The organism is Sphingobium fuliginis, from assembly GCF_004152845.1.
GTDB classification, from domain to species: domain Bacteria; phylum Pseudomonadota; class Alphaproteobacteria; order Sphingomonadales; family Sphingomonadaceae; genus Sphingobium; species Sphingobium fuliginis.
On the sequence record NZ_SEON01000003.1, the window covers coordinates 1 to 57,671 of the forward strand.

Annotated in this window: 45 protein-coding genes (1 of these 45 running past the window's edge); 25 read left to right on the forward strand and 20 right to left on the reverse strand. The window is 65.3% G+C overall.

The genetic code is table 11. The features are described 5' to 3' along the window. Positions 1–258: 258 nt before the first annotated feature. On the reverse strand, positions 259–1,020 hold the full coding sequence (locus tag EWH10_RS08890; protein WP_044662038.1) for a MauE/DoxX family redox-associated membrane protein: 762 nt from the start codon (positions 1,018–1,020) through the stop codon (positions 259–261). A 70-nt stretch (positions 1,021–1,090) separates the two neighbouring features. On the opposite strand from EWH10_RS08890, the gene EWH10_RS08895 reads away from it, so the two are divergent. Continuing rightward, positions 1,091–1,492, forward strand: a complete 402-nt coding sequence (locus EWH10_RS08895; RefSeq protein WP_044662039.1) for a MerR family transcriptional regulator — start codon at positions 1,091–1,093, stop codon at positions 1,490–1,492. 7 nt (positions 1,493–1,499) lie between these two features. Here the strand turns inward: EWH10_RS08895 and ruvX are convergent, their stop codons facing one another. Then, on the reverse strand, positions 1,500–1,970 hold the full coding sequence (gene ruvX, locus EWH10_RS08900; RefSeq protein ID WP_044662040.1) for a Holliday junction resolvase RuvX: 471 nt from the start codon (positions 1,968–1,970) through the stop codon (positions 1,500–1,502). A 2-nt stretch (positions 1,971–1,972) separates the two neighbouring features. Further along, positions 1,973–3,091, reverse strand: a complete 1,119-nt coding sequence (locus tag EWH10_RS08905; protein WP_025548065.1) for a DUF3089 domain-containing protein — start codon at positions 3,089–3,091, stop codon at positions 1,973–1,975. Between the two features lie 114 nt (positions 3,092–3,205). Between EWH10_RS08905 and gatC the strand changes: the two genes are divergently transcribed. From gatC to EWH10_RS08935, 6 genes are all read left to right on the forward strand, one after another. Then, a complete protein-coding gene (gatC, locus tag EWH10_RS08910) occupies positions 3,206–3,493 on the forward strand; it encodes an Asp-tRNA(Asn)/Glu-tRNA(Gln) amidotransferase subunit GatC (protein WP_025548067.1) in 288 nt (95 codons plus the stop codon). Between the two features lie 103 nt (positions 3,494–3,596). Next, positions 3,597–5,081, forward strand: a complete 1,485-nt coding sequence (gene gatA, locus EWH10_RS08915; protein WP_044662041.1) for an Asp-tRNA(Asn)/Glu-tRNA(Gln) amidotransferase subunit GatA — start codon at positions 3,597–3,599, stop codon at positions 5,079–5,081. A gap of 120 nt (positions 5,082–5,201) precedes the next feature. Next, a complete protein-coding gene (gene gatB, locus EWH10_RS08920) occupies positions 5,202–6,698 on the forward strand; it encodes an Asp-tRNA(Asn)/Glu-tRNA(Gln) amidotransferase subunit GatB (protein WP_044662042.1) in 1,497 nt (498 codons plus the stop codon). Between the two features lie 131 nt (positions 6,699–6,829). Then, entirely contained in the window at positions 6,830–7,573 is a 744-nt protein-coding gene (locus EWH10_RS08925) for a hypothetical protein (protein ID WP_025548071.1), read from the forward strand. Between the two features lie 20 nt (positions 7,574–7,593). Then, positions 7,594–8,730 (forward strand): M48 family metallopeptidase, encoded by a 1,137-nt coding sequence (locus EWH10_RS08930; protein WP_229742542.1) that lies wholly within the window; start codon positions 7,594–7,596, stop codon positions 8,728–8,730. Between the two features lie 8 nt (positions 8,731–8,738). Next, positions 8,739–9,359 carry a hypothetical protein gene (locus EWH10_RS08935; RefSeq protein WP_044662044.1) on the forward strand — a complete coding sequence of 207 codons (621 nt, stop codon included), beginning with the start codon at positions 8,739–8,741 and terminating at the stop codon, positions 9,357–9,359. A gap of 148 nt (positions 9,360–9,507) precedes the next feature. Here EWH10_RS08935 and EWH10_RS08940 read toward each other — a convergent pair whose 3' ends face one another. From EWH10_RS08940 to EWH10_RS08955, 4 genes are all read right to left on the reverse strand, one after another. After that, positions 9,508–12,717, reverse strand: coding sequence for an autotransporter outer membrane beta-barrel domain-containing protein (locus EWH10_RS08940; RefSeq protein WP_044662045.1), 3,210 nt, complete (start codon positions 12,715–12,717; stop codon positions 9,508–9,510). Between the two features lie 102 nt (positions 12,718–12,819). Then, on the reverse strand, positions 12,820–15,267 hold the full coding sequence (locus tag EWH10_RS08945) for a TonB-dependent receptor (RefSeq protein ID WP_044662046.1): 2,448 nt from the start codon (positions 15,265–15,267) through the stop codon (positions 12,820–12,822). Then, positions 15,251–16,183, reverse strand: coding sequence for a FecR family protein (locus tag EWH10_RS08950; RefSeq protein ID WP_044663113.1), 933 nt, complete (start codon positions 16,181–16,183; stop codon positions 15,251–15,253). The genes EWH10_RS08945 and EWH10_RS08950 overlap by 17 nt, the downstream gene beginning before the upstream one ends. 55 nt (positions 16,184–16,238) lie before the next feature. Continuing rightward, positions 16,239–16,751 carry an RNA polymerase sigma factor gene (locus tag EWH10_RS08955; RefSeq protein ID WP_044662047.1) on the reverse strand — a complete coding sequence of 171 codons (513 nt, stop codon included), beginning with the start codon at positions 16,749–16,751 and terminating at the stop codon, positions 16,239–16,241. A 236-nt stretch (positions 16,752–16,987) separates the two neighbouring features. Between EWH10_RS08955 and EWH10_RS08960 the strand changes: the two genes are divergently transcribed. The 6 genes from EWH10_RS08960 (at position 16,988) to glgX (ending at position 27,570) form a co-directional block, all read left to right on the forward strand. Continuing rightward, positions 16,988–18,193: a serine hydrolase domain-containing protein gene (locus EWH10_RS08960; protein ID WP_044662048.1), complete on the forward strand. Its 1,206-nt coding sequence runs from the start codon at positions 16,988–16,990 to the stop codon at positions 18,191–18,193. A gap of 88 nt (positions 18,194–18,281) precedes the next feature. Next, positions 18,282–20,750 carry a glycogen/starch/alpha-glucan phosphorylase gene (locus tag EWH10_RS08965; protein ID WP_044662049.1) on the forward strand — a complete coding sequence of 823 codons (2,469 nt, stop codon included), beginning with the start codon at positions 18,282–18,284 and terminating at the stop codon, positions 20,748–20,750. Positions 20,751–20,768: 18 nt separating this feature from the next. After that, complete coding sequence (gene glgB / locus EWH10_RS08970; protein ID WP_044662050.1) at positions 20,769–22,931, forward strand: 1,4-alpha-glucan branching protein GlgB; 2,163 nt, start codon at positions 20,769–20,771, stop codon at positions 22,929–22,931. 50 nt (positions 22,932–22,981) lie between these two features. Continuing rightward, positions 22,982–24,241: a glucose-1-phosphate adenylyltransferase gene (glgC, locus tag EWH10_RS08975; RefSeq protein ID WP_025548086.1), complete on the forward strand. Its 1,260-nt coding sequence runs from the start codon at positions 22,982–22,984 to the stop codon at positions 24,239–24,241. A 15-nt stretch (positions 24,242–24,256) separates the two neighbouring features. Further along, entirely contained in the window at positions 24,257–25,705 is a 1,449-nt protein-coding gene (gene glgA, locus EWH10_RS08980; RefSeq protein ID WP_044662051.1) for a glycogen synthase GlgA, read from the forward strand. Beyond that, positions 25,702–27,570 (forward strand): glycogen debranching protein GlgX, encoded by a 1,869-nt coding sequence (gene glgX, locus EWH10_RS08985; RefSeq protein ID WP_044662052.1) that lies wholly within the window; start codon positions 25,702–25,704, stop codon positions 27,568–27,570. The genes glgA and glgX overlap by 4 nt, the downstream gene beginning before the upstream one ends. Here the strand turns inward: glgX and EWH10_RS08990 are convergent. From EWH10_RS08990 to EWH10_RS09000, 3 genes are read right to left on the reverse strand one after another with little or no spacing between them, the layout of a single operon-like run. Beyond that, the gene (locus tag EWH10_RS08990; protein ID WP_044662053.1) at positions 27,550–28,737 is read right to left on the reverse strand and encodes a thiolase family protein; all 1,188 of its coding nucleotides are present in this window, start codon (positions 28,735–28,737) and stop codon (positions 27,550–27,552) included. The two genes, glgX and EWH10_RS08990, sit on opposite strands and share 21 nt — an antisense overlap. Before the next feature lie 2 nt (positions 28,738–28,739). Beyond that, entirely contained in the window at positions 28,740–29,165 is a 426-nt protein-coding gene (locus EWH10_RS08995) for a Zn-ribbon domain-containing OB-fold protein (protein WP_048577113.1), read from the reverse strand. A 5-nt stretch (positions 29,166–29,170) separates the two neighbouring features. After that, on the reverse strand, positions 29,171–29,941 hold the full coding sequence (locus tag EWH10_RS09000; RefSeq protein ID WP_044662055.1) for an enoyl-CoA hydratase/isomerase family protein: 771 nt from the start codon (positions 29,939–29,941) through the stop codon (positions 29,171–29,173). Between the two features lie 169 nt (positions 29,942–30,110). On the opposite strand from EWH10_RS09000, the gene EWH10_RS09005 reads away from it, so the two are divergent. The 8 genes from EWH10_RS09005 to EWH10_RS09040 all read left to right on the forward strand — a co-directional run bounded on the left by EWH10_RS09005 (position 30,111) and on the right by EWH10_RS09040 (position 39,837). Continuing rightward, on the forward strand, positions 30,111–32,162 hold the full coding sequence (locus tag EWH10_RS09005) for a PQQ-dependent dehydrogenase, methanol/ethanol family (protein WP_371873084.1): 2,052 nt from the start codon (positions 30,111–30,113) through the stop codon (positions 32,160–32,162). A 164-nt stretch (positions 32,163–32,326) separates the two neighbouring features. After that, positions 32,327–33,058 (forward strand): TetR/AcrR family transcriptional regulator, encoded by a 732-nt coding sequence (locus tag EWH10_RS09010; RefSeq protein WP_025548094.1) that lies wholly within the window; start codon positions 32,327–32,329, stop codon positions 33,056–33,058. Between the two features lie 96 nt (positions 33,059–33,154). Continuing rightward, entirely contained in the window at positions 33,155–33,964 is an 810-nt protein-coding gene (locus tag EWH10_RS09015; protein ID WP_044662057.1) for an enoyl-CoA hydratase/isomerase family protein, read from the forward strand. A gap of 15 nt (positions 33,965–33,979) precedes the next feature. Further along, the gene (locus EWH10_RS09020; protein ID WP_025548097.1) at positions 33,980–34,630 is read left to right on the forward strand and encodes a flavin reductase family protein; all 651 of its coding nucleotides are present in this window, start codon (positions 33,980–33,982) and stop codon (positions 34,628–34,630) included. Positions 34,631–34,782: 152 nt separating this feature from the next. Further along, complete coding sequence (locus tag EWH10_RS09025) at positions 34,783–37,179, forward strand: CaiB/BaiF CoA-transferase family protein (protein ID WP_130029948.1); 2,397 nt, start codon at positions 34,783–34,785, stop codon at positions 37,177–37,179. A gap of 25 nt (positions 37,180–37,204) precedes the next feature. Further along, positions 37,205–38,212, forward strand: a complete 1,008-nt coding sequence (locus EWH10_RS09030; RefSeq protein WP_025548101.1) for an LLM class flavin-dependent oxidoreductase — start codon at positions 37,205–37,207, stop codon at positions 38,210–38,212. A 2-nt stretch (positions 38,213–38,214) separates the two neighbouring features. Beyond that, the gene (locus tag EWH10_RS09035; protein ID WP_048577119.1) at positions 38,215–38,853 is read left to right on the forward strand and encodes a nuclear transport factor 2 family protein; all 639 of its coding nucleotides are present in this window, start codon (positions 38,215–38,217) and stop codon (positions 38,851–38,853) included. Positions 38,854–38,856: 3 nt separating this feature from the next. Continuing rightward, positions 38,857–39,837, forward strand: coding sequence for an NADPH:quinone oxidoreductase family protein (locus tag EWH10_RS09040; protein WP_044662061.1), 981 nt, complete (start codon positions 38,857–38,859; stop codon positions 39,835–39,837). Positions 39,838–39,885: 48 nt separating this feature from the next. Here EWH10_RS09040 and EWH10_RS09045 read toward each other — a convergent pair whose 3' ends face one another. The 10 genes from EWH10_RS09045 to EWH10_RS09090 form a co-directional block, all read right to left on the reverse strand. After that, positions 39,886–40,899, reverse strand: a complete 1,014-nt coding sequence (locus EWH10_RS09045) for an SMP-30/gluconolactonase/LRE family protein (RefSeq protein WP_229742539.1) — start codon at positions 40,897–40,899, stop codon at positions 39,886–39,888. A 155-nt stretch (positions 40,900–41,054) separates the two neighbouring features. Further along, entirely contained in the window at positions 41,055–41,483 is a 429-nt protein-coding gene (locus EWH10_RS09050) for a Zn-ribbon domain-containing OB-fold protein (RefSeq protein ID WP_065846189.1), read from the reverse strand. A 3-nt stretch (positions 41,484–41,486) separates the two neighbouring features. After that, a complete protein-coding gene (locus tag EWH10_RS09055) occupies positions 41,487–42,638 on the reverse strand; it encodes a thiolase family protein (protein ID WP_229742537.1) in 1,152 nt (383 codons plus the stop codon). Next, complete coding sequence (locus tag EWH10_RS09060) at positions 42,635–44,710, reverse strand: 3-hydroxyacyl-CoA dehydrogenase NAD-binding domain-containing protein (RefSeq protein ID WP_044662063.1); 2,076 nt, start codon at positions 44,708–44,710, stop codon at positions 42,635–42,637. Before EWH10_RS09060 ends, EWH10_RS09055 begins: the two co-directional genes overlap by 4 nt. Continuing rightward, positions 44,697–46,775, reverse strand: coding sequence for a PQQ-dependent dehydrogenase, methanol/ethanol family (locus EWH10_RS09065; protein WP_044662064.1), 2,079 nt, complete (start codon positions 46,773–46,775; stop codon positions 44,697–44,699). Before EWH10_RS09065 ends, EWH10_RS09060 begins: the two co-directional genes overlap by 14 nt. 5 nt (positions 46,776–46,780) lie before the next feature. Further along, positions 46,781–48,316: an AMP-binding protein gene (locus EWH10_RS09070; RefSeq protein ID WP_044662065.1), complete on the reverse strand. Its 1,536-nt coding sequence runs from the start codon at positions 48,314–48,316 to the stop codon at positions 46,781–46,783. Further along, positions 48,316–49,647 (reverse strand): MFS transporter, encoded by a 1,332-nt coding sequence (locus EWH10_RS09075; RefSeq protein WP_130029949.1) that lies wholly within the window; start codon positions 49,645–49,647, stop codon positions 48,316–48,318. The genes EWH10_RS09070 and EWH10_RS09075 overlap by 1 nt, the downstream gene beginning before the upstream one ends. 32 nt (positions 49,648–49,679) lie before the next feature. Further along, positions 49,680–50,906: an acyl-CoA dehydrogenase family protein gene (locus tag EWH10_RS09080; protein ID WP_044662067.1), complete on the reverse strand. Its 1,227-nt coding sequence runs from the start codon at positions 50,904–50,906 to the stop codon at positions 49,680–49,682. Positions 50,907–50,929: 23 nt separating this feature from the next. Then, a complete protein-coding gene (locus EWH10_RS09085; RefSeq protein WP_044663116.1) occupies positions 50,930–51,670 on the reverse strand; it encodes an SDR family NAD(P)-dependent oxidoreductase in 741 nt (246 codons plus the stop codon). Between the two features lie 22 nt (positions 51,671–51,692). Beyond that, a complete protein-coding gene (locus EWH10_RS09090; protein WP_044662068.1) occupies positions 51,693–52,727 on the reverse strand; it encodes a phosphotransferase family protein in 1,035 nt (344 codons plus the stop codon). Between the two features lie 109 nt (positions 52,728–52,836). Here EWH10_RS09090 and EWH10_RS09095 point away from each other — a divergent pair, with 109 nt between their 5' ends. The 4 genes in view from EWH10_RS09095 to EWH10_RS09110 are tightly spaced (at most 30 nt apart) and all read left to right on the forward strand, a layout consistent with a single transcriptional unit that may run on beyond the window. Further along, the gene (locus tag EWH10_RS09095; protein WP_025548123.1) at positions 52,837–53,556 is read left to right on the forward strand and encodes a TetR/AcrR family transcriptional regulator; all 720 of its coding nucleotides are present in this window, start codon (positions 52,837–52,839) and stop codon (positions 53,554–53,556) included. Between the two features lie 30 nt (positions 53,557–53,586). Then, complete coding sequence (gene cofH, locus EWH10_RS09100) at positions 53,587–55,983, forward strand: 5-amino-6-(D-ribitylamino)uracil--L-tyrosine 4-hydroxyphenyl transferase CofH (protein WP_371873083.1); 2,397 nt, start codon at positions 53,587–53,589, stop codon at positions 55,981–55,983. Beyond that, on the forward strand, positions 55,973–56,638 hold the full coding sequence (npdG, locus tag EWH10_RS09105) for an NADPH-dependent F420 reductase (protein ID WP_044662070.1): 666 nt from the start codon (positions 55,973–55,975) through the stop codon (positions 56,636–56,638). The genes cofH and npdG overlap by 11 nt, the downstream gene beginning before the upstream one ends. Positions 56,639–56,652: 14 nt before the next feature. After that, positions 56,653–57,671, forward strand: the 5' portion of a protein-coding gene (locus EWH10_RS09110) for an acetyl-CoA C-acetyltransferase (protein ID WP_044662071.1). Its footprint extends 154 nt past the window's final position; 1,019 of the gene's 1,173 nt are visible here — the first part of the coding sequence; it begins with the start codon at positions 56,653–56,655; the stop codon falls past the right edge of the window.

The window sequence follows — 57,671 nt, forward strand, 5'->3', positions numbered from 1 at the left end:
AACTCCCGCAGCCGCTCCCACTGATCATCCCGCAGCACTTCGCCTTCCACGCCAGCCTCCAAAAGCCAGCCTTGAATCACAAATCCAAACCGTCGTGAATCCCTAAAATGTCACTACTGCCTAGAGCATCGTGCGGAAAAGCCTGTCCTGCATCTGTCGAAGGGTGGGAACCGGTTTCTGCCTGAAAGGATGCGGCATCAGAAATCTGGAGCGCGCGACCGGCGTCCGACCTGACGCGGCGCGCTCCAGCCGATTCGGTCAATGCGCGGCCAGCATCCACAGCGCCATGGCGACCATCATGACATTCTCCGTCAGGGAGACGAAACCGAGCGGCACGTTGCCGCTGCCGCCGACGCAGGCGCATTTGAGTTCGCGCTTTTCGAGATAGACGGCCTTGAAAACCGAAACCGCACCGATCCCGCCGATGAAGAGCGCCACGGGGATCGACAGCCATTCGAGCGCACCCGCCAGCATCAGCACGCCTGCACCGAGTTCAAGGAAGGGATAGACATATCCATAGGGGACAAGACGGCGGGCGAGCAGGTCGTAGTTCAGGAACATGGTCGCAAAGCGGTCCACATCCTGCAATTTCAGCATGGCGAGCAGCATCATGGAGATCGCGATGAAGCGCTCCGCCGTCATGATGCCGATGAGCGGCATCTCCGTCAGCCAGTTGGTCGCCAAGGCAAGCAGGGCCGCGACCGCGAAGACGGCAAGGACCGGCCTGTAGCTTTTCGCCTGCGGATCGGCGACCGTCAGGCCGAAAAGGCGGCGAAGATCGTCATGGCCGCCGATCCTTTGCCCGTCGATGAAGATCTGCGGCGTCGTTCCGACATTGTGCGCGGCCTTGAAGGCGTCGGTTTCGTCGCGGCTGGTAAGCCAGTGATCCTCGACCTCATAACCCTTGCGCTTCAGCAGCCATCTGGCCTTGAGTCCGAAGGGGCAGATGTGGCCAGGCATCACCATGCGGTAAAGGACGGCTTTGCCGGGAACTGGGGTGGAGGCGGCCACTGTGGTCATCGCATCGCTTTCTCTTGAGAGGTTCGCTTCGCACCCCATATGGGGTCCGTACCACGGTCCGGAGTCAAGCATGACGATGACGATTTCCGGTCTGGCGCGCGCGGGCGGCGTCGGCGTCGAGACCATACGCTTCTATCAGCGGCGCGGCCTGCTGGATACGCCCGACCGGCCGGAAGGCGCCGGTCTTGCGGGCGGCGTGCGGCGCTATGGCGAGGAGGATGCACGGCGTCTGAGGTTCATCCGTTCGGCGCAGGCGGCCGGATTCACGCTGGACCAGATCGGGGAGTTGCTGCGGCTGGATGCGGGACAGGACCGCGCGCGGGCGCGTGAACTGGCGGCGGAGCGGCTGGCGGCGCTGGACCTGAAGATCGCGGAGCTGGAGACTGCACGGGACAGCCTGCGGCGACTTGCCAGCGCATGCCATGCCTCGCAGGAAGGCCCTTGCCCGATCATCTCCGCCTTTGAGGAGTAGGGGGACCTCAGAAGCCGGCCATCAGCCCGTCGATCGCGCCCTGCAGGATGTAACTCGCGGCGAGCTTGTCCACCAGTTCACCTCGCCGCGCGCGGCTGGCATCCGCCTCCAGCAGCGTCCGCGTCACCGCCTGCGTCGACCAGCGCTCGTCCCACAGCAGGATCGGCAGGCCGAGGTCGGCGATGTTCCGGGCGAAGGCGCGGCTTGCCTGGCTGCGCGGGGATTCGCTGCCGTCCAGGTTGAGCGGCAGGCCGATCACCACGCCCTTCACCAATTGCTGTTCCATGAACGCCGCCAGCGCGACCTTGTCCTTGGTGAACTTGCCGCGGCTGACGGTATGGGCCGGGCTGGCGATCGACCATCCCGCATCGCACAGCGCAAGGCCGATCGTCTTGGTGCCCACGTCCAGCCCGATCAGGCGGCCGCCATGGGGCAGGGCTTCGCGGAAAACCGCGCGGTCGGCGGTAAGAATGGACATGTCTATTTCTTCAGAAAGGCGGCCAGCCGCTGTTTCGCATCCTCGCGCACATCGGCCCAGAACAGCGCATAGTCATAGACGTGATAATTATTGCCCGGCAAGGTGAAGGGCCCCATGTCCACCGGCTCGCCGATCATCAGCACGCCGCTGGTGTCGCAGCGGGCGGGGACGATGCCGGGAACCAGCCGGGTCGGCTTGTCGGCATCCCGCGCGTCCAGCGTGCCGCGATTGGCGCTGGCGGGCGCGGCCCCGTTGAAGGCGCCGGTGATGGGATTGGTGCAGAGCATGTGCGTGCCCTTGTGCGGCCTGCCGGTGAAGCTCGGCTTGCGTTCGAAATTTTCGATCACCGCTGACGGATCGGCCGGTTCGGCATAGCTTTGCCAGCTCACGATGCAATGCGACTGCTGCCGCCGCGCGCAGGCGGGAAGTCCAAGCGCGGGCAGGTCGGCCTCTACCGAAATCGGCCAGCCCACGGCATAGACGGCGGCGATGCGGTCGGCGACCGGCTTGCCGGCGACCTGCTCCCGCAACAGTTTGAGCAGATGGAGCGACCCCTGGCTATGGGCCGCGAGGATCAGCGGACCTTCGGGATTGGCTTTCAGGAATGCGGCAAAGGCTTGCGCAACATCGCGATAGGCTGCGGCGAGGGATTGCTCGCCAGCCGGCTTGTCGGTCAGGAACGCCCCGTAATTGGCCTGGCGGTAGCGAGGCGCCCAGACGGAACCCGCCGCGTTGAAGGCGCTCGCCTGATTCTGCACGAAGCGCCGCGCGGTGGCGAGGGATTCCTGGTCATCCAGCCGCATGTTCCAATGCGCGTCGCCCAGCGTGGTGATGTAGGAGGTCGGGTGAATGAAGAAGACCGTCGCCTTTTCCGCCGACGGCGCGTCCTTCACGCCTTCGGGAGTCCACAGGGCGGGGTTGTCCTTCACGATGTCGGGCCGGGCGATCCACATCTTCGGATCGTCATAGGCGTTGGCGGGGAGCGGTTCGATTTGCGCGAAGGCTTCCCGAGGGACCATGACCGCGCGGATCATCTGCATCCCCCAGATGCGATAGGCCAGCAATGCCGCGATCACCAGCACGATCAGGCCGGTTACGACATAGAGGAACTTGCGGGCCAAGGATTGCTCTCCCTAGTGATGGACTGTTTCTGTCTGGCGTAAGCCGCGAGCGTGCGCAAGGTCTCGGAGGATCGGGACTTGAAGCGGGCGTGGCCGGGTGGTAGCGGCGGGGCCATGTCGATAGACCTTCAGACCGTGAAAAAGATCGCCAGCCTTTCGCGCATTTCGGTGACCGACGCCGAAGCGGAGGCGATGGTGCCCGAACTCAACAACATCCTGGGCTGGGTGGAGCAATTGGGCGAGGTGGACGTGACCGGCGTGGAGCCGATGACCGCTGTCATCCCCAATCATCTGCGCCTGCGCGACGATGTCGTCACCGACGGCAATGTTCGCGACAAGGTGCTGGCCAATGCGCCGCAGGCCGAACATGGCTTCTTCGCGGTTCCCAAAGTTATCGAATGAGTGGGAATCTTTCACCCGTTCGGGCTGAGCTTGTCGAAGCCCAGTCCTTTCTTGAAGAGAAGTGCGGCCCTTCGACAGGCTCAGGGCGAACGGAAATTTGGGTATGACCAACCTTACTGATCTGACGGTCGCGGAAATCCGCGACGGCTTCCGCGCGGGCGACTTTTCGGCGCGCGAAGTGGCGGCGGCGTTCAATGCCAATGTCGCCGCCGCCAAGGCGCTGAACGCCTTCATCGTGGAAACGCCGGAAAAGGCGCTGGAAGCCGCCGACGCCGCCGACAGGGCGAGGGCTGCGGGCGAGGCGTTGAAGCCGCTTTCGGGCGTGCCGATCGGCATGAAGGATCTGTTCTGCACCGAAGGCGTGCAGACGACCGCCGCGAGCCACATGCTCGAAGGCTTCAAGCCCACCTATGAATCCACGGTTTCGAAGAAGCTGTGGGACGCGGGCGCGGGCATGCTGGGCAAGCTCAACCTCGACCAGTTCGCCATGGGCTCTTCGAACGAGACCAGCTATTACGGCAATGTGATCTCGCCCTGGCGGCGGGGCGGCGGCGACAATGCCGCGCTGGCGCCCGGCGGTTCCTCGGGCGGTTCTTCGGCGGCGATTTCGGCGCGGCTCTGCCCGGCGGCGACCGGCACCGATACGGGCGGCTCGATCCGCCAGCCTGCTGCCTTCACCGGCATTTCCGGCATCAAGCCGACCTATGGCCGCTGCTCCCGCTGGGGCATCGTCGCCTTCGCTTCTTCGCTGGATCAGGCCGGGCCGATGGCGCGGACGGTGCGCGACAATGCGATCCTGCTGGAAAGCATGGCGGGCTTCGATCCCAAGGATTCGACGTCGCTCGATCTGGCCGTGCCGCAGTGGGAAGCCAGCCTGTCGAGCGACCTTCGGGGCAAGAAGGTCGGCATTCCCAGGGAGTATCGCCCCGATGGCCTGAACGCCGAAATTGCGGCGCTGTGGGACCGCGGCATCGAATGGCTGAAGGATGCGGGCGCCGAGGTTGTCGAAGTGTCGCTGCCGCATACGAAGTACGCGCTGCCGACCTATTATATCATCGCGCCGGCGGAGGCGTCATCGAACCTCGCCCGCTATGACGGCGTGCGTTACGGCCAGCGCGACCTGCCCGATGGGGCGGGCCTCCAGGATATGTATGCCGCGACCCGCGCCGCCGGTTTCGGGCCGGAGGTCAAGCGCCGCATCATGATCGGCACCTATGTGCTGTCGGCGGGCTTCTACGACGCCTATTATACGCAGGCGCAGAAGGTTCGGGCGCTGATCGCCCGCGATTTCGACCAGGCCTTCGAGAAATGCGACCTGCTGCTGACGCCGACCGCGCCGAGCGCCTCCTTCGCGCTGGGCGAGAAGCAGGCCGATCCGCTGGCCATGTATCTGAACGACGTCTTCACCGTGCCGGCTTCGCTGGCGGGACTGCCGGCGATAGCGGTGCCGGGCGGGCTGGACGCGCAAGGTCTGCCGCTGGGTCTCCAGATCATCGGCAAGGCGCTGGACGAGCAGACCGTGCTGAACGCGGGCCTCGCGATCGAGGAACGCGCGGGCTTTGCGGCGCGGCCGGAGAAATGGTGGTAAAGCAAACACCGTTCGCCCTGTTGAAAGGAGCCGCTTGTCTCCTTGCAATGTCGAAGGGCCTCACTTCTCTTCAAGAAAGGACTGGGCTTCGACAGGCTCAGCCCGAACGGAAAAAGAAACATGAGTGAATATCGCATCCAGGGCGCAACCGGCGAGTGGGAGGTCGTGATCGGCCTGGAAGTCCATGCGCAGGTGACGAGCCAGGCGAAGCTCTTTTCCGGCGCGGCCACCGCTTTCGGCGCGGAGCCGAACACGCAGGTGAGCCTGGTCGACGCGGCCATGCCCGGCATGCTGCCCGTGCCCAACCGCGAGTGCATCCGCCAGGCGGTGCGCACCGGCATGGCGATCAAGGCGCAGATCAACAAATGGTCGCGTTTCGACCGGAAGAACTATTTCTACGCGGACCTGCCGCAGGGCTACCAGATCAGCCAGCTCTACCATCCGCTGGTGGGCGAGGGCGCGATCGAGATCAGCCTGGACGAGAAGAACCCCGATGCGCAGGTCAAGACGATCGGCATCGAGCGCATCCATGTCGAGCAGGACGCAGGCAAGCTGATGCACGACCAGCATCCGACGCGGTCCTATGTCGACCTGAACCGTTCGGGCGTGGCGCTGATGGAAATCGTGTCGAAGCCGGACATGCGCTCGCCTGCGGAGGCTGGCGCCTATCTGTCGAAGCTGCGGACGATCCTGCGCTATGTGGGGTCCTGCGACGGCAATATGGATCAGGGCTCGATGCGCGCGGACGTCAACGTCTCGGTCCGCAAGCCGGGCGAGCCGTTCGGCACTCGCACCGAAACGAAGAATGTCAATTCCGTCCGCTTCGTCATGGCCGTGGTGGAACATGAGGCCAGCCGTCAGGTGGACGTGCTGGAGGCCGGCGGCAAGGTGGTGCAGGAAACCCGGCTCTACGACCCGGACAAGAATGAAACGCGCTCCATGCGGTCGAAGGAAGACGCGCATGACTATCGCTATTTCCCCGATCCCGACCTGCTGCCGCTGGAACTGGACGACGCCTTCCTGGAGGAATGCCGCCAGTCGCTGCCTGAATTGCCTGACGCCAAGCGCCAGCGCTATGAGCAGGCGCTTGGCCTTTCCGCCTATAATGCCGCGACGCTGACTGCCGACGCCGACACGGCGCGCTGGTTCGAGGCGCTGCTGGCCGAAGGCGCGCGCATCCAGAAGAAGAGCGAGGGCGAAGTCGCAAAGGCGTCCGCCAACTGGCTGCTGTCGGAGCTTTACGGCGCGCTCAACCGCCTGGGCAAGACGCTGGAGGAAAGCCCCGTCAGCCCCGAAGAGGGCGCGGAACTGCTGGCCCTCATTGCCGACGGCACGATCAGCGGCACCATCGCCAAGCAGGTGTTCGAGATCATGCTCGAAACCGGCGACAGCGCGCCCAGGATCGTTGAGGAAAAGGGGCTGAAGCAGACCAGCGACACCGGCGCCATCGAGGCCGCGGTCGCCAAGGTGCTGGCCGACAATGCGGACAAGGTCGAACAGTATAAGGCGGGCAAGGAGGCGCTGTTCGGCTTCTTCGTCGGTCAGACGATGAAGGCCATGCAGGGCAAGGCCAATCCGCAGGTGGTGAATGAGTTGATCAGGAAGGCGCTGGCCTGATTGGTCCATTATGAACGATGTCTGTTCCAGCAGACATCGTTCGATCTGTACCTAAGATGTTCTCTTTGCTAAGCCCTTGAGCAACAGCCGCCATGAGTCGGGGGACTTGGCTGTGTGCAGGGGGAACATTCATGCGATTTGCGTTCGGCCACGCCATTTTGTGCCTTTTGCTCGGCTGCCTGTCGCCGGCCGTCATGGCGCAGGAAAAGTCCGCCGTACGGCAGGGCTTCCTGCTCGATCCGAATTCGACCAAAATCCTGTTGTTCAGGCCCAGGGTGACCGTTGGGAGCCAGTCGACCGCGGGCATGTTCGAACCCAATGCCGACTGGACGCAACAGGCGCGGGACAATCTGGATCTGGCCCTGGCGGAAGCGCAGCAGCGTCTGGGCAATGAGATTGTCGGTTCGGCCGATCCTGTGGGACAGCAGGCCGAAAGCTTGGCCGAATATCAGTCGCTCTTCGGCATCGTCGCGCAATCGGTGATCGAATTTCAGTTCTTCCCCGGCAATCGATTGCCAACGAAGAAGCGCGAAGGCGCGGCGTTCGACTGGACGCTGGGGCCCGGCGTATCCGCGCTCGCCGCCCGCTCGGGCGCGCGCTATGGGCTGTTCATCTTTACGGAGGACCAGTTCGGATCGACCGGACGGAAGATTTTCCAGCTGTTCGCGGCCATGGGCGGCGTCGGCATCACCTCCGGCCAGCATAAGGGCTTTGCAGGTCTGGTGGACCTTGCGAGCGGGGACCTGCTCTGGCTCAATGCGGACCTGCAGATGGGCGGCGATGTCCGGACCATGGAGGGCGCCCGCCGCCGCGTAACGCAGTTGCTGGAGGATTTCCCCGGCAGCACCCCCAGCCTTGCCGCTGCCGCCCAATGACGGGCGCGTTGCTGAGGGCAATGGCGCTGCTGGCCTTGACTCTGCCGGTGGCGGCGGCGGCGGCCCGCGGGCCCGCCGATCTCCCGCCCTACGGCCAGGCCTATCAGCCGCAAGGGACGGACGAGCGTGGCCTGTGGATGCTGGCCGATGAGGATGAGCGGGAACTGCGCGACTCCAAATTCCTCATCGACGATCCGGCCCTGCAGGCCTATGTGGCTGGCGTCCTGTGCCGGGCTGTGGGTCAGGACCGATGTCGGGGCGTGCGCATCTATCTGGTCCGGGTCGCATCCTTCAACGCCAATATGGCCCCCAACGGCACGATGCAGGTCTGGAGCGGGCTCCTGCTGCGGGTTCGAAGCGAGGCGGAACTGGCGGCGGTACTTGGCCATGAGTTCGCTCATTTCGAGCTGCGACACAGCCTTTCAGGCTTCCGGAGGCAACGTTCAGCGACCGACATCGCCGCCTGGGCGGCCTTTCTGGGTCAATATGGCGCGACCGTGCAGCAGGCGGCGGTCGGCTCATTCTTCCAGTTCAACCGCGATCAGGAAAAACAGGCCGACCTGCTCTCGCTCAAATATGCGATCCAGTCCCCTTATTCGGCGCAGGCGGCGGCGCATGTCTGGCAGCGGCTCATGGATGAGGCGGATGCGACCGCGCTGGGGCGCAAACAGCGCAGCCAACGCTATGATCGTGTCGCCTTCTTCTCCACCCATCCGACCAATCTCGATCGCGCGACCTATCTCGCGGCGCTGTCCGCCGATGTCGCGGCCAAGCCGGAGGGCGCGGAAAGCTATTCGGCGGCGCTTGCCAAATGGCTGCCGGATTTTCTGTCCGACCAGATGAAGCTCAACGATTTCGGCGGTACGGAATATCTGTTGTCGTCGCTGGCGGGGGAGCATTGGACCGCGCCCCTGCTGTTCGCGCGGGCCGAACTGTACCGCCAGCGCGGCAATCCGCGCGATCTGGCGGCGGCGGCCGATTTCTACCGATCGGCGCTCGCGGCGGACCCCGGCCTGGCGGAGGGCTGGCGCGGATTGGGTCTGTGCCTGATGCGCAACCGTCAGCGGACCGAAGGCGCGGATGCGCTCAAGAATTACATCCGGCTGCGTCCCCAGGCGGCCGATATTCCCATGCTCCAGACGATGACCGGCGAATAGGATTTCTCATGGCGAAACGAATTTCATCTTTTCTGGCCGTGATCTGCACGGTTCTGGCGGCGCAGCCGCTGATGGCCGGCAATGCCCTGATGCCGGCGGGGACGTCCGTTGCCGTGGCCAAATCGACCCTGACCGTCACGCCGGACCGGGAGTGGAACCGCCTGTCCGCCCGTCCGGGCCGCAATTCGGAGACATGGACGCTGGACGGTGACGATCTGAACGGCGTCAATTTCTACAGTATCGAAACCGGGCGGACCTTGTTTCGGGAGGTGAGCAGGAAGACCAGGCCGCTGCCGCGCTTTTCCTCGACCATGTTGCTGACCGATATTCCTGCGCTGCTGGAAAATAGTTATCGCATCGCGCTTGGGACGACGCTCTTTTCGATGACCGCCATCGAGCCTGCGACATTTCTGGGCGAAAAGGGCGTGCGCTTTTCCTACAGTTTCCGAAAGCAGATGGAGGATGTGTCGCGCAGCGGCGAAGCGGTGGGCGCCATCGTCAAGGGCAGGCTGTACCTGGTGACGTTCGATGCGCCGGCCATTCTCTATTTCGATCGGGACGTTCCAGCCTTTCGACAGATATGGTCCTCGGCCCGCCTCGAAACCCCTCCCGCTCTTGCGCGGCGCTGACGGGGGATAGCGAAAAGGGGCGCTGCCGGGGGAAGGCAGCGCCCCTTCCTTTACAGCCATGACACCGTTGGGAACCGGCTCATGTCATGGCGGATCGGCGGGCCGGGAGGGTCTGTGGGGTGTGGCCCGCCAATTCACTGCTAGGACGTCACAGGATGAAGTTAACCGTCGCCCGGAGGGAGAGGGCGACATGATTTTGTTGTTCCTCCGCCCCGAATTCGCCGCCGACGCGGAAAGTTTCGGTGCCGCCGATCAGCCGGGCGCGGCCGGTCCACCCGCTGGTGCGCTTGTCCGAGACCAGGGTGAAGTCCTCGCCACCGGCGAAATGGGCGGTGGTGTCGCCCAGTGATCCGCCGATGATCTGGCGCCGTCCACCCTCCAGCTCGAACCGCATCCAGCCATCCTCCCGATTGAGGCTGCCGAAATCGTAACCGACGGTGACATTGCCGCTGGCGGTCAATTCGTCGCTGGTGCGGCCGTCGACGATCAGGTCAAAGGCAGCGCCGCCGCCCGTCTCGCCATAGCCGTCTTCCTTCAGGCGGTAATAATCGATGCTTGCCGCCGGACGCAGGGTGAAGCGGTTGAAGCGCATCTCATAGGAGCCACCCGCCGTTGCGGAGTAAAGCTTGCCCGACCAGTCGCCATCCGCCGTGCGCACGACATCGCCGGATTCGAAATGGCGGCTGCCCCGGAAATCCACATGGGCCGCCGACAAGCGGGCATAGGTCTGGAGCGGGCCGAAATCGCCCCGCCAGTGCGCCGCCAGTTCGAACTGGTCGGAATCCACCGCATTGTCGGTGCTGCCCGAAGAGTCGCTGCCATGGATATAGGCGAAGGATGCGCCCAGGGCGCCGATCCCAGTCAGATATTCGGCGCCGAAGCTCGCCCCCCAGCCGTTGATGTCGTAGGATGCGGTGTCGCCCACGCTCTTGGAACTGCCGAACGCCACCTGTTGCAGCCAGAAGCCCAGACGCCCGTCAGCCGTGCGGTAGATGCCGCCCGGATCGCCAAGGATGCGGGCGGTCGCGCGCGAACCGGCGGTCACCGCCTCGAACGTGCCGCCGGCATGGTCGGGCAGCATCTGTTGCAGATTGGCCTTCAGCGTGTCGCCGTCGGTGATGGCAAGATAGCTGCCCGCAACGGCGCTGTCCTTGTCCAGCGCGTTGAAGATCGCGTCATAGGCTCGCGCCTGCGACCCGGTAAGGCCGAGTTCGGATACGGTCTTGGCCGCGATCGACAGCGTCACTTCCCCCGTCGCGGCGTTGCTGGCGATGGCGCCCTTGAACATATAGGGGATCAGCGTCGTGCTGGAGAGGGCGGGCGTGCCGCTCAACGATCCGGCGCGGACGATGACATAATCGCCCTCCGAACCGGCCACGCTGGTCAGGGTCGCCTTGACCTGCGATCCGCTGGCGAAGCTTGCGGCCCCCGCGACATTGTAGAGCGTGTTGGTGCCATTGGCCGTGTCGACCGTCACGCCGATGACGGAGGACCCGCCCACTGACAGCGAGGCGAGCGCGACCGTGCCCTTGTTGCCGGCGTTGAGGGTGCCGCCATTCATCACGACGGCGGTATTGCCGGCATTGCTGATCGCGCCGTTGAGAGTGGCGGTGCCGGAAAGGGTCAGCGTCGAGGCGCCGCCGCCGAAATCCACGCCGCCATTGATCTGCGCGCTTTCCGCCAGGCCAAGGCTGGAACCGTTCCCGCCCAGCGCCACATTACCCGTCAGGGTGGAGGAGCCGGACAGCGCCAGGCGGTTGCTGCCGCCGCCCAGGTCGACATTGCCCGCAATGCTGCCGGCGGAGATCGTCACGACGTCATTGCCCGATCCCAGCCGCACGTCGCCCGTGATCTTCGGCGCGCTTGCCGTGGCGGAGGCAAGCGACTGGGTCAGGGCGACGCCGTTGCCATTGGCGGTCATATCGATGGCGACGTTCGATCCGCTCTTGCCTCCAGTCGCAGAGATGGTGCCGGTGTTGGACAGGGACGACACCGTGCCGGAAGAATCGAGGATGGCGATGGCAGCGCCATCCTTGCTGCTGAGCGCCGTGGCGGAAATGGCGCCGCTGTTCACGATGGCGCGGCCCGTCGCGCCTGCGTCGATCACCAGCGCGCGTGCCGACGTGCCGGCGATGCTGGAGCCGGTCGCGCTCACCGCCCCGCCGATCTGGAGGGTGTCGGCCGTGGCGCCGCTGCCCAAACGAATGGCCGTCGCATTACTGTCATAGGATGTGGCGCCGACCGATCCCGACACCAGCAGGCCCTTGGTCAGGGTGACATTGCCGCCCAGCCCGCCAATGGCGAGGCCGCTGGCGCTGACGCCGTCATAGACGCCATATCCGGCAATCGATCCCTTGACGATCAGGCCATAGCCCGAACTGTCCGCAGCCACCGGACCGATGGTCGTGGCCGCCGTGGCCGAACCGATCCGCACGGCAGCGGCGGAGCCATAGGTGATGATCGCGGCGGACCCTTCGCTGGCGTCGGTCAGCCCGTCATTGTCGACATCCGGCTTGGTGCTGTCCAGCGTCGGTGGAATGTCGAAGATGACGCCGCCCGTGACATTGCCGGCGATCGTCACGGCCGATCCGCCCTGGAGCAGATCGTCCGCATCCAGCTTGGAAGCGTCGCTCGGACGCGAAGTATAACGATAACCGGTGCTGGTGATCGTGCCCTGGATCTTGACCGCTCCGGTCACGTCCCCTTGCAGGGCAAGGCCGGTGCTGTTGGCGCCCGTGACGGCTGTCGTTCCGCGGATGGTGACATTGCCGGTGACCGCATTGGCCAGCACGCCATAGCCATTGTCGCCCACTACGCTGGTGGAGCCGCTGGTCGACAGATTGCCGGTCAGCGACGCGTCGATGCGGATGCCGGCGGACTGATTGCCTTCGATGGTGATGGTGCCGCTGCTGTCGATATTGCCCATATGCGCCGCGCCCGGCTGGACCCAGATGCCATTGCGGTTCGAACCCTTGGCGAAGGGGCCGTCCAGGTCGCCGTCCTTGTCGTCGTCGGTGGGGGTATAGTCCTCGTCCAGCGTGATCGTGCCGCTATGGGTGATGTTGCCGCTGGTGCCCGCCGCCGCGCGAATGCCGGTCGCGCCGTCCGCGCCGGAAATCTTGAGCGTGCCGGCATTGCTGACCTTGTTGTTGCTGTCCTGGGTGATGGCGGTGCCGCCGGTCAGCGTGATCGATCCAGCGGAACTGACCGTGACGTCATCCGCGGCGCCATTGGCGACGGTGGAGGTGCGGACGGCGGTGGTGGTGGAAGAACCGATGGTGGTTTCCGCCGCCGCATCGGCCACCGTCAGGGCGGCCAGAACGGGAGCGATGGCCGTGCAGGCCAGTAGATTGCGCATGATGTCTCCTCTGCGTGCCGCGCCTCTTTCCGATGAGCGCGCATGCGGCGAAGACGGCGCGGGAACGCCTGTCCCGTCAGTTAAAAATAATGCGATGCAGGATCAGAAGGCGAAATCCAGGCCAAGCCGGACAGTGCGCGGACGCAGCGGCGTCACATAATCCCCGCTAAGGTCGAAGGGCGTGCCCAGCGAGAAGCGGTTGCCGCTGCTGTCGAGCAGGTTGGTGAGGGAGAGCGACCATTGCACCGTCCCATGGGTCAGCGCCGCGCTGAGCGCCGTGTCCACATAGTCGCCCTGTTCCCGGCCCAATATCGGCCCCACGCCCAGGCGCGACTTGCCGACATAGCGGGCCGATCCGCTGAGTTGGAGCCGCATGTCCCCTCCCATCGGCGCGCGATAGTCGAAGCCGACGCGGCCGCCCCAATTGGCGACATTGGGCAGGCTCAAGGACTGCCCCTCATAGGAGAGCAAGCGCAGGAATTGCGCCGGGCGGCTGAGGCGGCTGTCATTGTAGATGATGCTGCCGTCCAGCGTCAGCCGCGACGCGGGGCGGACGGCGACGCGCCCCTCCACCGTATAGATGCGCCCGTCCCCGATATTGGCGGTGGTGGGAATGCCGATCCGGTCGGTGACGTCGGCCTGGATGTCCCGCCATCTGGTATAGGCGACATTGCCCGTGACCGCGACCGGATCGATGCCCGGAATGCCCCTGCGGAAGCCCAGTTCCACCGTGGAGGCGCGGTCGTTGCGGAACCGCTGGATATGCTGGTCGTCGACAGCCAGCCCGCCGGGACGGAAACCCTGCTGGAACCGGGCATAGACGGTCGTCCCGGGCAAGGCGTCGGTCAGCAGGGAGAAGGAGGGGAGGAAGATCGTCTCGCTCCGGTTCGCCTGCGCCTCCGCGCGTGCGATGGCGGCAAGGGACAAGAGGGCGATGGGGTCCAGCACCTCGCCGGTCAGGCGGCTGTTGGTCAGTCGGCCGCCCACCGTGGCGATCAGGCCGCGCATGGGTTCGAACGACGCTTCGCCGAAGAGCGTCGCCTCGCGGATGCGGTTGTGCACGCCGGTCGAGGTCGCGGCCATGCCCCGCCCGTACATCGGCACGCCGGGAATGACCTGCGGCTGCATCAGGGCCGTTCCATAGGAGGTCAGCGAACGCTGAATATCCGACGTGCTTTCCAGATAGGATGCGCCCAATATCCAGCCCAGGCCATTGTCCAGGTCGCGGACGATGCGGTTTTCGGTCGAGAAGATGTCGACCTTGTTCCTTTGCCGGAACAGGGCGGCGGGCGCGTCCGCCCCGGCCATCTCATAAGGCGTCGCATCATAGCTTTCCGTCAATATGTTGCGCACGAAGCCGGTGGAGGAGACGAAGCGCAGATCGTCCCATTGCCGCTCCACCCGCAGATTGGCGAGCGCATAGTCGGACGAATAGGGCTGGGCGACGGCGGAAGCGCGCTTGAGGTCGCCTATCGCCTTCGCGGCATATTGCGCATCGTCGCCCTCGATCCGCTGGAAGACCCCGGTGAGGTCGATGGTCCAGTTCTCGTCCGGCGCGAAACGGAGCGCGGCGCGGCCGCCATAGGTGCGGATGCGGTTGACGTCATGCCTGTCGCGCAGGACATCGTCGATATAGCCGCCGTCCTGCACGCCATAGCCGACGATGCGCAGCGCGATCTTCTCCGTCACGACCGGCAGGTTGATCGTCGCGGCCAGGTCGCCGCCCGGATCGCCATGCTGCGTCGCGCTGAGCCCGGCGGAGACCTGCCCGCCGGCGCGCACCAGGTTGGGCGCATTGGGGATCATGCGCACGATGCCGCCCAGCGATCCCGCGCCATATAGCGTGCCTTGCGGCCCTTCCAGCACCTCCACGCCCTGCATGTCGTAGAGCCGGAGGTCCGGGTCCGGCGCGGCGTAGTTGAGGCGCATGTCGCCCAGATATTGTCCCGTCGTCGCCTGGGTCGGTCCGGCAACGCCGGAGTCCGCGATGGCGCGGATGAACAGCTTGTTGCGGCCCGTGCCCGCATGGGTGGAGCTGAGGCTCGCCACGCGGAAGATCAGGCTGGCGGTGCCGCCGGCCGCCTCCCCGGCGGTGAAGGCGTCGTCGCCCACCACATCGACCATCCCGGCATAGCGGGGAAGCGGGGTGTCGCGCTTGGATGCGGTGACGATGATCTCGGCCGGTTCGGGCGCGGCTTGCGGAGCGGGTTGGGCGATGCGGGCGCGGGGCTGCTCGCGCACCACCGCCGGCGTCCGGACGATCCGCCAGGTGGTCGCGTCGATACGCCGGATGCTGGCGCCGCTGCCCTTGACCAGCCGCTTGAGCGCGGCTTCCACCGACAGGCGTCCCTCCACGGCGGGAGTGGCCACGCCCGCCAGCGACTGGTCCGACATGCCGATGCTGGCCCCGGTCTGGCGGCCGAGCGCTATCACCGCCTCGCCCAGCCGTCCGGGGGCGATGCTGATCTGCTGTCTTTCCGCCGCTTGCCCAGGCGAAGCGGCCATCATGGCGAGGGCGGTGACGAACAGGACGTCAGCGTGGCGGGCCATCCCCCTCCCTCAACAGCCAGCCGTCGCCCTGCCTGACGGCGCTGAGGCCCATCAGCGGCGCTGCCTGGCCAAAGAAGCGCGCCGGGTCGCGGTGCAGGCGGATCGTTCCGGTGAAGCGCATCGTCCCCGCGCCGGGGGTGGCGGTGAGCCGGACGCCCAGTGAGCGGGCGATGTCGGCGCTGATCTGCGTCACCGGGGCGTTCGCATAGGTGAGGCGGCCCTGACGCCAGCTTGCGACGGCGTCGGTGGCGACGTCCATGACGCGCAGGCCGTTCTCATCCTCCATCAGCGCGCGGCCGGCGGGCAGGGCGATGGCTTCCGCCTTCGGATTGTAGATGACCTCGCCCTCCGACACGCCGATGCGGGTCGCATTGCCGGCGCGGACGATGTTGAAGACGGTGCCCGCATCCTCGAACAGCGCGTCGCCCACGGTGACGCGGAAGGGATTGGCGGCGTCATGCCGGACGGTGAAGGCGGCCTCGCCGCTGTCGAGCGCCGCGAAGCGCGCGTCATGCCGGTCGAAGCGCATGGTCGTGCCGCCGTTCAGTTCGACGCGGGTGCCCTCGTCCAGCGCGACGGTGCGGGTTTCGCCGGGCCTGGTCGTGACGGTGTAGATGTCGCTGCGGTTCCACATACCGACCGATATGGCCGCCACCAGCGCCGCCGCCACCGCCCCGCCGCCGATCAGCGATCGGGACCAGCGCCAGCCGCGCTCGCCCGCATCATTGGCCGGAGCGGCCATGGTCACGGGCTCCGTTGGAACGATCTCTGCCAGATCGGCATCCGCCGCCATCAATGCATCATAGGCGGGCGCATGCACGGGATCGGCCTCCAGCCATGCGGTGAAGGCTTCCCAATCGGCAAATTCGGGATCGCGCGTGCGGATGACCCATCCGAGCGCCTCCTCGTTCATCATGGCTTCAGCCCTGTTCATGTCAGCCCCTCATCTGAGCCAGACGCCGCCGCCTTCCTCATTCCGTATCCATTTTCTGCTTGAGGGCGATCATGGCGCGATAGGCCTTTTGCAGATCCTTCTCCACGGTGGTGAGGCTGACGCCCAGTTCCTCCGCGATCAGCCTTTGCCCGACGCCCTCCAGGCGGAAGCGCCGGAACACCAGCTCGACGCGCGGCCCCAGGGATTGCAGCACGGCGCGCGCCTCCTCCAGCCGTTCGTTCAGGATCAGCCGTTCGTCCACGGCGATGTCCTCCGACGGGTCGGCCATCACGCCGCCCGCACCCTCCGCCCAATCCTGCTCGCGCCGTTCGCGGCGGGTGGCGGAACGATAGCGGTCCAGCATCAGGTTGTTCGCCATGCGGTAGAGATAGGGCAGGGGATCGGCAATCGGCCCCAGATCCTTCTCCTCCAGCTTCATCCACATGTCCTGCAACAGATCCTCGGACTCGTCGCCCGCGCCGCGCGCGCGCAGGAACCGCAGCAGGGCGGGCCGGTTGTTCAGGAAGATGGCGGATAGGCCGGTAGCCATGAAGAGCTTGCGTCCAGTGGGATCAGGCGGTTGCCATAATGGGCCGATGAAGGCGTTGCAACGGGCAAGCGGCCCATGGGATATTGCCATTTACCTCCGGCCATGCCTGATCGGGAGCATTTCCGGATTGACCGTTTGAGGTCGGCGGCTCGGAAAATGCGGCATCGAAAGACAAGAGCATTTTCCCTCATGGTGAAATTGCTCTAGGGGCAGCGGGCAGGCCGGCAGGAGGATCGATGCAGCTTATCGGGCAGGTGGATGTGGAGGCGGCGCGGGCATCCGGCATGGATGCCGGGAAATTGCAGGCGCAGGCCGCCTTCGTTCATGAACGCTATGTCGTCCCGGGCAAGCTGCCCCATATGCAATGGCTCCTTTCGCGTGACGAACGACCCATCGTCTCGGTCCGCAGCGGTGCCGCACGCGCGACCGGCGAGCCGCTTGGGGATAACGCCCTTTACCGCATCGCCTCCATGACCAAGCCGGTGACCTCGGTCGCCTTCATGATGCTGGTGGAGCAGGGGCTGGTGGCGCTGGACGATCCGGTGACGAAGATATTGCCGGAATTCGCCGATCTCGCCGTCGGGGCCGATGGGGCGGATCGGATGCGCCGCCCGATGCTGATGATCGACCTGCTGCGGCACACATCGGGCCTCACTTATGGTTTGCAGCGGCAGACGGCCATCGACGCGCGTTACCGTGAACTCGGCCTCGACGAGTTCCAGCAGAAACGCAGTTCCGACGAATTCATCGCCGCGCTGGCCGCGCTGCCGCTGGAATTCTCGCCGGGTGAGCGGTGGAATTATTCGGTGTCCACCGATGTGCTGGGCGTCGTGGTGGAGCGGCTGAGCGGCCTCGACCTGGAGCGATTTTTCCGCGAGCGCATCTTCGATCCGCTGGGCATGCCGGACACATTCTTCGAATTGCCGGAGGATCGCGCCGGGCGGATGACGGACGCCTGGCAATGGGCGCAGGACGGCACGCTGTCGCTCTACGACCGGGGCGAACGCAGCGGGTGGCGCCGGCCGCTCAAGCTGCGTTCGGGGGGCGGGGGCCTCATCTCCTGCACGGCGGATTATCATCGCTTCGCCCGCATGTTGCTGCGCGGCGGCGAACTGGACGGCGTGCGGCTGCTGAAGCCGGAAACGGTCGCGGCGATGCATGCCAATCATCTGCCGGGCGGGGGCGATCTCGCCAGCCTGTCCTCCTCCATGTTCAGCGAGGCGGATTATGCGGGCGTGGGCTTCGGCCTCGGCTTCGCGACCGATCTCAGGACGCAGGAATATTATTGGGGCGGCGTGTTCTCGACATTCTTCTTCATCGATCCGGTGGAGCGGCTGATCGGCATTTTCATGACCCAGCATTTTCCCTCAAGCATCCATCCGGTCCGTCGCGAGTTGAGGCAGGGTGTTCGCCATGCCATCATCGAGAGCCGCGCCGATTAATTGCTGCGCTGCAAAATTTGCTGTTGGCGAGCCTCGGGACGGCGTGCCATCATCGCGCCCGGACTCGAAGGCGAAAAGGGGCACGTTTATGAACCTGAAAGGCCAACCCACCCTCCCGAAGCCCGCTCCCCGGCAGGTCGATCCGGAGGTCCTTGCCCATGAGATCGTAGAGCGGCTGACCTACCGGATCGGCAAGAACGCCACCGCCGCGAAGCCGCACGACTGGCTGCATGCGGTGATCCTCGCCATTCGCGACCGGGTGATCGATGCATGGATCGCCTCGACGGAGAAAACCTATGAGGAGCAGGGACGGCGGGTCTATTATCTGAGCCTGGAGTTCCTGATCGGGCGGTTGATGCGCGACGCGGCGTCCAACATGGAGATGCTGGACGACATGCAGGCGGCATTGAGTTCGCTGGGCGTCGACATCGACATCATCGCCGCGCTGGAGCCGGATGCCGCGCTGGGCAATGGCGGCCTGGGGCGGCTGGCGGCCTGCTTCATGGAGAGCATGGCGACGGTGGACGTGCCCGCCTATGGCTATGGCATACGCTATGTGAACGGCATGTTCCGGCAGGAGATTTCGGACGGCTGGCAGGTGGAATTGCCTGAAACCTGGCTGACCCACGGCAATCCCTGGGAATTCGAACGGCGCGAGGCGAGCTACGAGATCGGCTTTGGCGGCCGGGTCGACCCGTCGGAAAATGAGGACGCCAGCCCGCACCAGATGCGCTGGCGGCCGGCCGAGCGCGTCATCGCCACGCCTTATGACACCCCCATTGCGGGTTGGCGCGGGAAGCGCGTCAATACGCTGCGCCTGTGGGAAGCGCAGCCGATCGACCCGATCCTGCTCGACCGCTTCAATGCGGGCGACCATCTGGGCGCGCTGACGGAGAGCAATCGGGCGGAGGCGCTCACGCGCGTCCTTTACCCCGCCGACAGTTCGCCCGCGGGGCAGGAATTGCGGCTGCGGCAGGAATATTTCTTCTCCTCCGCGTCGCTGCAGGACGTCGTCCGGCGGCATATCCAATATTTCGGCGACATCCGCACCCTGCCGGAAAAGGCGGCGATCCAGCTCAACGACACCCATCCGGCCGTCGCCGTGGCGGAGTTGATGCGGATACTCCTCGACAATCACGGCGTCGATTTTGACGAGGCGTGGGACATCACCCGCCGGACGTTCAGCTACACCAATCACACGCTGCTGCCCGAAGCGCTGGAAAGCTGGCCCGTGCCGCTGTTCGAACGGCTGCTGCCCCGGCATATGCAGATCGTCTATGCGGTGAACAGCCGCCTGTTGGGGGAGGCGCGGCGATCCGGCCAGTTCGACGACCGGGCCATCGGCACCATCTCCCTGATCGACGAGGGGGGAGAGCGGCGGGTGCGCATGGGCAATCTGGCCTTTGCCGGATCGCACAGCGTCAACGGCGTGTCGGCGCTGCACACCGAATTGATGAAGGAAACGGTGTTCGCCGACTTCCACCGGCTCTACCCGGCGCGGATCAACAACAAGACCAATGGCGTCACCTTCCGCCGCTGGCTGATGCAGTGCAATCACGGGCTGTTCGAGTTGATCAGGGAAGCGATCGGGGACCGCTTCATGGACGATCCCGAAGCGCTGCGGGAACTGGATCGTTTCGCCGACGACAGTGCGTTCCAGCAAAAATTCCTGGCCGTCAAACGCGCCAACAAGGTCGCTCTGGCCGATCTGCTGCGCCAGCGGGTCAACGCCCGGATCGATCCTTCGGCCCTGTTCGACATCCAGATCAAGCGCATCCACGAATATAAGCGGCAGTTGCTCAACATCATCGAGGCGGTGTCGCTCTACGACCAGATAAGGTCGCATCCGGAAAAGGATTGGGTGCCCCGCGTCAAGCTGTTCGGCGGCAAGGCGGCGCCCAGCTATCACAATGCCAAGCTGATCATCAAGCTGGCGGGCGACGTGGCGCGGGCGGTCAATCACGACCCGGCGGTGCAGGGCCTGCTGAAGGTGCAGTTCGTGCCCAATTACAATGTGTCGCTGGCGGAAATGATGATCCCGGCCGCCGACCTGTCCGAACAGATTTCGACCGCTGGCATGGAAGCGTCGGGCACCGGCAACATGAAGTTCGCGGTCAACGGCGCGCTCACCATCGGCACGCTCGACGGCGCCAATGTGGAGATGCGCGACCATGTGGGGGAGGAGAATATCGTGATCTTCGGCCTCACCGCCGCCCAGGTGAACGAACGGCGCGCCCATGGCTACGACCCGCGCGAGGTGATCGGCCAGAGCCGCGAGCTGGGCCAGGCGCTGGATGCGATCGCGAGCGGCGTCTTTTCCCCCGACGATCCGGGACGGTACAGGGATCTGGTGCAGGGCATCTACGATCATGACTGGTTCATGGTCGCGGCCGATTTCGACAGCTATTCGGCCGCGCAGCGCAGGGTTGACGGGATATGGCAGGACCAGACGCTGTGGGCGCGCAAGGCGATCCACAATGTCGCGCGCATGGGCTGGTTTTCGTCCGACCGCACGATCAGGGAATATGCGACGGACATCTGGAAGGTGCCGGTTTGACGCGAGGCCGGAACTAGCGTGGGCTTGACCCCGGAACAGATCGCCCGCCTGCTGGAGGGGCGGGAGGACGATCCGTTCGCGACGCTTGGCGTCCATCCGGCGGAAAAGGGCTTCACCGCCTGCGTCTTCCTGCCCGATGCGGTGAGGGTCGATGCCTATAGGCTGGACGGCAAGGCCGCAGGCGCGCTGGACCGGGTCCATCCGGCAGGGCTGTTCTTCGGCAAGGTTGCCCTGCGCAAGCGCCAGCCCCTGCGCTATCGGGCGACCTATGCCGATGGCGGCGAATATACGCTGATCGATCCCTACAGCTTCGGCCCGGTGCTGGGGCCGATGGACGATTATTATTTTGCCGAAGGGTCTCATGCCCGGCTGTTCGACAAGATGGGCGCGCACCTCATCACCCATGAAGGGGTGGGGGGCACGCATTTCGCGGTCTGGGCGCCCAATGCGCAGCGGGTGTCGGTGGTGGGCGACTTCAACCGCTGGGACGGACGCCGGGCGCCGATGCGGCGGCGGCAGGATGCGGGAATATGGGAAATCTTCCTGCCCGAAGTGGGGGTGGGCAGCGCCTATAAATATGAGATTGTCGGGCCTGACGGGACGGTCCTGCCGCTGAAGGCCGATCCCTTCGCCTTCCGCTCCGAACTGCGGCCCGCCACGGCCTCCATCGTGGCGGCGGTGCCCGACCATGACTGGGGCGATGAGCGCCACCGCGACTATTGGCAAAGGGCCGATCCGCGCCGCGAACCCATTTCCGTCTATGAGGTGCACGCCGGTTCATGGCAGCGCGACGATGATGGAAATTTCCTGAGTTGGGATGACCTTGCCCACCGGCTGATCCCCTATGTGGTCGGCATGGGCTTCACCCATATCGAATTCCTGCCGATCAGCGAATTTCCCTATGATCCTAGCTGGGGCTATCAGACCACGGGCCTTTACGCGCCGACCGCGCGCTTTGGCGATCCGGAAGGCTTTGCCCGCTTCGTCGACGGCGCGCACCGGGCGGGAGTGGGCGTGATCCTCGACTGGGTGCCCGCCCATTTCCCGACCGACGCCCACGGGCTGGCCCATTTCGACGGCACCGCCCTTTATGAACATGCCGATCCGCGCAAGGGCTTCCATCCCGACTGGAACACGGCGATCTACAATTTCGGCCGGCGGGAGGTGGCGCAATATCTGGTCAACAACGCCCTCTTCTGGGCGGAGCGCTACCATGTCGACGGGCTTCGCGTCGATGCCGTCGCCTCGATGCTCTACCTCGATTACAGCCGCAAGGAAGGGGAGTGGATTCCCAACAGCCAGGGCGGGCGGGAAAATGTGGAGGCGGTCGATTTCCTGCGGCAGATGAACAAGGCGCTCTACGGCACCCATGCCGGCGTCATGACCATTGCCGAGGAGTCGACGAGCTGGCCGAAAGTGTCCCACCCCGTCCATGAAGGGGGCCTGGGCTTCGGTTTCAAATGGAATATGGGCTTCATGCACGACACGCTGCGTTATCTGGCGCGCGATCCGGTGCACCGCGCCCATCATCATGACGACATCACCTTCGGCCTGCTCTACGCCTTTACGGAGAATTTCGTGCTGGCGCTCAGCCATGACGAGGTGGTGCATGGCAAGGCGTCCCTGCTGCACAAGATGCCGGGCGACGACTGGCAGAAATTCGCGACCCTGCGCGCCTATTACGCCATGATGTGGGGCTATCCGGGCAAGAAGCTGCTGTTCATGGGGCAGGAATTCGCGCAGCGGGCCGAATGGAGCGAGGCGCGGGCGCTCGACAGGCACCTGCTCGATCACGCGCCGCATCGGGGCGTGCAGTTGCTGGTGAGCGACCTCAACCGCCTCTATCGTTCTCGCCCGGCGCTGCATGCCCGCGATTGCGAGCCGGAGGGTTTCGAATGGGTGCTGGTCGACGCGGCGGCGGATTCGGTCTTCGCCTGGGTCCGTCGCGCGCCCGGCGTATCGCCCATCGTCGTCATCAGCCATTTCACGCCGACCTTGCGCCACGGCTACAGGATGCGCCTGCCCTCCGGCGGCCGCTGGCGCGAGATCATCAACAGCGATGCGGCGGATTATGGCGGCAGCGGCGCGGGAAATATGGGAATTGTCGTCGCGGATGAGGAAGGATGGGCCAATGTCACCATTCCGCCGCTTGGAACGTTGATGCTGGAACTGGACTATTGAAACCGACGGGCGGAAACCGAGCGCTCGCGAGCATGAAGGAGAAGAGGGCGATGCAGCCAAGACACCAGCCGATCGCCCGTGACGCCATGGCCTATGTTCTGGCCGGCGGCAGGGGCAGTCGCCTGGCCGAGTTGACCGACCGGCGCGCCAAGCCCGCGGTGCATTTCGGGGGCAAGGCGCGGATCATCGACTTCGCCCTTTCCAACGCGCTCAACAGCGGCATCAGGCGCATCGGCGTCGCGACGCAATATAAGGCGCATTCGCTGATCCGGCATCTGCAGCGCGGCTGGAACTTCTTCCGGACGGAGCGTAACGAGAGCTTCGACATCCTGCCCGCCAGCCAGCGCGTGTCGGAAAGCCAATGGTATGAGGGCACGGCCGATGCGGTGTTCCAGAATATCGACATCATCGAAAGCTATGCGCCGGAATATATGGTCATCCTGGCGGGCGACCATGTGTACAAGATGGACTATGAGCTGATGCTCCAGCAGCATGTCGACAGCGGCGCGGACGTCACCGTCGGCTGCATGGAGGTGCCGGTGAAGGAAGCCAGCGGCTTCGGCGTCATGCATGTGGACGAGCAGGACGTGATCACCGCCTTTGTCGAGAAGCCGAAGAACCCGCCGCACATTCCCGGCAGCCCGGGCATGGCGCTGGCGTCCATGGGCATCTATGTCTTCCGCACCGCCCTTTTGATCGAGGAACTGCGGCGCGATGCGGACGATCCGGACAGCAAGCGCGATTTCGGGGGCGACATCATCCCGCACATCGTCAAGCATGGCAAAGCCGTCGCTCACCGCTTCTCCAGCAGTTGCGTCCGCGCAGAGAGCGAACCTGTGCCCTATTGGCGCGACGTCGGCACCATCGACGCCTATTGGCAGGCCAATATCGACCTGACCGACGTGGTGCCCTCGCTCGACCTCTACGACCGGAGCTGGCCGCTCTGGACCTATTCCGAAGTCACCCCGCCGGCGAAATTCGTGCACAATGAGGAGGGACGGCGCGGTTCCGCCACATCCTCCCTGATCGCGGGCGGGTGCATCGTGTCGGGATCGTCGCTCCACCGCAGCCTGTTGTTCACCGGGGTGCGCACGCACAGCTTCTCGTCCGTGACGGAAAGCGTCATCATGCCCGACTGCGTGATCGGGCGCGGTGCGCGGCTGCACAAATGCGTGCTGGATTCAGGCGTGATCATCCCGCCCGGCCTGATCGTCGGAGAACATCCGGAGCATGACGCGCAGCGTTTCCGACGGACCGAAAGCGGCGTGACGCTGATCACCCAATATATGATCGAGCGGCTGGCGGACTGAAACTTGGGCGGGGGAATGGCGATGCGGGTGCTTTCGGTCACGTCCGAAATCTATCCGCTGGTGAAGACCGGGGGGCTGGCCGATGTGGCGGGTGCCTTGCCGGGCGCGCTGGCGGGGCATGGCATTGGGGTCAGGACGCTGGTGCCGGGCTATCCGGCGGTTCTTTCGCGCCTGGGCAAGGCGAAGCTGCTGCGCCGTTATGACGCGCTGTTCGGCGCGCCGGCGGCGGTGCTGGCGGCGAAGCTGGGCGACCTCGACCTGCTGGTGCTGGATGCCCCGGACTTCTTCGCGCGGGAAGGCGGCCCCTATGGCGATGCGGGCGGCGGCGAATGGCCCGATAACTGGAAACGCTTCGCCGCCCTGTCGCGTGCCGGGGCGGACATGGCGGCCGAAGGGGTGAAGGGCTGGCGGCCCGACCTGGTCCATGCGCATGACTGGCAGGCGGCGATGACCGCCGCCTATATGCGCTTCGGGCCGGCTCACGCCGTGCCCAGGGTGGTGACGATCCACAACCTTGCCTTCCAGGGACGTTTCGGCGCGGATGTCTTTCCCCAGCTCGGCCTGCCGCCCGAAGCCTGGGGCGTGGACGGGGTCGAATATTATGGCGGCACGGGCTATCTGAAGGCAGGGCTTGTCTCGGCCGATGCCATCACCACCGTCAGCCCCACCTATGCCGACGAAATCCGCTCCCCGATGCATGGCATGGGGCTGGACGGCCTGATCAACGGCCGGTCCGACAGGCTGCACGGCATATTGAACGGCGTCGATACCGCCATATGGGACCCCGCCGCCGATCCCCTGATCGCCAAACCCTTCAGCGCGCGGGCGCTGGGCGGGCGCGGCGCCAGCCGCCGCGTCCTCGAAACGCAGTTCGGCCTCGACCGCGACGACGCGCCGATCTTCATCATCGTCAGCCGCCTCACCTGGCAGAAGGGCATGGACATGGTGATGGACGCCATCGACCATCTGGTGGGGCTGGGCGGCAAGCTTGCCCTTCTGGGGTCGGGCGACCATCCGCTGGAGGGCGCGTTCCTGGCGGCGGCGGACCGGCATCGCGGGCGGGTGGGCGCTCGGATCGGCTATGACGAGCCGCTGTCGCACCTGATGCAGGCGGGGGCCGACGCCATATTGATCCCTTCCCGCTTCGAACCTTGCGGCCTGACCCAGCTTTACGGCCTTCGCTATGGCTGCGTGCCGGTGGTGGCGCGGGTCGGCGGGCTGGCGGACACGGTGATCGACGCCAATGAGGCTGCCGTCGGCGCGGGCGTGGCGACCGGCATCGTCTTCCCGCCGTCCGATCCGCTGGCGCTGCATGGAGCGATTGCGCGCACCATCCGGCTTCATGCGCATCGGCCGACATGGCAGGCGATGCAGCGCGCCGGCATGCGCGCCGATTTCTCCTGGACCCACAGCGCGGCGCGCTATGCGGAACTGTTCCGCGCACTGGTCCGGACCACCGCATGAGCCCGCAGCCGCTGGGTCCGGGCATGCACGGCCGCGGAACCCGTTTCCGGGTCCATGCGCCCGACGCGGACCGGCTCTGGCTGTGCCTGTTCGATGCCCGGGATCGCGAAACGCGCCTGACCATGGCAAGGGAGGGCGAGGACATCTGGTCCGTCAATGCGCCCGGCGTGGGGGAGGGCGCCCGCTATGGCCTGCGCGCCGACGGTCCCTTTGATCCGGATGCGGGGCTGTGGTTCGATCCGGACAAGCTGCTGCTCGATCCCTATGCGCCTGCCATCGACCGGCCGTTCGCCTATGATCCGATGCTGGCCGCACCGCGCGGCAAAGGCAGCGACACGGCAGGCTTGATGCCCAAGGGGGTGGTGTCCGCGCCGTTTCCCTTGGTGCCCCCGGAACCGCCGATCTTCCGGTCCGGCGGGCTGATCTATGAGGTGCAGGTCCGCGGCTTCACCATGCTGCATCCCGACATTCCGGAGGCGCAGCGCGGCACCATCGCGGCCCTTGGGCACCCCGCCGTGATCGAACATCTGCGCCGCCTGCACGTCTCCGCCATCGAACTGATGCCGATCAACGCCTGGATCGACGAACGGCATCTGGCGCCGCTGGGACTGCGCAATGCCTGGGGTTATAATCCGGTCAGCTATTTCGCGCTCGATCCCCGGCTGGCGCCGGGCGGCATGGCGGAACTGCGTGGCGCGGTGGATGCGCTGCATGCGGCCGGGATCGGCGTGATCCTCGACATGGTCTATAATCATGACGGGGAAAGCGACCGCGAGGGCCCGACCCTGTCGCTCCGCGGCCTGGATGCGCGCAGCTATTTCCGGCATGAACCCGATGGCCGCCTGATCAACGATACGGGCACGGGCAACAGCATCGACTGCAACCATCCCGTCGCGCAGCGGCTGATCCTGGCGTCGCTGCGCCATTTCGTCGGCTTAGCGGGAGTCGACGGCTTCCGCTTCGACCTCGCTCCCGCGCTGGGGCGCCTGCCGACGGGTTTCGACAGCGAGGCGCCATTGCTGAGGGCCATGCGCGACGATCCGCTGCTGTCCGACCGCATCCTGATCGCGGAACCGTGGGACATCGGCCCCGGCGGTTATCAGCTCGGCCGTTTCGGGGCGCGCTGGCTGGAATGGAACGACCGCTATCGCGACGATATGCGCCGCTTCTGGCGCGGGGATCGCGGTATGACCGGCGCGCTCGCGACCCGCATCGCGGGATCGTCCGACATTTTCCATGCCGATCCGGCAACGCGCACCGTCAATTTTCTGGCCGCCCATGACGGCTTCACGCTGGCGGATGTGACCGCCTATGACCATCGCCACAACGAAGCCAATGGCGAGCAGAACCGCGACGGCCATGGCGAAAATTTCAGCTGGAACAACGGCATCGAGGGCGCGACCGCCGATCAGGCCATTCGGGCAGCGCGGCGGCGCGACATCAAGGCGCTGCTCGGCACGCTATTCTGTTCGCGCGGCGCGATCATGCTCACCGCAGGCGACGAGTTCGGCCGGACGCAGCAGGGCAACAACAACGCCTATGCGCAGGATAATGCAATCGGCTGGGTCGACTGGCAGGGCCGCGACCGGGACATAGAGGCGCATGCGTTCGCGCTTGCCGACATGCGGGCGTCGACGCCGGACTTCAGCGACGCGGGCTGGCTCTCGGAAACGGATGTCGAGTGGCTCGACGAGCGGGGACAGCCGATGACCGTCGCGCAATGGGAAGATCCGGATCGCCGCTGCCTGGCCATGCGCTTCCGGCGATCGGGCTTCACCGTCTTCATCAATGGCGGCGACTGGCCGCATGACTTCGGCGGGGTGCACATTCCCGCCCGAACGGTCCTACCCATCCCGGCTGAATAGGAAGGCGGTCGATTTGGCGAGGCCGTTGGAGATCGTCGCCAACGCCCGCGAGGCCCCCGGCACCTGCCGCTCGCCCGCACGGTCCGTGACCTGCGCGACCGCCTCGGCAAGCTGGGTCATGCCGTGCAGCCGCCCTTCGCCCAGCGCTCCGCCGCCCGTATTGATCGGCAGGCGCCCGTCCGGATCGCCATGCCCCTCGCGCAGGAAGGCCAGTCCTTCGCCGTCGCGGCAGAAGCCCATGCCCTCCAGCCAGGTCAGCACCAGCACGCTGAAACCGTCATAAAGCTGCGCATTGTCCACATCCGCCGGGGACAGGCCGGTCGCCTCCCACAGCCGGCGCGCCACATCCTTCGCGCCGTCCCACATATCCTCAAGGTTCATCGGCGTGCCTCCCGCGCCCTGATGGGCGGAGGCCGCGAAGCCGGTGAGCAAGGCAGGCGGCCGGCGCAAATGCCGCGCCCGTTGGGTGGAGGTCAGGATCATCGCGCAGCAGCCATCGACCGGAATGTCGCAATCGAGGATGGATATGGGATCGGCGATCATCCGGGCGGCGAGATAATCCTCCATCGTGATCGTCTTGCCTCGCCAATAGGCATTGGGGTTGCGTTGCGCATTGGCGCGGTTCCGGGCGATATAAGGCGCGAAATCCGCCCGGTCATAACCATGAAGCGCAAAATAGCGGCGCAGCGCCACGGCGGCCCAGGCCGGCGGCATGCTGAAGCCATAGGGCGCCAGATACTGGTCGCCTCCCACCGCATGGGCCGATTCGAAATTCACATAGCGCCCGTCGGGCACATGCAGCGCGCGATAGACCAGCACATGGTCGCAAAGCCCGCCTGATATGGCGAGCGCGCCGTCGATGACGCTCTGCGTCACCATGCCGTTGGTGGAGCCGATCCACCGGATGGCCGGAGCGACCCCCAGCAATCCCGCCAGATACCAGGGCGTCACGACGTCGATCCCTTCGTCCACGCCCTTGCGCCCGCCATAGCGCGGCATGGCGGGGGATGTGGCGATGCCGTCCAGATCGCCGCGCCGCAATCCGGCATCGGCCAGCGCGGCGTCGCACGCCTCCAGCGTCAGCGCGGCCAGGCTCCGGTCCGACCGGCGTTCCAGCCTGCTATAGCCCAGCCCGGCGACGGCCACCTCGTCCCGATGGTCCCACATGGTCAGCGCGCCGGGCCGAACTGCACCAGCGTGCAGTCCTTGGTCACATCCTCGAACCGCGCTTCGAGGGGGAGGCCGATGCGCAGCGCATCGGCGGCGATGTCCACAAGGTTGCCGCTCATCAACAGGCGCGCCTGCTCCTCCAGTTCGACCACCGCCAGGATGACGGGCAGCCGGTCGCGAAAGCCGGGCGAGGGCGGGTCGTGCAGCACGGTCCAGCTATGCAGCGTCGCGCGTCCCGATAGCGGCGTGAAGCCCAAACCGGCGCCGCCGCAGTTCCGGCAGGCGACCTCCGGCGGATAGGCCATCCAGCCGCAGGCGTCGCATTTCTGCATATGCAGCTCGTGCCGCCGCGCCGCAGCCCAGAAGGGTTCCGAAAGCGGATCGGGAAGGGGAAGCGGCCGTTGCGGGCAGGCGGCTTGCGGCATCGGTTTCATGAGCCCCCGAAATGCGGCGGCCGTTTCTCCCGCGCAGCCGCCAAGCCTTCCCAATGGTCCTGCGTCGTCGCCATCAGCGGCTGCATGGCGAATTCCAGTTCCAGATATTGATCCAGCGACAGGCCCGGCGCGGCCTCGAACTGCCGCTTCGCCATGCCGATCGCCAGCGTAGGCCCCTCGGCCAGGGATGCCCCCAGTTCCAGCGCACGCGCCATCAGCGCTTCGCTTTCCACCAGTTCCAGCACCAGCCCCAGCCGCAAAGCCTCCTGCGCGTCGACCATGCGGGCGGAATAGACGATTTCCTTGGCGCGCATCGGCCCGACCAACCGGCTGAGCTGCCACACGGCGCCTGCGTCCGGCACATATCCGATCCGCGCAAAGCTCTGGCAGAAGCGCGCTTGCGGCGTGGCGATGACGATGTCGCAGGCCAGCGCCAGGCTCCAGCCGGCGCCTACGCAGGCGCCGTCCACCGCCGCGATCACCGGCTTGCGGATGCCGGCGACCGCCTTCACCATCCGGTGCAGCCAGCGCATCCGGCGCAGGAAGGCGGCCGTGCCCTGATGGCCCATGTCGCCGGTATCCGCGCCGGAGCAATATTGCCCGTTCGCGCCCGTCAGGATGACGGCGCGGACATCCTCATCCTCCGCCAGATCGTCGAAGGCGCGCCAGATTTCCTCCCGCATGGCCATGGTGAAGGCGTTCGCCCGTCCGGGCTGATCGAGCGTCACGATGCCGACGCGGCCCTGGCTTGCGATCCGGACGGTCATGACGGGGCGCTGCGGCGCACGTCCTTCTCCTAAATATGATCTTTGGTGCAATATTAAATGGGGAAATTCCGTCCTGTCAATCGCTGAGTCGCGTTGACAACGGCACAATATTGCACGATGGTGCAATAAAAGGCGGCATTTGGGCGCCCCGACGGAGGATGGGAGATCGATGAGGAAGGCAGGTTTTACGGTCATGGCGGCGGGCGCCGCGCTGCTCGCGCTCTCCACGGGGGTGGTTTCCCGCTCGGCGGAGAGCGCGTCTCCGGCCGGGGCCAACTGGTCCAGCTTCGGCGGCGACGACAAGGAACAGCATTACAGCCCGCTCGCGCAGATCCGGGAGCAGAATGTCGGAAAGCTCGGCCTTGCCTGGTCCTATGATGTCGACAGTTTCGACAGCTATACCCAGCCTCTGGCCGTCAATGGCGTCATCTATTTCGCGGTAGGACTCAGCGTCGTTCACGCGGTCGATGCGCGAACCGGCAAGCTGCTATGGCAATATGATCCCGACGTCGCCAGTCAACCGGAAGCCAAATGGCGGATGCGCGCGGGATGGGGCACGCGGGGCATCGCCTATAAGGACGGCACCGTCTTCACCGCCACCCGCGAAGGCCGCCTGATCGCGATAGACGCCGGGACGGGCAAGCCGCGCTGGTCGGTCAAGACGCTGGACGAGGCGGAGGGCGGCTATATCACCGGCCCGCCATGGGTCGCCGGCGACAAGGTGGTGATCGGCTTCGGGGGCGCGGACTACAGTCCGACGCGTGGCTATGTCACCGCCTATGACATCAAGACCGGCAAGAAAGCCTGGCGCTGGTATGTCGTGCCCGGCGATCCGGCCAAGGGTTTCGAGAACAAGGCGATGGAGGCAGCCGCCAAGACCTGGAGTGGCGAATGGTGGAAATGGGGCGGGGGCGGCTCCGTCTGGCACGCCATGGCCTATGACGCAAAATATGACCGCATCTATATCGGCACCGGCAACGGCTTTCCGTGGAACATCAAGATCCGCAGCCCCGGCGGCGGCGACAATCTCTACCTCTCCTCCATCGTCGCGCTGGACGTGAAGACCGGCGAATATGTCTGGCACTATCAGGTCAATCCTGAAAACAGCCATGACTGGAACGACGCCATGGACATCGAACTGGCCGATGTCATGATCGGCGGCCGGATGCGGTCCGTGCTGCTGCACGCGCCGAAGAACGGCTTCTTCTATGCCATCGACCGCGAAACCGGCAAGTTCATCCAGGCGGGCGAGTTCGCCAGGCAGAATTGGGCCAAGCGCATCGATCCCGTGACGGGGCGGCCGGAGATCAACCCGGAGGCGCAATATCCCGACGGCAAGCCGTTCATGATGTACCCCTTCCCCAATGGCGCGCACGGCATACAGGCCATGTCGTTCAGCCCGAAGACGGGCTACAGCTATATCCCGGTGATGGAGGGCGGCCGGGTCTTCGTCGATCCGGCCAATGTGAAGGGCTGGACGTACAAGCCCGGCATGATGGTGAATACCGGCCTGGGGGCTCCGCCCGCCAACCTCGTCCCGCCCGCCGCGACGAGCAAGCTGGTCGCCTATGACGTCGCCAACAACAGGATCGCCTGGTCCGTGCCCCAGCCGGGCGTGTTCAACGGCGGCACGCTGGCGACGGCGGGCAATCTGGTGTTCCAGGGCACCAATGACGGCATGTTCAACGCCTTTTCCGCGACGACGGGGCGCAAGCTCTGGTCCTGGCCGGCGCAGAACGGCATACTTTCCGCGCCGATCAGCTATTCGGTCGGCGGCCGGCAATATGTCAGCGTCATCACCGGCTTCCGCAGCAGCTTCGCCAATTCGCCCAATTGGGATTATCGCCAGCAGCAGCGGCGATTGCTGACCTTCACCATCGGCGGGGCCCGGAAGCTGCCCAGGGTCGATCCCGTGGACGAACCGATCCAGGACGATCCAGCCTTCGTGGTGGACGCCGACAAGGCGAAAGTGGGGGCGGGCATCTACAACAGCAGCTGCATCATCTGCCATGGCTCGGGCATGGTCGCGGGCGGCGCGGCGCCGGACCTGCGCAAGTCGGGCGTGCCGCTGGACGCTGAAACCTTCAGGTCGGTGGTGCATGACGGTGCCCTGATGTCGCGGGGCATGGGGTCCTTCGCGCAGTTGAGCGACGCGGAACTGGAGGGGCTACGGCACTATATCCGTCAGCGCGCGCGCGAAACCGCGCCCAAGGGCAAGTGACGCGGATGCAGGCCCCACCCGCTTTACGGGCGCATGGCAGCCCCGCTTCGCCTTCGGGCGGGGCGGGGTTCATGCGTCATGAAGACGATGAATTTGCACCATCATCCAATCCCGCTATGATCCCGGCACTTGGGATGAGTGTTGGGCAATGAAGGCGAGCGATCTTGGCGAGTAAAGCGAACGAAGAATTGAAGGAAGGCGGAGAGCGGCCGCAGACCTATTCCAGTCCGGCGATTATCGAGCGCCGCCGCCGGATTTTGGAGGAAACCCGGAAGGTTATCGCTGAACAGGGCATTGCCGCGCTCAGCATGAATGAGATCGGCCAGCGCGCCGGCGTTGCCAAGCGAACCCTCTACAACGCCTTCCAGACTCGCGAACGGATGATCGCGTCGGCGATTCAGGAATATTTCGACGAATATGTGAGCCGCATCGCCTATTCCAGCGAACCCGGCACGATGCAGCACAATCTGGAGCGCATGATCTCCGTCGTGCAGCGGAACCGGAAGATCCGCAATTATATCAAGGCGATCATGGCGCTCTATTTCAGTTCCGATGTCGACCATGACATCTGGGCGGCGATGCATTCGCCCGCGGTCCACCATAACCGCCAGTGGATCGAGGTGCTGGAGGCGAAGAAGCAGCTCCAGCCCTGGGTCGAGGTCGACAAGCTGGTCGAGGATCTGGTGCGATTCGAATATGCGACGATCAACGACTGGGCGCAGGGGCGGATTCCCGACGACCAGATCATCGTGCGGCTGGTCGGAAGCTATCTGACATCCTTGCTGGGCGCGCTGAAGGGCGCGGCCCGCAAGGATGTGGAGGCGCTGATCAAGGACATATCCGACCGCGGCATGGACGCCCTGCCGATGCCCCAGCGTCCCAAGGTGGCGGCATGAATTTGCACATGGATGCAAATTTACTTGAAGAGTCGCGCGCTGTCGGCTAGTCAGTTCCTGCCCCTGGCGAAAGGGCGGGAATGGAGAGCGAGAGAGATGAACGCGGTGAGCGAAACCCCCGAATTGCTGCTCTTGTCTGAGGATCAGGGGATCGCGCATATCGTCCTCAACCGGCCCCGCGCGAAGAACACCGTGTCCTTCGCCATGTGGGAGCAGTTTTCCGCCGCGCTCGACGCGCTTGAGAATGCGACGCCCGCGCGTTTGCTCATCATCAGCGGGGCGGAGGATTATTTCAGCAATGGCGGCGACGTGAAGCTGCCGCCCGCAAGGGGGGAAGGCGCGCTGGCGCTGGCGGCGCGGCTGGAAATGGGACAGCGGATCATCGGCCGCTTGCGAGCGCTGCCCATTCCAACGGTCGCGGCGGTGGAGGGCGGCGCGTTCGGCGTGTCGTGGAGCCTCGCCATGGCCTGCGACATGATCTTCGCGGCGGACAATGCCCGTTTCGGCGCGCCCTTCCTGGAATTCGGCCTCGTTCCCGATGGCGGCGCGGCCTGGTTCCTGACCAGGCAACTGGGCCGGGCCCGGGCGGCGGAGATCGTCTTTTCGGGGCGGACGCTGGATGCGGCGGAGGCGCTGTCGCTCGGCCTCGTCAGCCGCGTGGTGAAGCCGGGCAGCGCGGTGGAGGAGGCTCTGGCGCTCGGCCGGACGATCGGTGACGGCAATCGCCATGCCGTCGAACTGACCAAGCGGCTGCTCCAGCAGGCGGAAAGCGGCGATCTGGCGACGGCCCACGCGCTGGAACTGGCCTATTGCCACATCTGCCAGGCGGGCGAGGAAGTGCCCCGCGCCCGCGAACGCTTCAAGGCGCGCGCCGCCGCGAAAGCCGCCGCCAGGGCCGCGGAATAACGGAGGGTCCGACCCATGCAGTTCGACATGCGCGCCCTTCCGATGGTCACGCGGTACAAGATCGTCAATTCGACCATCACGCCGCGCCCGATCGCCTGGATCACCAGCCAATCCGCCGAAGGCATCGTGAATGCCGCACCCTACAGCTTCTTCAACTGCGTAGGCACCGAGCCGCCGCTGGTTGCGCTGGGGCTGCTGAAGGAACCGGTGTCCCGGGGGCTGAAGAACACCGCGTCCAACATCATCGCGACGGGCGAGTTCGTCGTGAACCTCGTCTGCGAGGCGGACGCCGAAAGGATGAACCTCTGCAGCGTCGACGCGCCCGCCGACGTCAGCGAGATCGACTATGCCGGCATCCAGACCGCGCCGTCGGAGCTGGTCGCGCCGCCGCGCATCGCCACCAGCCCGGTCAGCTTCGAATGCCGCAAGGTCGCCGCGATGGACATCGGCGCGATGCAGACGGTGGTCATCGGCGAAATCCTGATGGCCCATATCCGCGACGAGTTCATCACCGACCGGGAACGGGTCTATTTCGACACGCCCGCGATGAAGCTGATCGGCCGGACCCATGGCAGCGGCTGGTATGTCCGCAATGGCGACAGTTTCCAGATGGACCGGCCCCGCTACGACCCGTCGCGCATGGCGAAGGACAGGGCGGCGGAATGAATTTGAACCCATGGTGCAAAATTACTTGCGCTTGGGGCCGAACTGGTGTTTTCTGCATCAAAGATCATTTTTCGATCCGTCGGACGATGTGAAGCCATAAGATAATTCCGCAAAAAAAGGCAGCGGGCCGCGCCCGCCATAGGAGTGATGAGATGCCCGGTCCCCTGGATCATCTGACCGTCATTGAACTGGCGGACCAAATGCCTGTCGCCATTGCCGCCATGCTGCTGGCGGACCATGGCGCCGACGTTTTGAAGGTGGAGCCGAAAGGCGGCGCCTTCTTCGCCCACGACCTCAGCCGCAAGGCCTGGGACCGGTCGAAGCGCAGCGTCGAACTGGATGTGCGGGAAGCCGGCGGCCTCCAGGCGTTGCGCGGCCTGCTGCAAGGCGCGGACATCTTCATCCACGCGCTGGAAGAGAAGGATGCGGCCGCCCTCGGCCTCGACAGTGAAAGCCTGGGACGCGATTTCCCCGAACTGGTGGTCTGCGCGCTCACCGCTTATGGTTCGGACACGCCCTTTGCCGATCGGCCCCATGGCGAATCCCTCGCTGCCGCGCTGCTCGGGACGATGATCGACCGCTCCAGCAGCTTCCGCCCCGGCCCGGTCTATCTCGGCCATCCGGCGCTGCATTATGGGCAGGCCTTCCTCGGCGTGATCGGCGCGCTGTCGGCCATCCGCGCCCGCCGCCATATCGGCAAGGGGCAGCAGGTGGAGGCATCCCTGCTCGACGCCATGCTGGCCCAGTCACCGATGAACAACTGGTGGCAGGAAGAGGGGATCAGCTACATCAAGGCGGGCGATTCCGGCGCGGTGGACCGTTTCGGCAAGACCCGGCTGGTGACGGGCATGTTCGAATGTGCGGACGGCCTTTATCTCCAGATGCATACCGGCGGGCAGGGCGGCTTCAAGGCGGCGATGGACGTGCTGGGCTTTGGCGACCGTATCCAGACCGTGACCGCGCCGGAAATGTCGGTGCCGCTGACCGACGAGGAATATCATATCGCCCGCGTCGAGATTTTCGACGCCTTCAAGACCCGGCCGCGCGCCGAATGGATCACCATGTTCCAGGCGGCGGACGTGGCGGCGCTGCCGGTGCTGGAGCCCGCCGAAGTGCTGCTGGACGAACAGGTGGAGTTTGTCGGCCAGCGCATATCGATGCCGGACAAGGATTTCGGCACCATCTACCAGGCTGCGCCCGCCGTGCGCATGGCCAATGCCCCCGCCGCCGCGCCCCGTCCCGCGCCGGAAGTGGGCGCGGACAATGAAGCGCTGACGGACCTGATCGCCCGCCGCCGCACCGCGCTCGCCGCCGACGGCAAGCCGCTCGACCGGCCGCTGGAAAGCATCAAGGTGGTCGACTTCTCCTCCTTCTTCGCGGTCGGCTATGGCGGTCGTCTGCTGTCCGACCTTGGCGCCGACGTCATCAAGGTGGAGACCCCCGGCGGCGACCAGATGCGCCCGCTGCCCGACTGTTTCGACGCCGCCCAACGCGGCAAGCGCGACATCGTGCTCAACCTCAAACATCCCGAAGCGCTCGAAGCGGCATTGAAGCTGGTGGCGACGGCCGATGTCGTCACGCACAACCTTCGCCCCGGCAAGGCGGACAAGCTCGGCATCGGCTATGAGGCGCTGTCGAAGCTCAACCCGCGCCTGCTCTACGTCTATCTGCCCGGCTACGGCTCCCGGGGGCCGAAGTCGCTGCTCAAGAGCTTTGCGCCGCTGGTGTCGGGCTGGACCGGCCTGCTCTATGAGGGCGGCGGCGAAGGCAATCCGCCGACCCGCGCCGTGTTCGGCAATGAGGATTATAATAACGGTTTCCTCGGCGCGGCGGGCATTTTGATGGGCCTTGAACATCGCGCCGTCACCGGCCGGGGCGATTATATGGAAATCCCGCAGCTTCATTCCAGCCTGTGGACCACGTCCGAACATTTCCTCGATGCCGACAGGAAGGTCGTCTACGGCTTCCGGCTGGACAAGGAACAGGCGGGCTTCAACGCGCTCGACCGGATTTACCGGACCGCTGACGGCTGGCTCTGCATCTCCTGCCGTTCGGACGAACGTTTCGCCGCGCTCGCCAAGGCCGTGGGGCAGGAGCAATGGCTTGCCGATCCCCGCTTCGCCACGCCCCGCGACCGGTCCGCCAACGACGCGGCGCTGCTGGACGCGCTGAAGCCCTTTTTCGCGGACAAGAGCAGCGCAGACGCCCACGCCCTGCTGGAAGCGGCCGGCGCGCCGAGCGAGATCGCCCGCGAAACGAGCTGGGTCCGGGAGGCACTCTGGCAGGAGTGGGCGACGGCCAGCAACCGCGTGATCGAGAATTTCGACTCCATGTATGGCCATGTCCGCCAGTTCGGCAGCTTCATGCATTTCAGCCGCACGCCGGGCCTTGCCAAAGGCTCCGCCCCGCGCCTCGGCGAACATACGCGGCAGATATTGGGCGAGATCGGCTATTCGGATGCCGAGATCGACGCGCTGATCGACAGCGGCAGGGCGATGCAGGCTGCGGATGTGAAGGGCCGCATCCAGTCCCGCGTCTCCGCCGCCTGACACGATAAAGAGAGGAATCGCCAAGGTGCAACTCAACCTTCGCTACGACATGAACCGCCCGGATTTCGGCGCGCCGCATCCGCTGCTGTACCGCACCGCGATCGAGCAGGCGCAATGGGCCGACGGGCTTGGCTTCACCCAGGTCTTCCTGGCCGAACATCATGGCGCGGAGGGCGGCTATTGCCCGTCCTCCATGATCCAGGCCGCTTCGATCCTTGGCGCTACACAGAATATCGTCGCGCATCTTTCCGCCCTGGTGGTGACGATGCACGATCCGCTGCGCCTGGCCGAAGACCTCGCCGTGCTCGACAATATCGCGCCGGGCCGCATCTGGCTCACGGCGGGCATGGGCTATCGCCCGCATGAATTCGAGATGTTCGACCGCGACATCGGCAAGCGGCTCGCCATCATGAATGAGGCGATGGCGACGCTGAAGAACGCCTGGACCGGCGAGCCCTTCGAATTTCGCGGCCGCACCGTCCGCGTGACGCCCGCGCCCGCCACGCCGGGCGGCCCGAAAATCTACATGGGCGGCTCGACCGACAAGTCCGCCATCCGTGCGGCCAAGGGCGGCTATCAATATTTCCCCGGCCATCCGGACCTCTTCACGCTCTACAAGGAGGAGCGGGCAAAGGCCGGCTTCGGACCGCCGGAGGAGCTGCGCAAGCCCGCCGCCAGCTTCCTCTACGTCTCGGACGATCCGGACCGCGACTGGCCGCTGGTGGCGCCGCATGTCGCCTATGCGACCAACACCTATGCGCAGTGGGCGCAGGAACGCGGCACCGGCCAGACCCGCTACAGCGCGGCCGAAACGATCGAAGGGCTGAAGGCCATGCCCAATATCAAGCTGCTGACGCCGGACGAATGTTTCGCTTATCTCAAGGATCTGGGACGCGGCACGGCGGTCACGTTCCACGCGCTGCTGGGCGGGCTGGACCCCGAAGTCTCCTGGCGCAGCCTGCGCCTGTTCGAGAAGGAAGTGCTGCCCCGGCTCAAGGCGGAGCCGGGCCTGCTGGAAATTCCGGGAGAATGAGCATGGAGCAGAACCGTCGCGGCACGCTGGCCGCCATGCTGGCCGTTCCTTTCGGACTGGCCGCGGTGGGTCAGGCTTCGGCCGCACCCGCAAAAGGGAAAGACAAGCCGATGAGCATGGCCGAGCGTCTGGATGTGATCGAATCCAGGCATGCGATCACTGAATTGCTCCATGCCTATGCCCGATCCAACGACCGGGCGGACGAGGCCTTGCTGCGCTCGCTCTTCTGGCCGGAATCGACGCATAAACATGGGAAGTTCGAAGGCAAATCCTCCGATTTCGTGGGTTTCGCCTTCAAGATCATCTCGGGGCTCAAATATGCCTGCCACCATATCTCGAACGTCTCGGTCGAGGTGAAGGGGGATAAGGCCTTCTCCGAATGCTATTATTTCGCGCAGCATCGCCGCGACCGGAAGGATGGCATGGGCGAGGAGGATGTCTTCTTCCAGGGCCGCTATCTCGACGATCTGGAACGGCGCAACGGTGTGTGGAAGATCATCCGCCGCCGCGGCCTGTCGGATTACACCTCGCCCGCTTTCCCGTCGGAAATCCCCTATGCGCAATGGCCGGCGGGGCAGCATAGCGAGAAATATCCGAGCGACGATTATTACAAGATGCGCCAACAGTTCCTGGGGAACTGACCGATGCGGGCGCTGCTGTGCGAACATCATGGGCCGCCGGAAGAACTGCATTTCGCGGATGTGCCCGTTCCGGAACCGAAGGCGGGCGAAATCCGCTTCCGGGTGAAGGCCGCCAGCGTCAATTTCCCCGACGCGCTGATGATCCAGAACCTGTACCAGAGGCAGCCCCCTTTGCCCTTCATTCCGGGCAGCGAGGCGGCGGGCATCATCGATGCATTGGGGGAGGGCGTCACCGGCTTTCGCATCGGGGACAGGGTGGCGACCATCCCCTTCGAAGGCGCCTTCGCTGAATTTGCGATAGCGCCTGCTTTCCGTACCGCCATGATCCCGGAGGGGATGGGGTTCGACGTGGCGGCGGGCTTCACCATGGTCTATGCGACGGCGCTCCACGGCTTGCGCCAGCGCGGCCGGTTGCAGCCGGGCGAGACGCTGCTGGTGCTGGGCGCTGCGGGCGGCGTCGGCCTCGCGGCGGTCGAGGTCGGCAAGCGGATGGGCGCGCATGTGATCGCCGCCGCCTCGACGGAGGAGAAGCTCGCCCTTGCCCGCGCCCATGGCGCTGACGAGACGGTTAACTATGCGCAGGACGATCTCAAGCAGGCGGTGAAGGCCCTGACGGGCGAACGCGGCGTCGATGTGATCTTCGATCCGGTCGGCGGCGCGCTGGCGGAACCCGCCTTTCGCACCATGGGCTGGGACGGGCGCTATCTGGTCGTGGGCTTCGCGGCGGGGACGATCCCGGCAATCCCGCTCAACCTGCCGCTGGTGAAGACGGCGGCCATCATCGGCGTGACCTGGGGAGTGCACAGTCGCGTCGAACCGGACATCCATGCGGAAAATATGGCGCAGCTCTATCGCTGGTATGAGGAGGGCGGCCTGCGCCCCGAAGTCAGCAAGCGCTTCTCCTTCGAGGAAAGCTGTGAGGCGATCCGCTGGATGATGGACCGGAAGGTGCAGGGCAAGATCGTGATCGAGCTGGCGAGCTAAGCTTCCCGACAGAGCGACGTGCTCCTGCCTTTGCGGAAGTATGTCGCTTTAAGCCGCAGGCCAGTTCGCCAACGGCAGGCCCGCAATATCCGTCCGCGCCTTCACCACCACGCCGCTTGCCCGCGAGACGACGTAAAGGTCGCGCAAATCCGCTCCGCCCCAGCAAAGATTGGTCGGGCTGGAGAGCATTCTGCCTTCGGGATCATGGACAATATCCACCTTCCGCCCATCCGGCGTGATCGCAACGATCCGATTGGCGAAGGGCAGCGTCACCCAAAGATTGCCCGCCGCATCGAAAGCGATGCCGTCGCAATAACCCAGATCCGCGCGCTCAGCCGCCGCCATAGCGCGAATGTCCTTCGCCTGATGGTCCGCGATCACGACACCCAATTGCGGCCCATAATCCTGCGGATCGATGAGCGATCCGTCCGCCTGCCGCCGCCAGCGCCTTATGCGCCCTTCAGCGGTCAGCGATGCATAAACAAAGCGCTCCTCACGATCGAGGCAGAGACCGTTCACCCCCCGCAGAGCGCGCGCGACGATGGCGGCCTTGCCATCGGGCGCGACCCTGTAGATGAAGCCGGCGGGCGTGGTCGTGCCGATATTGCCGATAGGCCCCCAACTGCTGTGCGTGCAGTAAATGTCGCCATTGCGCGCCGTCGCCGGACCGTTGGAGGCGACCAACTGCCGCCCCTCCAGTTCCGACACCAGCGTCTCGACCGTTCCCGTCGCGACATCGATCCGCTGCAATGGCCCCGGCCCCTTGTTGAGCAGGCCCATATTGGCGACGATGACGCGGCCCTCCCGGTCGACCGCCACGCCATTGGGCGCGAGAGCCTGACCGATCTGCCGCAATGCGCCATCCCGCTCCAGCACGCCGATGGCGCCACCGCCATTGGAGATGAACAGGCGGCCATCGGGGCTGCTCGCTATGCCTTCGGGAGCATCGAGGCCATCTCGGACGAGGGTGAAATCGGTGAGGGTGAAGGGCTTTGGCGGTGTGGCGCGTCCTATCCCAGCGGATGGCGCGCAACTGGCGAGAGTGATGCTTGCCCCGCCCAATAGAATTTCCCGCCGTGTCAGAGAGAGTTTGGATAATTTATCACCACCTCTCCCCGTTCGGGCTGAGCCTGTCGAAGCCCCTTTCTTTCGTGAAGAGAAGTGAAGCCCTTCGACAAGCTCAGGGCGAACGGGGGAGAGGTCGGAGAATCGTTTCGTCATTCCTTCATCACCCCCACAGGCGCAAAGCCGGCGATCTTGTGATCCCCCGCCTGCACGGGCTGGAACCTCAACCGCATCCCGCAGCGCGGTTCCACGCCTTCAGCGCCAACCAGCAGCCCCGGCACCCGCACGCCCGGCGCATCGTCCGGCTCGAACATAACGACGGTGAAGGGCACCTCCGCCTTATGATCCCCGGGCAGCAGGCTGCGGATCACGGTGGTGAAGGTGTAAGCGCTGCCCTCCGGCGAAACCGGCCGCCATTCCAGCACGGCGTCGGGCTTTCCGGGAATGACCTCGGGCGGATACCATATCCATTCCCCCGTCCCGGCGTCGGCGGTGATGCGCAGTTCGCCCGCTTCCAGCCCGTCATAATAGCCCTGGAACAGCGGATCTTCGATCTTGGGGGGATAAATAGGAATGCCCATGGATCAGCTCCGCGCCAATATGGTGGTGGAATGATTGTTGCCGCCAAGCCCTGCGACGGCGCAGAGCTTCGCGTCCGGCACCTGCCGTTCGCCCTCTTGCCCGCGCAACTGCCGAACGGCCTCGATCAGCAGGTTCATGCCCGGCACATAGCCGCCCGACATGTGCCCGCCGCTGGTGTTGATCGGCATCCGCCCGCCCGGCATCCCATGTCCCGCCGCATAGAAGCGCGGCCCTTCGCCCCGCTCGCACAGGCCCAGCATCTCCGTCTGCACCAACGCGGAGATGGTGAAGCCGTCATAAATCTGCGCGAGGTCCAGATCCTTGGGATCGCAGCCCGCCATGGCATAGGCGAGCTTCGCGGAAACCTCGCCGGGAAAGTCGTAGGTGCAGGGCGTCTGGGTGAACAGCACCCCCTGCGGCCAGTTGTTGAAGCCCAGCCCCAGCCCCTGCACGCTCACAACCGGATGCGGCATATCCCGCGCTTCCTCAATGGCGCTCACCACATAGGCGCCGCCGCCATCGGTGGTGAGGCAGCAATCCGCCGCCCGCAAAGGCGTCGAGATCATGGGCGACTGGCGATAGGCTTCGAGGTCCATCGGATCGCGCCGCTGCGCGCCCGGCGTCAGCACCGCCCAGGCGCGATAGGTCATGGGGATGGATGCCTGCTCCTCCTCCGTCATGCCATATTCATGGGCATAGCGGTTAGCCATGGTCGCGAAATAGGTGGGCTGGCCGAAGAAGCCGACCGGCATTTCGATCCCCGCCTTTTGCGGTTCGCGCGCATGGAAGCCATAGACGCCGCCCGGCTTGGTCGACTGGATCGCATAGGGCACCAGCACATGCCGGGCCAGACCCGCCTCGATCGCCATCTGCGCCAGTTGCAGCGCCTGCCCCGACGTCGCCGTGCCGCCCACGCTGTCGGTGGTGGCGCAGAAACGCTTCTCCCCTGCGCCGATGGCAAAGGCGACCTCGTCCGACCCATGCCCCGCATATTTGTTGGAGATATAGCCGTCTATGTCCTTGGGCGTCAGGCCCGCATCGGCAATCGCCGCCAGACTGGCGCGGGTCATCATCTTCATGACGCCCTCCTCGCCCTTGCGCAGGAAGGGGGTTTCACCGACTCCGGTGATGGCGATGCGGTCTCCTCTGATCATGCGTCCTTGAACCCCTTGCCCTCAGCCACCAGCCGCTCGATCAACGGGGAGGAGCTGAACGCCTCGCCATGCGCGGCCTCCAGCGCCTTCAGTTTTTCGAGAACGACCGGCAGACCCTGCAAATCAGCCCAGAACATCGGCCCGCCACGATATTTCGGCCAGCCATAACCCGTGATCCAGACAATATCGATGTCCGACGCCCGCGATGCGATGCCTTCGTCCAGAATCCGCGCCCCCTCATTCACCATGGCGAACAGGATGCGGTCGTGGATTTCCTCGTCGCTCACCGCGCGCCGGGCAATGCCCTGTTTTGCGGCGAAGTCCTCGATGACCTGCATGGCGACGGTGGAGGGCGTTTGCCTGCGGTTCTCGTCATAATCATAATAGCCGCCCTTCGTCTTCTGCCCATGGCGGCCCATCTCGTTGAGGATTTCCCGCACATTGGCGGAACTGGTCGCCTCGCGGTTCCAGCCGACATCCAGCCCCACCAGATCGCGCATCTGGAAATGCCCCATGGCAAAGCCGAAGTCATACAGCACCTTGTCCACCGCCCAGGGTGTCGCGCCCTCCAGCACCAGTCGGTCCGCCTGTGCATTCCGCGCCGCAAGGATGCGGTTCCCGACAAAGCCGAAGCCATTGCCCACCAGCACGCCGATCTTGCCGATGGTCTTGGCGAGCTTCATCGCGGTCACGATGATCTCGGGCCTGGTGTCCTTGGTGCGCACCACCTCCAGCAGCTTCATCACATTGGCGGGCGAGAAGAAGTGCAGCCCGACCACGCTTTCCGGCCGGGACGTAGCGGCGGCGATGTCGTCAATGTCGAGATAGCTGGTGTTGGTAGCCAGGATCGCGCCGGGCCTGGCGATCCTGTCGAGCTTGCCGAAAACCTCCCGCTTCACGTCGAGATTTTCGAACACCGCCTCGATGATCAGGTCGCAGTCGGCCAAATCCTCCATCGCCACCGATCCGGTCAGCAGGCCCATGCGGGTTTCGACATCCTCGGGCTTCATCCTGCCCTTCTTCGCGGTGGTTTCATAATTGCCGCGAATGATCTTGAGGCCGCGGTCGAGCGTTTCCTGCTTCGCCTCGACGATGGTCACGGGGATGCCGACATTGGCGAAGTTCATCGCAATGCCGCCGCCCATGGTGCCCGCGCCGATCACCCCCACCTTGGCGATGGGCAGGGTCGGCGTGTCGGCGGCAAGCCCCACGATCTTGGCCGCCTGCCGCTCCGCGAAAAAGACATGGCGCTGGGCGGCGGACTGGCTGTCGGCCTGAAGCTCATTGAACAGTTCGCGCTCATAGGCCATGCCTTCGTCAAAGGGCTTCTCCAGCGCGGCCTCGATGCAGCGGATGATATGCTCCGGCGCCTTGAAGCCCCGGAATTTCTTCGCATTGGCCTTGCGGAAGTCCGCGAAGATTTCCGGCTTGCCGCGCGCTTCGTCCAGTTTCTCGCTACGGTCCCGGACCTTGAGCAGCGGGCGCCCCTCGTCCAGAAGGCGCTGGGCGAAGCCGATGGCGTCAGCGCGCAGATTGCCTTCCGCCGCCAGTTCATCGACCAGCCCCATCTCCTTCGCGGCCCTCGCGCCGACCGGCGCGCCGGACGTGATGAGGTCGAGCGCCTTTTCCACCCCGACAATGCGCGGCAGACGCTGCGTGCCGCCAGCACCGGGCAGCAGGCCCAGATTGACCTCCGGCAACCCGCATTTGGCCGAAGGCACGGCGATGCGATAATGCGCCACCAGCGCCAGCTCCAGCCCGCCGCCCAGCGCCGTGCCATGGATCGCGGCGATCACCGGTTTGGTCGCATTCTCCACGATCAGTTGCAGGTTGCGCAGCGAGGGTTCGACCTGCGGCTTGCCGAATTCGGTGATGTCCGCCCCGGCGAAGAAGGTGCGCCCCTCGCAGATCAGCACCATGGCGCCCACGCCGTTATCCCCGATGGCTGTCTGCACCGCGCCCGCGACGCCCTGCCGCACGGCGTTGGAGAGCGCGTTCACCGGCGGCGAATTGACCGTGATGACCGCGATGGGACCGTCCACCTCATAGGTGACGACGTCATTGACCTTCATTCAAGCCTCTATGTGTCTGGGCGCCCGGCTTGCCTGCGGCTTGCGCAGCCAGCACTTCACGAGCGCGTTGGCGGAAATAATGTTGAAGACCTTCGATCTCTGCGTCGGTCAGTTCTTCGAAGCGCGGCATGCCCCGCTCGCGCAAAATGCCCTTGTGCAGCACCTGCTCGAAACTGGCCTTGTCGACCGGCACGCCCGATTGCAGCAGGTCAGGGGCTGCGCCGCCCGACACGGCATTGGCGCCGTGGCAGATGGAACAACGCTGACCGAACACGCCCGCGCCGATGGCGGCCTTGGCAGGATCGACGGCGAAATCCGGCATGTCGATCACCGGCGTTTCCACGGGCTGGACGGGCGGCAGGCTGGCCTTGCCATCGAGCGAGAAGGTGAGGACGCGCCATTGCTGCGTGCGATAATTCCATTCCCGCCCCATGCCGGTGGCGCTGGGGAAGCGGGAACCGGCGATCACCGTCACATATTGCCGCCCACGCGCTCTGTAGGTGATCGGCTGCGCCATCACCGCCGTCTGCGCGTCGAAGGACCAGAGCGGCCTGCCGCTGTTCGCCGCATAGGCCATGAACCTGCCAGCCGCATTGCCCTGGAACAGCAGATTGCCCGCCGTGGTCGCCGTGCCGCCGCCGCCTCTGATGCCGGGCATGGGCACGCGCCATGCCTCGCTCTGCGTCACCGGATTCCAGGCCAGCAGGAAGCTGGTCGCGGGCCGGTCCGGCGCCACGCCCGCAGGCGGCGCGCCCGTGCCGACGCTGATGCGCTGGCCGTCCAGATGCTTCCAGCCCTGCAACGGCTCGGCCGGATCGATATAGACCCGCCCCTGATCCATGGTCGGGATGTAGACCAGCCCCGTCCCCGGATTGAACGACATCGCCTCGATATTATGCGCGCCGAAGGGGGAGGGGTAGACGATCGCCGCCTTGCCGCCCGGATAGCGCGCCGCCGGATTCTCGACGGGCCGCCCGCTCTTGACGTCGATGCCGCTGGCCCAATTGACCGGCACGATATTGCGGGCGGAGATCAGCTTCCCCGTCTCCCGGTCGATCACATAGAAGAAGCCGTTTTTCGGCGCGTGCATTAGCACGTCGCGCTCTTTCCCGCCGATCTTGAGCCGGGCCAGCTCGATGTCCATCGCGCTGTTGAAGTCCCATGTCTCGCCGGGATTGGTCTGATAGTGCCAGACATATTCGCCGGTATCCGCGTCCAGCGCGACGATGGAGCAGAGGAAGAGATTATCCCCGCCACCCGGCGAGCGGATCTTCTGATTCCACGGAGAACCATTGCCGACCCCGATATAGATGCGGTTATATTTGGGGTCGTAGGCCATGGCGTTCCATGCCGTCCCGCCACCGCCATATTTCCACCACTGGCCGGTCCACGTCCGGGCAGCCATCGCCATCGCCTTGTTCTCGAACCCCAGCTTGGGATCGCCCGGCACGGTATGGAAGCGCCAGAGCTGCTTCCCCGTCTTCTGGTCATAGGCGGTCACATAGCCCCGGATCGGCGCGAAGTCCGCGCCGCCATGGCCGATGATGACCTTCCCCTTGAACACCCAGGGCGCGCCGGTGACGTAGCGCTCGTCATCCTTGCCGATGGTCTGCGCGGTCCAGACGGGATGGCCGGATCGGGCGTTGATCGCGATCAGCCGCCCGTCGATGGTCCCGGTGAAGACCATGCCATTATCATAGGCGATGCCGCGAATGCCCCAGGCGGCGCGCATCTTCTGCCCGGCGACCTTCCAGCTTTGCGGGTCGTAGGTCCACAGTTCCCGCCCGGTCGAGGCATCCAGCGCATGGATGACGCTATAGCCCGAGGCGTAATAGAGGATGCCGTTCACCGCGATGGGCGCGGAAAGGCTCGACCCGCCGCCGCTGATGTCATGATACCAGGCGAGCTTCAGCTTGCCGACATTGCCGTCGTTGATCTCGGTAAGCGGACTATAGTGGTTCTCATCGATCCCACCATAGCCCGGCCAATCGCTCCCATCACGCCTCGCCTCACCCGAAGGCGCGCAGGCGGCGAGCAACAGCAGCAGGGGCAGAACACAACGCATGAAACTCACCCTCCGATGGTGCGATCAGAAGGCCAGAAGCGCTGGCGCAGCGCCTTCTTGTTGACCTTGCCCATGATGGTGCGGCCGATGTCGTCGACCATCTCATAGCCGCGCGGGCATTTATACCCGGCCAGATTCGCCCGGCAGAAGGCGTTGAGTTCCTCAGCCGTAGGCGGATCGCCCGCGTCCTTGGGAATGACCAGCGCCCGCGCTTCCTCGCCCATTTCGGCATTGGGCGCGGCCACCACGGCGACGTCCGCGACCTTGGGATGGCGCAGCAGCACATGCTCGGATTCAGCGGGGTAAATATTCACCCCACCGCTCACGATCATGTCGGACACCCGGTCGGTGATGAAGAGATAGCCCTCCTCATCGACATAGCCCATCTCACCCAGCGTGAAGACGCCCGGCGCGATATGCGCAGCGGCGGTCTTCTCCGGATCGCCGCGATAGACGATGCCGTAACCGCTCGTGTCGCGGAAATAGACCTGACCGACCTCATTGGGACCGAGTATCCGCCCATCCTCGCCATAAATAACCGTCTCGAACGGCGCGAGCGCCCTGCCGACGGAGCCCGGCCGCTCCAGCCATTCCTGCGAGGTGATGAAGGTGGTCGACCCTGCCTCGGTCCCGCCATAGGCCTCCACCAGCACCGGCCCGAACCAGTCGATCATCGCCTGCTTCACCGCACGTGGACAGGCCGCCCCGGTATGGGCAAGCCGCTGGATGCTCGACACGTCATATTTCGCCCGCACCTCTTCCGGCAATGCCAGCATCCGCTGGAAATGGGTCGGCACCATCACGGAGCCTTTGACCTTATATTTCTCGATCAGCGCCAGCGTCCTTTCCGCATCGAAATGCTCGACGGTGATAAGGCTCATCCCGCCGAAGACATTGCGCGCCATGCCCAGCGGCCCGGTATGATAAAGCGGCCCCACGGCAATGCCCGGCGAGGGCGTGATCTTCGGCCGGATCGCTTCGGCCAGGGCCTTCACGGTCGCGACGCGAGGGAAATATTGCGGCGGCGTCTCGGTCGCCTTGGGCCGTCCGGTCGTGCCGGAAGTATAGTGGAGATGCGGCAGCGGCGGCACATCATGGTCCGGCTCTTGCGCCGAAGCCGCCGCCAGCCACTCCTCCCAATGGATGACGCCTTCCCGATCCGGGCAGCGCCAGCCGATCACGGTCCCGACGCCCGCTTCCCCCGCGGCGGCAAGTCCCGCCTCCATCGTCTCCGGCCCGACGAGCAGCGCCACCGCGCCGCTGTCCTTCAAAATATAGGCCGCCTCCGAAGGCGTCAGGTGAAAGCTCACCGGCACGCTCGAAATGCCCGCTTCCAGGCAGGCGACATAGGCGATCACCGTCTCCGCGCTATTGGGCGCGAACACCGCCACGCGCCGTTCGGTGAGGTCCAGCCCGTTCAGCGCATTGGCCGCCCGGTTGAGCCGTTCGTCCAACTGGTGCCAGTCATAGGTCACCCGCTCGTCGGCAAGAGCAAGCTGGTCGCGGCGCGCGGGATCGACCCCGCCGATGGTCAAAGACATCAGACGTCCTTTCGGGAAGCAATGGCCGGCGCGAGGTATCTCAGCGCCATGCGGAAGGAGATGAGGGCAAGGATGGAACTGACCGTGACCACGACCGCCAGCGACCGGCCCAGCGCGCCCTCGTCATGGAACACATATTGGGTCAGCGCTGCGACGATGGCGGGCCCCGCGCCTTGGCCCAATATGGTGAAGACGAACAGGAAGGACGCCAGCATCCGCGACCGGATCGTCGCTGGCGCGATCAGCCCCATGACCGAGGAAACATAGACCATGAAAGGCACGGTGATGAACTGCGCCACGCAATAGCAGGCGAGGAAGACATAGGGGTTCGTCGCGAAGAACATGTAGGCGATCACCGGCAGGAAACCCAGGATCAGCCAGCCGTAGAAGCGCAGATGCGCGTCCTTCATGCCCCGCGCGAACAGCTTGTCCACGATCCACCCGTTCACCACCAGCGACACGGCGGACACGATGTTCATCAGGCTCAGCGCAAAGCCATATTGCACCGGCTTCCACCCGAAATGCCGCTCGATATAGGCGGGAACCCAGTTGGTCATGGAATAGCCGCACATGGCGAGGGCGGACGTGCCCACCAGCATCAGCGCCAGCAGCTTCCAGTTCTGCGTGACGAAGGCTTTGATCAGTCCCTTCTGCTCCCCGTTCGCGGCGGTACCGGGCGTACGGCGGCGGCCCGGATCGGGGAAGGTGAACAGCAGCAGGGCGAGCAATATGCCCGGCACGCCGACCATCATCATGACCAACTGCCAGGGCTGGGCAGGGCCATGGAAGGGAATATGGATGCCGCTATGCGCCGTCGCAAAGGCGATGGCGACGCCGCCCAGCGCAAAGGCCGTGGCCGATCCCACCTTGCCCGCCGTCTGGAAGGTCGACGTCGCCCGCGTCAGCAGGTGCGAAGGAAAGGCGTCGGCAATCAGCGAATAGGCGGCGGGCAGCAATGCCGCCTCCCCGATCCCGACGAAGATGCGCCCGATCAGCAGCGCCTCATAGCTTTGCGCAAAGCCGCAGGCCGTGGTCGCGACCCCCCATATCACCACGCCGCCGAAGATGATCCAGCGCCGGGAAAACCGATCCGAAGCCCAACCCAAGGGTAGGCCGAAAATCGCATAGAAGATCGCGAAGGAGGTCGAGGTGATCATGCTGATCTGCACATCGGACAGCAGCAGATGCGCCTTGATCGGCGTCACCAGCATCGACACGATCAGCCGGTCGACCCAGCTCAGCACATAGAGCCCGAACAGAACCGCCACCATCCACCAGGCGCTGCCAAGGCCCGGATTGGTCCGGCTGTCATTCTGGTTCCGGGCGCTCATCAGCATGATCCTCGCCTTTCCGCTCAAAATCTTCAGCGCACCGGCAGTTCGTTCAGTTCAGCGATCTTGAGCTTGCCAAGCTGCGCCATATGCACCTCGTCCGGACCGTCCGCGAAGCGCAGGTAGCGTGCATTCATGAAGGCGGCGGCGGGCGGGAAATCGCTCGACATGCCGATGCCGCCGAACACCTGCATCGCGCGATCCGCCACCGTCTGGGTCATGCGCGGCGCGACGATCTTGATGGCGGCGATCAGGTCCTTGGCGACCTTGTTGCCATAGCGGTCCATCGCATCGGCGGCCTTCAGCGTCAGCAACCGCGCCTGCTCGATCTCGCAGAAGGAGAGGGCGATGTCCTGCCGGATGCTGCCCTGATCGGCCAGCTTCCGCCCGAAGGCGACGCGGTTCTCCACCCGTCGCGCCATATATTCCAGCGCCCGCTGCGCCTGCCCGATCAGGCGCATGCAGTGATGGATGCGCCCCGGCCCCAGGCGACCCTGCGCGATCTCGAACCCGCGCCCTTCGCCCAGGATCAGATTGGCCTTGGGCACGCGCACATCCTTGAAGACCATCTCCGCATGGCCGCCGGGCGAATGAACCGCATTCATGACGTCGAGCGGACGGACGATCTCGATGCCGGGCGTGCCGGCGGGAATCAGAATCTGCGAATGCTGCCTGTGGCGCGGCCCGTCATTGGGCGTCTTGCCCAGCAGGATGAATATCTTCGTATGGGGATCGAGCGCCCCCGAAATCCACCATTTGCGGCCATTGATGACATAATCGTCGCCGTCCGCGATGACGGTGGTGGCGACATTGGTGGCGTCCGAAGAAGCCACCTCCGGCTCCGTCATCACATAGGAGGAGCGGATCGTGCCATCCAGCAGCGGCTTCAGCCACTTCTCCTGCTGCTCCGGCGTGCCATAGCGCGCCAACACCTCCATATTGCCCGTGTCCGGCGCGGAGCAGTTGAAATATTCCGAAGACCCGATCACCCGGCCCATGATCTCGGCCAGCGGCGCATATTCCAGATTGGTGAGGCCGGGACTCCATTCGCCATATTCATGCGGCAGGAACAGGTTCCACAGGCCCGCTTCCTTCGCCTTCGCCTTGATCTCCTCCGTCCCCGGCCAGCGCTTCCACAGGTTCGCGGGGTCATGGTGGAAATGGTCGCGCTCCTTCTCGATCGGATAGACATGGGCGTCCATGAAATCGATGAGCCGCTCCCGCAGCGCCTTCACCTTGTCGGAATATTCGAAATCCATCGCTCGATCCTTCTCGGATAAATTCAGCTAAGGGTGAGGCCGCCGTCCACGACCAGCGTCTGCCCGCAAATGTAACCGGCAAGGGGGGAGGCGAGGAAAAGCGCCACTCCCGCCATTTCCTCCACCGATCCAAAGCGGCCCATGGGTATCCGGGCCAGGGCGCGCTCCCGCCGCTCGTCATTGTCCATCGTCACCTTGGTCATCTTGGTGTCGACCAGGCTGGGCGCGATGCCGTTGACGCGGATGCCGTCGCCCGCCCAGGCAATCGCCAGCGCCCGCGCCAGATTGACCGCGCCCGCCTTCGACGCCGCATAGGCCGGATTGCCGAACGTCGCCTTGAACGCGCCGATGGAGCTGACGACGATGATCGTCCCTTTGGCGGCGGCCAGCGCCTCCCGGCAGAGGTTGGAAATATGCAGGATGGAGTCGAGATTGACCGCCATCACCTTGTTCCAGCCCTCGGCCTGGAATTCCTGCCGCCGGTAGAGGACCGTGCCCTGCGAATGGATCAGCACGTCCAGCCTGTCGAAAGGCACCGGCGTCGCCGCAATCGCCGCCGCATCGCTGACGTCGACCTGCGTATAGCCGACGCCTTCAAGGTCCGACCCTTCCTCGCCCGCATAGTCCGCCGCGCTCGCCCGCGTGCCCCAGACATGGACCTGCGCGCCCCGCTGGCGGAAGGCCTGCGCCATGCCGTTGCCGATGCCGCTCGATCCGCCGACCACCAGCACCGTCTTCCCGGTGAAGTCGAGTTCGTTGGTCAAAGGAAATTCCCTCTCATGCATGTCAGCGGATCAGCGCCTCAGCGCGTTCGAACAGATGGATGGCGCGGCTATGCAGCCTGTCGCCGGTCTCGCGCGGCGCCTTCCCGGCGCAGGCGCGGGCATGGGTGCCCTCCAGCAATATGCCGAGCTTGTAGCAGGCCAGCACATGATACCAGTCGACCGCAGACAGATCGCGCGCCGACCCTTCGGCATAGCGCGTCACCAGTTCCCCGGCGCTCGGAAAACCGTCCCACGGCCTGACCGATACGGTGCTTTCCGACTTCCCGTCCGGCCAAGTGGCCAGCACCCAACCCAGGTCCAGCAGCGGATCGCCAATGGTCGCCAGTTCCCAGTCGATGATCGCCGCCAGTTCCGGCCCATCCTTGCGATACATCACATTGGCCAGATGATAGTCGCCATGCATGATGCCGGGCGTGAACCGGTCCGGCCTATGCCGCTCCAGCCAGTCCCCGACCGCGCCGACCGAAGGCAGCGCTTGCGGCCCCGTCCACCCGTCAAACTCGCCATAGCCCGCAAGTTGCGACCGCCAGCGATCCACCTGCCGCCCGAGGAAATTCTCCGGCTTTCCGAAATCGCTCAATCCCAGCGCCTGATGATCCTGCGCGCCCAGCGCCGCGATGCCGTCCACCAGCGCCAGCCCCATGGCATGGCGCATCGCGGGCGAACCGGCATGCGGTTCCGGCAATTGCCCGACCGGATTGAAACCGTCCACCGGCTCCATCAGGTAAAAGGCGACGCCCATCACGCTCTCATCGCCGCAATCCGCGATCAGCCCCGGATGCGGCACGTTCGTCCCGGCCAAAGCGCGCAGCAGCCGCGCCTCCCGCCGCATCGTCTCATTGCTGTTCGGGCGGGGATGCGCAGGGGGGCGGCGGAACACATAGTCGCGCCCGTCGCGGCTGAAGCGCAGCAGGATATTCTGCGTCCCTCCCGCGAGCGGCGTCACGTCCGTCAGCGGGCCGGAGCCAAGTCCCCGGTCCGTCATCCACGCCGTCAGCGACTCGATGTCGACCGTAGGTCCCGATGCTGATTCCACGGACGATTTCACTAGGGCATCCCTCGCTTTTCTCGACTGTTCGACCGTCGATTAGATCAATTGGATAATGCACTTGACGAACGCTCTTGGCAATGAGAAAAATGCACACATGGTCAGACTTCAACTCGCCAGGGCCGATGATGCCGCTCGCAGCGCCGCTGCCGGGCAGATCAAGAAAGTCGCGTTGCGCCTGTTCGCGGAACGGGGCGTCGACGGCGTCACCGTGCGGGAGATCGCAGCGGCGGCGGGGCAGAAGAATCACGGCGCGGTCGGCTATTATTTCGGGTCGAAGGAAGCCTTGGTCCGCGCCATCGTCATGGACGGCGCGGTGGCGCTGGATCGCGAACGCAATGCCGCGCTGGACTTGCTGGAGGAGCAGGGCGGCCCCCGCACCATCCGGCAGGTGGTGAACATCCTGATAGAGCCGGTGCTGGGCCTGTCGGACGATCATTATGTCCAGTTCATCGTGATCTTCGCCATGACGCACAGGGACATGATGCTGGACGCGATCGATCCGGCGTGGAACCGCGCCTATGGCCGCTGTCTCGACCATCTGCGCCGACTGATGCCCCATCTGCCGCCCGCGCTTCAGAACCAGCGCTTCGTCTTCATGGGCGCCTATATCAGCGCCGTGCTTTCCGCGCGGCAGCGCGCCCTGGCCGACCGCAGCCGCGCGCATCCCATGTGGGGCAGCGAATCCAGCCTCGAACATTTCATGCAGTCGCTGGTCGCCCTGCTGGACGCGCCGGCCGACCTTCCGAAGGACATGCTGGCACGGATCGGTGGAGCAGGGGCCGCGATCCCGGAGCCGCCGGGGCCGGTCGGCTGAGAAGGGCGCAAGGACAAGATGATGGAGAGGATGATGACAGGCAGGGACGGGATGAGCGGACAGGCGGCGGCATTGCTGGACATGCCCTTGGCCGACCTGCTCGCCGCCGCCTCCGCGCTGCGCGATGAGGGCCATGGCCGGGTGCAGAGCTGGTCGCGCAAGGTTTTCATTCCGCTGACCCAGCTTTGCCGCAATCTTTGCCATTATTGCACCTTCTCCCAGCCGCCCCGGCCCGGCGAGAACGTCTATATGACCCGCGAGCAAGTGCTGGCCGTCGCCCGCGCGGGCAGGGCGGCGGGCTGCACCGAGGCGCTGTTCACGCTGGGCGACAAGCCGGAGTTGCGCTTCGCCGCGGCGGGGGAGGAACTGGTGCGGCTGGGGCATGCGAGCACCATTTCCTATCTCATCGAAATGGCCGCGCTGGTGCGGGATGAAACCGGCCTGCTCCCGCATATCAATGCCGGGGTGATGACCCGCGAGGAAATGGCTGCGCTCCGCCGCGTATCCGTGTCGCAAGGCCTGATGCTGGAGTCCGTTTCCGACCGCCTCTGCCGGAAAGGCGGCGCGCATTATCGCTCGCCCGACAAGGAACCGGCGGCGCGGCTGGAGACGATCCGCTTGGCGGGCGAACTGCACATTCCCTTCACCACCGGCATATTGATCGGCATCGGTGAAACCCGCGCGGAGCGGATCGAAGCGCTGGAAGCGATCCGCGACCTGCACCAGCGCTACGGCCATATCCAGGAAGTCATCGTCCAGAATTTCCGCGCCAAGGAACGCACGGTGATGGCCCATGCGCCCGAACCGGACATGGACGAACTGCTCTGGACCATCGCCGCCGCCCGCCTGATCCTGGGGCCGCAGATGAACATCCAGGCGCCGCCGAACCTGTCGGCCGCCGATTTCCCGCGCCTGCTGTCGGCGGGGATCAACGATTGGGGCGGGGTCTCGCCGGTCACGCCCGACCATGTGAACCCCGAAGCGCCCTGGCCGGAAGTCGAACGCCTACGCATGGCGACCGAAGGGGAGGGGCGGATGCTCGTCGCCCGCCTGCCGGTCTATCCCGCCTATGCGCAGGACAATGCGCGCTGGCAGGACAAGGCGATGGTGCGCCACATCCTCGCCCATGCCGATGCGGAGGGCTTCGCTCGCGAGGACAGATGGTCCCCCGGCATAGCGCTGGAGCCCCGCATCACGCGTCCCTCGACCCTGCCGGTCGATCCCAGGATCGCCGCCATCGTCGACCGCGCCATGGCGGGCGCCCTGCTGGATGAAGAGGAGATCGCGACCCTCTTCTCCGCCCGCGAAACCGACCTTGAACATATTTGCGACAGCGCCGATGCCTTGCGCGAACAGGTGATGGGCGACGCCATCACCTATGTCGTGAACCGCAACATCAACTATACCAATATCTGCCTTTATAAATGCAGCTTCTGCGCCTTCTCCAAGGGCGACAAGGCGGAGCAACTGCGCGGCAAGCCCTATGATCTCGATCTTGAGGAAGTCCTCCGCCGCACCCGGGAGGCATGGGATCGCGGCGGCACGGAAGTCTGCCTGCAAGGCGGCATCCACCCCCATTATACCGGCGAGACCTATCTGGGCCTCGCCAAAGCCGTCCGCGCCGCCGTGCCGGAGATGCACATCCACGCCTTCTCGCCGCTGGAGGTATCGCAAGGCGCGGCGACATTGGGCCTGACGGTCGAACAATTCCTCACCCGCTTGAAGGAGGCGGGTCTCGACACGCTCCCCGGCACGGCGGCGGAGATATTGGACGATGAGGTCCGCGCCATCATCTGCCCCGACAAGCTCGACACCGATCAATGGCTGGACGTCATCGAAACCGCGCACAAAGTCGGTTTTCGCACCACCGCCACCATCATGTTCGGCCATGTCGACACGCCCCGCCACTGGGCGCGCCATCTGATCCGCATCCGCGACCTGCAACGCCGCACCGGCGGCTTCACCGAATTCGTGCCGCTGCCCTTCGTCCATATGGAAGCGCCCATGGGCCTGCGTGGCGAGGCGCGCCACGGCCCGACCTTCCGCGAAGTCCGGCTGATGCACGCCGTCGCCCGCCTCGCGCTGCACCCGCATATCCGCTCGATCCAGACAAGCTGGGTCAAGCTGGGCGAGGAGGGGGTGAAGGCCTGTCTCACTTCCGGCGCGAATGACCTTGGCGGCACGCTGATGAACGAGAGCATCTCCCGCGCAGCAGGAACGCAGCATGGCCAGGAAATGCCCCCCGCCGCAATGGAGGCGCTGATCCGCTCGCTCGGCCGCACCCCGCGCCAGCGCAGCACCGCCTATGGCGCGGTCGCGCAGCCTATTCACGACCGCGGCATGGATGCCGCGGAACTCACGCCCATGATCCTCACGCCTCCGCGCAGGCGTCAAAAAGAACAGGAGAGTTTAGCCTATGCAGAATGAAGCTCTGGCGAGCATCGCCGTCCTCGGCGGCACCGGCAAGGAAGGCGGCGGCCTCGCCCTCCGCTGGGCGCATAAGGGCCATAAAGTGATCATCGGCAGCCGCACCGCCGAACGCGCGCAGGAAGCCGCCGCCCAGATGAACGAAGTTCTGGGCGAGGGCGCCATCACCGGCGCCGCCAACCCGGACGCCGCCGCGCAGGCCGACATCGTCGTCCTCGCGGTTCCCTATGCTGCGCAGCAATCGACGGTGAAGGACGTCGAACCGGCGCTGGCGGGCAAGATATTGATCGACGTGACCGTACCTCTGGTCCCGCCCAAAGTCAGCCGCGTGCAACTGCCCGAAGGCGGCTCCGCCGTCGAAGCCGTGCAGAAAATGCTGGGCGAGGGGGTCCGCGTCGTCTCCGCCTTCCAGAATATCAGCGCCCATCACCTGACCAGGCTGGACGAGGAAATCGAATGCGACGTCCTGGTCTGCGCCGACGACAGCGAAGCCGCCGACACGGTGGTCGCGCTGGCGCAGGAAATCGGCCTGCGCGCCTGGAATGCAGGCCCGCTGTGCAATTCGGTCGTGGCGGAGGGGCTGACCTCCGTCCTGATCGCCCTCAACCGCAAATATAAAGTCCCCGGCTCCGGCATCCGCATCACCGGCGTCTAAACAGGAGAAGATTGATGGCAGAAGCCTATATCGCCGCCGTCGCCCGCAGCGCCGGCGGCAAGCGGGGCGGCCGCCTCGCCGCCGTCCACCCCGCCGATCTCGCGGGCAAAGTCCTTGCAGGCCTTGTCGAACGATCCGGCATCGATCCCTCCGCCGTAGAAGATGTCATCATGGGCTGCGCCTGCCCCGGCGGCGAGCAGGGCGCGAATATAGCCCGCAACGCTGTCCTTGCGTCAGGCCTGCCCGAATCCGTCCCCGGCACCCATGTCGACCGCCAATGCGGTTCCTCGCAACAGGCGCTGCACTTCGCCGCCGCGACGGTGATGTCCGGCGTGCAGGATGTGGTGATCGCCGCCGGCGTCGAAAGCATGACCCGCGTGCCCATGGGCCTGCCCTGGACGCTGCCCGCCAAGCACGGCTTCGGCTCCTATCGCAGCCCCGGCATCGAGGCGCGCTACCCGAACCAGCCCTTCAGCCAGTTCGGCGGCGCGGAGATGCTGGCGAAGAAATATGGCCTGACCCGCGATGTGCTGGACGCCTATTCGCTCGAAAGCCATCGCCGCGCCGCCGCCGCGACGCAGGCGGGCAAGTTCGATGCAGAGATCATTCCCCTCGAAGTCGTCACCCCGGAAGGCGAAACGGTCGTCCACAAGGTCGACGAAGGCATACGCTTCGACGCCAGCCTGGACAGGATCGCCAGCGTCAAGCTGCTGGCCGAAGGCGGCGTAATCTCCGCCGCCAGCGCCAGCCAGATCTGCGACGGCGCCGCCGCGCTGCTCGTGGTCAACGAAGCGGGCCTGAAGGCGCACGGCCTGACCCCGCTGGCCCGCGTGCACCAGATGACGGTGCTCGGCCACGATCCCGTCATCATGCTGGAAGCGCCTATTCCCGCGACCGAAAAGGCGCTTGCCCGGGCGGGGATGAAGCTTTCCGACATCGATCTTTATGAGGTCAACGAAGCCTTCGCCCCGGTGCCGCTCGCCTGGACGCAAGTGCTGGACGCCAATCCCGCCCGGCTCAATGTCCATGGCGG

Coding starts and splice junctions, on each gene's coding strand:
- EWH10_RS08890 (WP_044662038.1), bottom strand. CDS start 1,020: ATGACCACAGTGGCCGCCTCCACCCCAGTTCCCGGCAAAGCCGTCCTT.
- EWH10_RS08895 (WP_044662039.1), top strand. CDS start 1,091: ATGACGATGACGATTTCCGGTCTGGCGCGCGCGGGCGGCGTCGGCGTC.
- ruvX (WP_044662040.1), bottom strand. CDS start 1,970: ATGTCCATTCTTACCGCCGACCGCGCGGTTTTCCGCGAAGCCCTGCCC.
- gatC (WP_025548067.1), top strand. CDS start 3,206: ATGTCGATAGACCTTCAGACCGTGAAAAAGATCGCCAGCCTTTCGCGC.
- gatA (WP_044662041.1), top strand. CDS start 3,597: ATGACCAACCTTACTGATCTGACGGTCGCGGAAATCCGCGACGGCTTC.
- gatB (WP_044662042.1), top strand. CDS start 5,202: ATGAGTGAATATCGCATCCAGGGCGCAACCGGCGAGTGGGAGGTCGTG.
- EWH10_RS08925 (WP_025548071.1), top strand. CDS start 6,830: ATGCGATTTGCGTTCGGCCACGCCATTTTGTGCCTTTTGCTCGGCTGC.
- EWH10_RS08930 (WP_229742542.1), top strand. CDS start 7,594: ATGGCGCTGCTGGCCTTGACTCTGCCGGTGGCGGCGGCGGCGGCCCGC.
- EWH10_RS08935 (WP_044662044.1), top strand. CDS start 8,739: ATGGCGAAACGAATTTCATCTTTTCTGGCCGTGATCTGCACGGTTCTG.
- EWH10_RS08940 (WP_044662045.1), bottom strand. CDS start 12,717: ATGCGCAATCTACTGGCCTGCACGGCCATCGCTCCCGTTCTGGCCGCC.
- EWH10_RS08945 (WP_044662046.1), bottom strand. CDS start 15,267: ATGGCCCGCCACGCTGACGTCCTGTTCGTCACCGCCCTCGCCATGATG.
- EWH10_RS08950 (WP_044663113.1), bottom strand. CDS start 16,183: ATGATGAACGAGGAGGCGCTCGGATGGGTCATCCGCACGCGCGATCCC.
- EWH10_RS08955 (WP_044662047.1), bottom strand. CDS start 16,751: ATGGCTACCGGCCTATCCGCCATCTTCCTGAACAACCGGCCCGCCCTG.
- EWH10_RS08960 (WP_044662048.1), top strand. CDS start 16,988: ATGCAGCTTATCGGGCAGGTGGATGTGGAGGCGGCGCGGGCATCCGGC.
- EWH10_RS08965 (WP_044662049.1), top strand. CDS start 18,282: ATGAACCTGAAAGGCCAACCCACCCTCCCGAAGCCCGCTCCCCGGCAG.
- glgC (WP_025548086.1), top strand. CDS start 22,982: ATGCAGCCAAGACACCAGCCGATCGCCCGTGACGCCATGGCCTATGTT.
- glgA (WP_044662051.1), top strand. CDS start 24,257: ATGGCGATGCGGGTGCTTTCGGTCACGTCCGAAATCTATCCGCTGGTG.
- glgX (WP_044662052.1), top strand. CDS start 25,702: ATGAGCCCGCAGCCGCTGGGTCCGGGCATGCACGGCCGCGGAACCCGT.
- EWH10_RS08990 (WP_044662053.1), bottom strand. CDS start 28,737: ATGTGGGACCATCGGGACGAGGTGGCCGTCGCCGGGCTGGGCTATAGC.
- EWH10_RS08995 (WP_048577113.1), bottom strand. CDS start 29,165: ATGCCGCAAGCCGCCTGCCCGCAACGGCCGCTTCCCCTTCCCGATCCG.
- EWH10_RS09000 (WP_044662055.1), bottom strand. CDS start 29,941: ATGACCGTCCGGATCGCAAGCCAGGGCCGCGTCGGCATCGTGACGCTC.
- EWH10_RS09005 (WP_371873084.1), top strand. CDS start 30,111: ATGAGGAAGGCAGGTTTTACGGTCATGGCGGCGGGCGCCGCGCTGCTC.
- EWH10_RS09015 (WP_044662057.1), top strand. CDS start 33,155: ATGAACGCGGTGAGCGAAACCCCCGAATTGCTGCTCTTGTCTGAGGAT.
- EWH10_RS09020 (WP_025548097.1), top strand. CDS start 33,980: ATGCAGTTCGACATGCGCGCCCTTCCGATGGTCACGCGGTACAAGATC.
- EWH10_RS09025 (WP_130029948.1), top strand. CDS start 34,783: ATGCCCGGTCCCCTGGATCATCTGACCGTCATTGAACTGGCGGACCAA.
- EWH10_RS09035 (WP_048577119.1), top strand. CDS start 38,215: ATGGAGCAGAACCGTCGCGGCACGCTGGCCGCCATGCTGGCCGTTCCT.
- EWH10_RS09040 (WP_044662061.1), top strand. CDS start 38,857: ATGCGGGCGCTGCTGTGCGAACATCATGGGCCGCCGGAAGAACTGCAT.
- EWH10_RS09050 (WP_065846189.1), bottom strand. CDS start 41,483: ATGGGCATTCCTATTTATCCCCCCAAGATCGAAGATCCGCTGTTCCAG.
- EWH10_RS09055 (WP_229742537.1), bottom strand. CDS start 42,638: ATGATCAGAGGAGACCGCATCGCCATCACCGGAGTCGGTGAAACCCCC.
- EWH10_RS09060 (WP_044662063.1), bottom strand. CDS start 44,710: ATGAAGGTCAATGACGTCGTCACCTATGAGGTGGACGGTCCCATCGCG.
- EWH10_RS09065 (WP_044662064.1), bottom strand. CDS start 46,775: ATGCGTTGTGTTCTGCCCCTGCTGCTGTTGCTCGCCGCCTGCGCGCCT.
- EWH10_RS09070 (WP_044662065.1), bottom strand. CDS start 48,316: ATGTCTTTGACCATCGGCGGGGTCGATCCCGCGCGCCGCGACCAGCTT.
- EWH10_RS09075 (WP_130029949.1), bottom strand. CDS start 49,647: ATGAGCGCCCGGAACCAGAATGACAGCCGGACCAATCCGGGCCTTGGC.
- EWH10_RS09080 (WP_044662067.1), bottom strand. CDS start 50,906: ATGGATTTCGAATATTCCGACAAGGTGAAGGCGCTGCGGGAGCGGCTC.
- EWH10_RS09095 (WP_025548123.1), top strand. CDS start 52,837: ATGGTCAGACTTCAACTCGCCAGGGCCGATGATGCCGCTCGCAGCGCC.
- cofH (WP_371873083.1), top strand. CDS start 53,587: ATGATGACAGGCAGGGACGGGATGAGCGGACAGGCGGCGGCATTGCTG.
- npdG (WP_044662070.1), top strand. CDS start 55,973: ATGCAGAATGAAGCTCTGGCGAGCATCGCCGTCCTCGGCGGCACCGGC.